The organism is Aquimarina sediminis (assembly GCF_002895435.1).
In the GTDB taxonomy this organism is placed as follows: Bacteria; Bacteroidota; Bacteroidia; order Flavobacteriales; family Flavobacteriaceae; genus Aquimarina; species Aquimarina sediminis.
Window position 1 is genome coordinate 115,344 of sequence record NZ_POYJ01000013.1, and the last position, 57,671, is coordinate 173,014.

The 57,671-nt window shown below is 33.7% G+C and carries 31 protein-coding genes (2 of these 31 cut by a window edge); 29 read left to right on the forward strand and 2 right to left on the reverse strand.

Going from position 1 to position 57,671, the window contains the following annotated elements; genetic code table 11:
• From C1X07_RS21465 to C1X07_RS21555, 19 genes are all read left to right on the forward strand, one after another.
• On the forward strand, positions 1-285 hold the final stretch of the coding sequence (locus C1X07_RS21465; protein ID WP_103072096.1) for a phosphopentomutase. 885 nt of this gene lie to the left of the window's left edge; only the last 285 of its 1,170 coding nucleotides appear in the window; its start codon lies off the left edge, out of view; the stop codon is at positions 283-285.
• Between the two features lie 78 nt (positions 286-363).
• On the forward strand, positions 364-1,956 hold the full coding sequence (locus C1X07_RS21470) for an NADP-dependent glyceraldehyde-3-phosphate dehydrogenase (protein ID WP_103072097.1): 1,593 nt from the start codon (positions 364-366) through the stop codon (positions 1,954-1,956).
• A 278-nt stretch (positions 1,957-2,234) separates the two neighbouring features.
• Complete coding sequence (locus C1X07_RS21475) at positions 2,235-5,438, forward strand: TonB-dependent receptor (protein ID WP_103072098.1); 3,204 nt, start codon at positions 2,235-2,237, stop codon at positions 5,436-5,438.
• A gap of 99 nt (positions 5,439-5,537) precedes the next feature.
• Complete coding sequence (locus C1X07_RS21480) at positions 5,538-6,413, forward strand: nucleoside phosphorylase (RefSeq protein ID WP_103072099.1); 876 nt, start codon at positions 5,538-5,540, stop codon at positions 6,411-6,413.
• Entirely contained in the window at positions 6,406-7,272 is an 867-nt protein-coding gene (locus C1X07_RS21485; RefSeq protein WP_103072100.1) for a glycerophosphodiester phosphodiesterase family protein, read from the forward strand. Before C1X07_RS21480 ends, C1X07_RS21485 begins: the two co-directional genes overlap by 8 nt.
• Before the next feature lie 6 nt (positions 7,273-7,278).
• Complete coding sequence (locus C1X07_RS21490; RefSeq protein ID WP_206604264.1) at positions 7,279-8,214, forward strand: glycerophosphodiester phosphodiesterase family protein; 936 nt, start codon at positions 7,279-7,281, stop codon at positions 8,212-8,214.
• A gap of 76 nt (positions 8,215-8,290) precedes the next feature.
• A complete protein-coding gene (locus C1X07_RS21495; protein WP_103072101.1) occupies positions 8,291-9,595 on the forward strand; it encodes an MFS transporter in 1,305 nt (434 codons plus the stop codon).
• Positions 9,596-9,698: 103 nt separating this feature from the next.
• Positions 9,699-10,727: a UDP-glucose--hexose-1-phosphate uridylyltransferase gene (locus C1X07_RS21500; RefSeq protein ID WP_206604265.1), complete on the forward strand. Its 1,029-nt coding sequence runs from the start codon at positions 9,699-9,701 to the stop codon at positions 10,725-10,727.
• 339 nt (positions 10,728-11,066) lie between these two features.
• Entirely contained in the window at positions 11,067-13,406 is a 2,340-nt protein-coding gene (locus C1X07_RS21505) for a TonB-dependent receptor (RefSeq protein WP_103072103.1), read from the forward strand.
• Positions 13,407-13,756: 350 nt separating this feature from the next.
• Positions 13,757-14,860: a hypothetical protein gene (locus C1X07_RS21510; RefSeq protein ID WP_103072104.1), complete on the forward strand. Its 1,104-nt coding sequence runs from the start codon at positions 13,757-13,759 to the stop codon at positions 14,858-14,860.
• Between the two features lie 564 nt (positions 14,861-15,424).
• On the forward strand, positions 15,425-18,157 hold the full coding sequence (locus tag C1X07_RS21515; RefSeq protein WP_164914222.1) for a hybrid sensor histidine kinase/response regulator transcription factor: 2,733 nt from the start codon (positions 15,425-15,427) through the stop codon (positions 18,155-18,157).
• Between the two features lie 189 nt (positions 18,158-18,346).
• On the forward strand, positions 18,347-19,858 hold the full coding sequence (locus C1X07_RS21520) for a hypothetical protein (protein ID WP_103072106.1): 1,512 nt from the start codon (positions 18,347-18,349) through the stop codon (positions 19,856-19,858).
• Positions 19,859-20,008: 150 nt separating this feature from the next.
• Complete coding sequence (locus C1X07_RS21525; RefSeq protein WP_103072107.1) at positions 20,009-23,509, forward strand: T9SS type A sorting domain-containing protein; 3,501 nt, start codon at positions 20,009-20,011, stop codon at positions 23,507-23,509.
• A 337-nt stretch (positions 23,510-23,846) separates the two neighbouring features.
• On the forward strand, positions 23,847-24,935 hold the full coding sequence (locus C1X07_RS21530) for a helix-turn-helix transcriptional regulator (RefSeq protein ID WP_103072108.1): 1,089 nt from the start codon (positions 23,847-23,849) through the stop codon (positions 24,933-24,935).
• A gap of 165 nt (positions 24,936-25,100) precedes the next feature.
• Positions 25,101-26,492 carry a serine aminopeptidase domain-containing protein gene (locus C1X07_RS21535; protein WP_103072109.1) on the forward strand — a complete coding sequence of 464 codons (1,392 nt, stop codon included), beginning with the start codon at positions 25,101-25,103 and terminating at the stop codon, positions 26,490-26,492.
• 79 nt (positions 26,493-26,571) lie between these two features.
• On the forward strand, positions 26,572-27,270 hold the full coding sequence (locus C1X07_RS21540; protein WP_164914223.1) for a trypsin-like peptidase domain-containing protein: 699 nt from the start codon (positions 26,572-26,574) through the stop codon (positions 27,268-27,270).
• A 15-nt stretch (positions 27,271-27,285) separates the two neighbouring features.
• Positions 27,286-28,416: a hypothetical protein gene (locus tag C1X07_RS21545; RefSeq protein WP_103072111.1), complete on the forward strand. Its 1,131-nt coding sequence runs from the start codon at positions 27,286-27,288 to the stop codon at positions 28,414-28,416.
• A 102-nt stretch (positions 28,417-28,518) separates the two neighbouring features.
• A complete protein-coding gene (locus tag C1X07_RS21550; protein ID WP_103072112.1) occupies positions 28,519-29,811 on the forward strand; it encodes a DUF885 domain-containing protein in 1,293 nt (430 codons plus the stop codon).
• Between the two features lie 202 nt (positions 29,812-30,013).
• Positions 30,014-30,439 carry a TerB family tellurite resistance protein gene (locus tag C1X07_RS21555; RefSeq protein ID WP_103072138.1) on the forward strand — a complete coding sequence of 142 codons (426 nt, stop codon included), beginning with the start codon at positions 30,014-30,016 and terminating at the stop codon, positions 30,437-30,439.
• A 347-nt stretch (positions 30,440-30,786) separates the two neighbouring features.
• Here C1X07_RS21555 and C1X07_RS21560 read toward each other — a convergent pair whose 3' ends face one another.
• Both C1X07_RS21560 and C1X07_RS21565 read right to left on the reverse strand, forming a co-directional pair.
• Positions 30,787-32,565, reverse strand: coding sequence for a ribonucleoside-diphosphate reductase subunit alpha (locus C1X07_RS21560; protein WP_103072113.1), 1,779 nt, complete (start codon positions 32,563-32,565; stop codon positions 30,787-30,789).
• 3 nt (positions 32,566-32,568) lie between these two features.
• Positions 32,569-33,843 (reverse strand): ribonucleotide-diphosphate reductase subunit beta, encoded by a 1,275-nt coding sequence (locus C1X07_RS21565; RefSeq protein WP_103072114.1) that lies wholly within the window; start codon positions 33,841-33,843, stop codon positions 32,569-32,571.
• A 990-nt stretch (positions 33,844-34,833) separates the two neighbouring features.
• Between C1X07_RS21565 and C1X07_RS21570 the strand changes: the two genes are divergently transcribed.
• The 10 genes from C1X07_RS21570 to C1X07_RS21615 all read left to right on the forward strand — a co-directional run.
• The gene (locus tag C1X07_RS21570) at positions 34,834-35,073 is read left to right on the forward strand and encodes a hypothetical protein (protein ID WP_103072115.1); all 240 of its coding nucleotides are present in this window, start codon (positions 34,834-34,836) and stop codon (positions 35,071-35,073) included.
• A 319-nt stretch (positions 35,074-35,392) separates the two neighbouring features.
• Positions 35,393-35,806, forward strand: a complete 414-nt coding sequence (locus C1X07_RS21575) for a hypothetical protein (RefSeq protein WP_103072116.1) — start codon at positions 35,393-35,395, stop codon at positions 35,804-35,806.
• A gap of 32 nt (positions 35,807-35,838) precedes the next feature.
• Entirely contained in the window at positions 35,839-37,815 is a 1,977-nt protein-coding gene (locus C1X07_RS21580) for a tetratricopeptide repeat-containing sensor histidine kinase (RefSeq protein WP_103072117.1), read from the forward strand.
• 12 nt (positions 37,816-37,827) lie between these two features.
• Entirely contained in the window at positions 37,828-38,496 is a 669-nt protein-coding gene (locus C1X07_RS21585) for a response regulator transcription factor (RefSeq protein ID WP_103072118.1), read from the forward strand.
• A gap of 698 nt (positions 38,497-39,194) precedes the next feature.
• On the forward strand, positions 39,195-39,764 hold the full coding sequence (locus C1X07_RS21590) for an RNA polymerase sigma factor (RefSeq protein ID WP_103072119.1): 570 nt from the start codon (positions 39,195-39,197) through the stop codon (positions 39,762-39,764).
• 451 nt (positions 39,765-40,215) lie between these two features.
• Positions 40,216-43,749, forward strand: a complete 3,534-nt coding sequence (locus tag C1X07_RS21595; RefSeq protein WP_103072120.1) for a sensor histidine kinase — start codon at positions 40,216-40,218, stop codon at positions 43,747-43,749.
• Positions 43,750-43,758: 9 nt separating this feature from the next.
• The gene (locus C1X07_RS21600; RefSeq protein WP_164914224.1) at positions 43,759-44,910 is read left to right on the forward strand and encodes a hybrid sensor histidine kinase/response regulator; all 1,152 of its coding nucleotides are present in this window, start codon (positions 43,759-43,761) and stop codon (positions 44,908-44,910) included.
• Between the two features lie 366 nt (positions 44,911-45,276).
• Complete coding sequence (locus tag C1X07_RS21605) at positions 45,277-54,036, forward strand: PKD-like domain-containing protein (RefSeq protein ID WP_103072122.1); 8,760 nt, start codon at positions 45,277-45,279, stop codon at positions 54,034-54,036.
• A 70-nt stretch (positions 54,037-54,106) separates the two neighbouring features.
• Complete coding sequence (locus tag C1X07_RS21610) at positions 54,107-55,063, forward strand: PorP/SprF family type IX secretion system membrane protein (protein WP_103072123.1); 957 nt, start codon at positions 54,107-54,109, stop codon at positions 55,061-55,063.
• 606 nt (positions 55,064-55,669) lie between these two features.
• Positions 55,670-57,671, forward strand: partial view of a hybrid sensor histidine kinase/response regulator transcription factor gene (locus C1X07_RS21615; RefSeq protein WP_128755352.1) — the 5' portion only. The gene runs 2,069 nt beyond the window's last position; 2,002 of the gene's 4,071 nt are visible here — the first part of the coding sequence; its start codon is at positions 55,670-55,672; its stop codon lies off the right edge, out of view.

The window sequence follows — 57,671 nt, forward strand, 5'->3', positions numbered from 1 at the left end:
TGTTTGATGGAGTTTGATCGTCAGTTACCCATGTTAATGAAGGAATTAAAAAGTGAAGATGTCTTAATAATTACAGCAGATCACGGTAATGACCCTACCGCTTCAGGAACAGATCATACCAGAGAGCATATTCCTATTTTGGTATATGGGAAATCTATTAAAAAGGGTGTAAATATTGGTACTAGAGCTTCTTTTGCAGATATAGGAGCGACCATAACAGATATGCTCGACATATCACGCCCAATTCATGGTACCAGTTTTTGGAGAACTATACAAAAAGAATAATATCAAGTACTATAACCAAGCGTGAAAGGCATGAAGAGAACTTGAAAGAAAAACAAAACACAAATAATATTAAAAATCATGAAAACACCATATTTAGAAATTCCTTCAGCTTATAGAATCACAAGTTTATTTAAACAAACTACTTATCTAGTAGGAGGAGAATTAAAGCCCTGGTCGGGGGATACTTTAGATGTATTTTCTTCGATTTCTACAACAGAAACATATCAGCCTACAAAGTTGGGAGTTATTCCACTATTAGGAAAAAAGGAAGCCTTAGAAGCAGTAACTGCTGCTGATGAAGCTTATAATAATGGAAGAGGAACTTGGCCAACCATGAAGGTGTATGATCGCGTAGCGTGTATGGAAAAGTTTGTAGATCAGATGAAAACCAAGAGAAACGAGATTGTAAAATTGTTGATGTGGGAGATAGGAAAAAATTTACCCGACTCAGAAAAGGAATTTGACAGAACAGTAGAATATATCTATGCAACTATTGAGGCATTTAAAGAAATAGATAGGGCTTCTGCAAAGCTGGAAAAACATGCAGGAGTATATGCACATATTAGAAGAGGACCTCTGGGAGTAGTACTATGCTTGGGACCATACAACTACCCCCTGAATGAGACGTTTTCTTTGTTAATTCCTGCATTGATGATGGGGAATACTGTGATTTTTAAGCCAGCAAAATATGGAGTTTTGCTAATTACCCCTCTATTAGAAGCGTTTAGAGATAGTTTTCCTGCAGGAGTGGTTAATATTCTTTTTGGAAGAGGGCGTGTGGTAGCAACTCCAATTATGGAAACAGGAAAAGTGACAGTTCTGGGACTGATAGGTAATAGTACATCTGCTAATGCATTGCAGGATAAGCATCCAAAACAGAATCGTCTCAGGTTGGTATTGGGACTGGAAGCTAAAAATCCTGCTATCATATTGCCTGATGCAGATTTAGATTTGGCAATTGAAGAATGCCTAATAGGAACCTTGTCGTTTAATGGGCAACGTTGTACTGCTTTAAAAATACTGTATGTACATACAGATATTGTAGAAGAGTTTAATAGACGGTTTGTCAGAAGAGTTGATGAATTACGTTTTGGAAACCCATGGGAAGATGGCGTAACACTTACTCCGTTGCCAGAACCCGGAAAACCAGATTATATTCAAGAACTGATTGATGATGCAAAGAAAAAGGGAGCAAGTATTATAAATGCAAGAGGAGGAGAACGCCTGGATAATTTTATTTTTCCAGCGGTCTTATACCCTGTAAATACTCAAATGAGGGTTTTAAAAGAAGAACAATTTGGTCCTGTAATTCCTGTTGTTCCTTTTTCAGATATAGAAACACCTCTACAGCAGATGGCAGCCTCTAATTATGGACAGCAAGTAAGTGTATTTAGTAAGGGTGCAGAGCGTATCGCTCCATTGATAGATGTATTAGTAAATCTGGTTTGTAGAGTTAACCTCAATAGCTCCTGCCAGCGTGGTCCTGATGTATATCCCTTTACAGGAAGAAAGGATTCTGCCTTCAGCACTTTGAGTGTACATGATGCATTACGATCATTCTCAATAAGAACCTTTGTAGCATCAAAAGATAGTGAAGAGAATAAAATTATCTTAAAAAAATTACTAGCTTCAGAAGCATCTAATTTTATGAATACAAATTATGTTTTATAGATAGAAAAAATATTTTAAAACCTTCCTATATTAATTGTATTAAGGTTTTCTTCCTTACCAAAAAAAACGTAAATTACTTGTATGCCGAATGCAAATTGCAAATAGTATAGTAATAAGTTATGTGTATTTTGTTTGTAATAAAATGATATGTAAAAACATGATAGTTTTTATTATAAATGTTAAATTAATGAAGGTTTAGTAAAAAAAATGTCAGAAAAGTGAGTAGTTCTAAATTGGTTAGTCAATTGTATAGTATATAATAACTAAATAATTTAAACATGGTTAGAAAGAATTACCTCTTATTTTTGTTATTTCTCTTTACTTCAGTAGCATTCTATGCACAAGGTGTTACTAGTGGTTCTATTTCGGGAGTTGTATCAGATATTAATGTACAACCTATTGGTGGTGCCAATGTAATAGCAGAACATGTTCCATCAGGGACAAGATATGGAACGATAACGAATTTTGATGGAGAGTTTAGATTTCCTAGTGTTCGTATCGGTGGTCCCTATAAGGTTTCTATAACTTATTTGGGGTTTAAGGATAGTTTTTCAGAGAATATTACAATCTCGCTAGGAGAAACATACTCTTTAAATGTAACATTATATGATGATACTACCCAACTAGAAGATGTTATTGTTACAGCAAATTCTAATTCTATTATAAGTAGTAGTGCAACAGGAGCAACCTCCAAATTTAATTCGGTAATAATAAATCACTTACCTAATTTGGATAGGTCTACAGAGGGTTTTTTAAGACTCACTCCTCAGGCAGGAAGTAATGGGTTTTTAGGACAGTCGAATAAACAGAACTTTGTAACAGTTGATGGAGCATCTTTTAACAATGCTTTTGGTCTGGGAGGAGCAAATCTACTGCCAGGAGGGAACACCAATGCACAACCTATTAGTATCGAAGCCATACAGCAAGTTCAGGTAAGTTTATCTCCTTTTGATGTGAGACAAGCAGGGTTTACCGGTACAGGAATAAATACAGTTACAAAAAGTGGAGAGAATGAGTTTCATGGTTCTGTATATTCTTTTTATAGAAATGAGGGATTGATGGGATATAAGGTAGAAGATGAAGAGATTAATAAAACTAAGGTTTTAAATATTGTGAGTGGAGTAACCATAGGAGGACCAATTATTAAAGACAAGTTGTTCTTTTTTGCGAATTATGAGACTGCCAGAAATACAGCACCTGCCGTTACTACCATTGCCGGAAGAAATGGATTAAGTGGTGATAATGTATCCTCAATTCAGGCGAGTACTCTTGATGCGATTAGTGGACATTTGGTAAATCAATATGGATATAATCCTGGCAGATATGAAGGGTATGATAGAGAAACTGATTCAGACAAATTTTTGATAAAGTTAGATTGGAATATAAATGACCATCATAAAGCATCTATACGATATTCTCAATTACAATCCTCATTGTCTCATGTAGATGTTGGTTTTGGAAATACATCTGTAAATTTTGAAAATTTTGGATGGACTAGAAACCTGGATACATATTCTATTGTAGGAGAATTAAACAGTACACTTAGTGGTAATGTAACCAATAGGTTTTTTATCTCGTACAACGATTTACCAGAATATAGAGAACCACAAGGTGGGCAGGTAGCACCATTTACTATTATAAATGATAATGGGTTGCGCTATACACTTGGAACGCACCCCGCAGCATTAGGAAATCGAGTAAATCAACGCTTTTTGCAAATTCAAAATGACGTATCATGGTTTTTAAATAAAAATAAGATAACAGCTGGGGTTAGTTATGAGCAGATGAATTTTAAGAATGAATTCACTTTGTTTAACAACGGGTTTTATATTTTTAATTCCTTAGATTCTTTTTATAATAATGCTGTAGCTGGAACAGCGATACCTACGGGGACAAGTACTGGAACAGGGCAGCCGGCATTATTTCAATATCGTTACCCATTAGATGAAAGTAAAATTGCAACAGCGACAGAACCTAAATTTTCTCAATTAGGATTTTATGTACAGGATGAGATAGATGTTAATGAAAATTTTAGAGTTACTGCTGGTGTACGTTTAGATGTAACTTCCTTTTTGAATGATCCTGGAGATAATACTACTGTTTCTAGCTTGAGTTTTCAAGACCCGGATGGTAATATAGAACAATATAGTACATCCAAATTGCCTGATTCTAAACTACTGGTATCACCCAGACTTGGTTTTAATTGGAAATTATTAAGTAATAGATTACAAATTAGAGGAGGTACAGGAATATTTACCGGGAGAGTTCCTTTTGTATTTATAGAAAAACAGTTTTCGCAAAATGGTCTGGTAGAAGGAGAACTTATAGAATTAAATTTTGATGGAGCCAATACAAATATTCAAAATTTCCCCTATACCGCAGATGTATCTCAATACAGACCTAGTAGTTCTGCTCCTATTCCTAATTTTACATTAGCGTTGGTAGATCCTGATTTTAAAATGCCTCAAGTTTGGCGTTCTGATGTAGGACTAGACTATAGACTTCCTGGAAACGTAATAGCTTCGGCTGATTTTATTTATAGTAAAGATATTAATGCACCGTATTATAGAAATGTAAATCTGGATCACACAAATCCCGGGGCAGATGCAAATGGGCGATATGTGTTTTCTGATAATAGGATAAATGATAACATAACGGGTGCATATGTATTGGATAATACAAACAAAGGATATGCGTATTCAATTACGGGTAAATTAGAAAAGCAGTTTTCAAATAACTGGTCTGCTTCATTGGCATATAGTTATAATGAAGCAAAAAATGTAAATGATCTTAACAGTTCATTACCAGATAGAGCATATGACCGTAATCCAGTGGTAGGAAATGGAGATCTTGAGGTACTCAGTAATAGCTTATATGGACCTAGACATAACATAATTGGATCTGCATCTTACATAGCAGATTGGGCAGATTGGACTTCAACCACATTTTCACTGTTTTTTAAAGGAACTCAGGATACCCGCTTCTCATACACGTATTCTGGAAGTGATGTAAATGGAGATGGAAGTAATAGAAATGATTTGATTTTTGTACCAGAAAATGCAAACGATATTAATCTGGTTCAGAATGGAGATTTTACACCACAAGAACAATGGCAGGCTTTGGATAGATTTATTGAAAACTCTGATTACTTAAGTTCTGTTAGAGGTCAATTTGCCGAGCGTAATGGTTTAGAATTGCCTACTTATTTTCAAATGGATTTTAAATTATTGCAGGATTTTAATTTAATGATACAGGATAAAGAACATAAACTACAGCTAAGTTGGGATGTTTTTAACCTTACAAATCTATTAAATAACGATTGGGGAATTATTAAAACTCCAAGAACAACAACACCAATTAATGCAGTGTCTGCTACAGAATTTACGGTAAACCCTACCTTACTAAGTGAATCAGAATTTATAAATAATACGTCAGAGCTATCCAGATGGAGAATGCAATTGGGTCTAAAATATAGCTTTTAACAGCATCCTTTATACTGTTTTGTTTATTTGTTTTAACCAAAGAAAAGAGGTGGTTTCCACCTCTTTCAACTACCTTAAATTTTTATAATACTATACGTAATGATATTAGAATCTGAATTAATATTAAATCCAGATGGAAGTATTTTTCATTTACATCTTAAGCCAGAACATGTGGCGGATATTGTCATTCTGGTAGGAGACCCTAGTAGAGTAGATGTTATAGCATCTTTTTTTAGTGAAATAGAATTTAAAATTGCCAATAGAGAATATGTAACGATAACAGGAATCTATAATAAGACGAGGATTACTATAGTCTCTACAGGAGTGGGGATTGGTAATATTGATATTGTAATGAACGAACTTGATGCTTTGGTGAATATTGATTTTGATACCCGAGAGGTGAAAAAAAAGCATAGAAGATTGCAATTCATTCGCATAGGTACTTCAGGAAGTCTTCAGAAAGAAATTCCGGTTAATGCCTTTGTACTTTCAAAAAAATCTATAGGGTTTGATAATTTATTATACTTCTACGCAGACGATGAAAGCGTTATGAATAAAGAGTTTTCGGTAGCTTTTAAATCTCATTTGGGAAAAGATTCATTGTTCTTTTCGCCTTATGTAGTAGATGCTTCAGAAAATCTAATTCAGGTTTTGGAAAGCGATGAGGTACATTCAGGAATAACAATTACCTCACCGGGATTTTACGTACCACAAGGAAGAGAACTACGACTTGATGCAAAACTCAGAAGTATGAACGATAAGCTTTCAAGTTTTCGACATAAGGGATATACGATCAATAATTATGAAATGGAAAGCTCTGCCATTTATGGTTTGTCGAAGATGCTGGGACATGATGCTGTAGCGATTTGTTTAATTATTGCAAACAGATTAAATAAAACAGCAAACAAAAACTATAGAGATAAAGTTAAAGATCTTATCCAGTATGTGTTGCTTAAAATAACAAACGATGCATAGGATATTTTTTTCCCTGTTGTTGATGTTATGTTTTTTAGCAGCTTCTTGTTCAAAAGATAAAAAACAATTACCCAATAAGTTTACTTCTATAATGAAAACCCGAGATGTGTTAAAACCATTACTTATGGTACATAGAGGGCGATTAGGAGATTCTATGCCAGAAAATGCAATTTCATCTTTTGACAAAGTATATGAGTTATCTGATGCGTTACTGATAGAATTTGATGTTCGTATGACCAAAGATAGTGTGCATGTATTGCTGCATGACTCTACATTGGATAGAACAACAACTGGAGAAGGAGTGCTGTCTGAAAAAAAGTATGAAAGCATAAAAGAGCTAAATTTAATTACCAATATAGGGGATACTACAACTAGCCATATTCCTAAATACTCTGAAGCAATACGTTGGTCAAAGAACAAAAATTTTGTATGTATTGATGCAAAACCAGGTTGTGATCTAAAAGAGATCGTTGCACAAATAACAGAATCAGGAATATTGGATAGTAGTATGGTTATTTGTTATAGCATTGCAGATGCTATGAGATATTATGATTTGAGTCCAGATATTATATTGGCAATTGGTTTTAATAGTTGGGATGATTTAAATAAAATTAAAAAGTCAAAGATTCCTTTTCAAAATCTGGTGGCCTTAACTCCTCATTCTTTACAAGACGAAAGGTTTTATAAAGAAATCAGAAAACTCCAAATTCCAATGATATATGGAACTTTTGGCACTTTGGATCTTAAAGAGTTAGATCTAGTAAAAGATATTTATAGACAACATGCTCTACGGTTTAATGTTTTGACTACTGATCGTGCAGGAGAGGTTTTCACTCTTTTATCAAAAAAACAAAATTAGAAGCATATGAAAAGTATAGTGTATTTATTGCTCTCACTATTTCTTATCGGTTCTTGTAAGAAAGAAGCTAAAAAAGATGTTCAACCTCTTAAAGAAAGATTAAAAAATATTGAAGATTTAATTATAGAACTAGATGATTCGAGATCAGATAAAATAATGGTAATAGCGCATCGAGGAGATTGGCGTAATGCACCAGAAAATTCTTTACGAGCTATTAAAAACTGCATAGATATGGGTGTAGATATGGTAGAGTTGGATGTTAGAAAAACTCAAGATAATCAATTGATAGTAATGCATGATGCTACATTGGATAGAACGACAACCGGACACGGAAAAATTTCAGAAACCACTTTGGATTCTATTAAAAAGCTAGTCCTCAAAAATGGATTAGGATCGCCTACCTCTCATAAAGTGCCTACGTTAAAAGAAGCACTAAATCTTGCAAAAGGAAAGATATTAATCAATTTGGATAAATGCTATGATTATTTTGAAGATGTATATCAGGTTTTAAAAGAAACCAATACAGAGAACCAGGTTATATTAAAAGGATTTAATAAAACGGTTAATGAGGTACAGAATGACTTAGGAAGCAAGCTAGATACTATCATTTTTATGCCAGTAATCAATTTGGATAAAGAAACAAATGCCACACAAGTAATAGAAGAGTATCAAGATCAAATAAATCCAGTGGCAGTCGAACTGGTATTTTCAAAAGAAAATTCTAAGGTGTTATATGATTTTGATAAAATTAAACAAAAAGGAGCTCGTATTTGGGTAAATTCTCTTTGGGGATCACTTAATGCGGGTTATGAGGATGATAAAGCAACAAACGATATAGAAGGGATTTATGGATGGTATGTAAAAAAAGGAGTGAATATGATCCAGACAGATCGCCCTGAGTTGTTACTAAAGTATTTAAGAAGCAAAAAACTTCATAATTAGTAAGCTTTATATAGTTATTTGAATTAGCTAGAAAGACGCAGTTATATTACTGCGTTTTTCTTTAAACGAAATAAAAATGTTAGATTCTTTTAAAAAATTACCAGCCAGAGAAGTAATTGCAACGCCAGAAAACCAAAAAAGTATTTATAAAATATTAAAGTGGCAGGTATTTATGTCGGCTACAATAGGGTATGGATTGTATTATGTATGCAGATTAAGTTTAAATGTAGTTAAAAAACCTATCGTTGATAGTGGTTTTTTGACCGAATCTCAATTAGGACTTATCGGATCTGCTTTATTTTTTTCTTACGCTCTGGGAAAGTTTGTCAACGGTTTCTTGGCAGACTATAGTAATATAAAGCGATTTATGTCTACCGGCTTATTGATTTCCTCATTAATAAACTTAATGTTAGGTTTTGTAGATGGGTTTTTATTTTTTGCTATTTGTTGGGGAATTAATGGTTGGGTTCAATCTATGGGAGCTCCTTCTAGTGTAGTATCTCTATCTCGATGGTTTAAAGATAAAGAACGAGGAAGTTTTTATGGATTTTGGAGTACCAGTCATAATATTGGAGAAGCTTTAACTTATATCTTAACAGCTGTTGTAGCTTCCTATTTTGGGTGGCAGTGGGGTTTTAAGATAGCTGGGATTATAGGGATTGTTGGCGCTATTATTATTGCCGTTTTTTTTCATGACTCTCCAGAAAGTAAAGGATTACCTACTGTTAGTAAAGAAGAGAGTATGTTAAAATTAGCTACCCGAGATCAACAATTAGCGGTTTTAAAGAACCCATATATATGGATCTTAGCATTATCAAGTGCTTTTATGTACATTTCGAGATATGCAGTAAATAGTTGGGGACCATATTATTTTGAAACAGCCAAAGGGTATAGTTTAACACAAGCAAATACCCTAATTTCTATTAGTGCTATTTGTGGGATATTAGGGACAGCGTTTTCTGGATTTATTTCGGATCGATTTTTTCATGGAAAGCGAAATATCCCTGTAGCCTGCTTTGGTCTTATGAACATTACATCCCTATCTCTTTTTTTATTAGGACCAAAAGATATGTGGCTATTAGATGCAATTAGCATGGTTCTTTTTGGATTAGCAATAGGAGCCTTGATATGCTACCTAGGAGGCTTAATGGCAGTGGATTTAGCGTCAAAAGAAGCCTCTGGAGCAGCGTTGGGTATTGTAGGGATTATGAGTTATGCAGCAGCAGGAATACAGGATATCACCAGTGGTATTTTGATAGAAAATAATAAAACAGTGATTGCCGGAGAAATTATTTATGATTTTAGTTCTATAACTATATTTTGGATCGCATCTGCGGTGATTTCTATGTTGTTGGCATTATTAGTCTGGAAAAAAGTATAGATATAGTCTATATACTGCTAAATAGAAATAAGAATTAGAGGTCATTTTAGCAAATTTCTTTAAAAAACTAAGCGTAAACTATAATTGATTTTCTCGCATGATTATGAAAGATATAATAAGACATACTCACATTAGAAAAAACATACTTACCGGCGCTCAGGTACTGGTGTCCCCTCATCGTACAAAACGCCCTTGGCAAGGAAAGACAGAAACGATAACAAAAGAAGAAAAGGTAGGCTATGATAAAAAATGTTATTTGTGTCCAGGGAATAGTAGAATCAATAAAGATAAAAATCCTTTGTACACAGACACTTTTGTGTTTACTAATGATTTCGGAGCATTAACACCAGATTCGTCTTCAAAAAAGTATAAAAAAGGACTATTTGAAGCCAATCAAGAGAGAGGGATTTGCAAAGTAATTTGTTTCTCTCCCAATCACTCTCTGACACTATCGCAATTGCCAGTTGAAGCTATAGAAAAGGTCATTACTACCTGGCAATCAGAATATGAAAACTTATCAGAGATTTCTTATATAAATTCGATCCAGATATTCGAAAACAAGGGTGAGATTATGGGGTGTAGTAACCCTCATCCTCATGGACAGATATGGGCTCAGGAATCGATACCTAATGAGATCTTAAAAAAAACAGCCAATTTTTCACAACATTTTAGAAAGCACAAAAATACTTTGCTAGAGGCATATTTAACTCAAGAACAACAAGAGCAAGAACGGATAGTATATGAGAATGATCATTTTATTGTAGTAGTTCCTTTTTGGGCTGTTTGGCCTTTCGAGACTATGATTATTCCAAAAAGAGGAAAAGAGAATATAATGTTAATGAGTAAAGGTGAAATCTCCTCTTTTGCTAAAGCTATTCAAACGATTACTTCTGTTTATGATCAATTGTTTGGAGTCCAGTTCCCGTATTCTTCTGGGATTCATCAGGCACCTGTAACTGGGAAATCATTTATGGGATGGCATTGGCACATGATTTTTTATCCTCCACTTTTGCGATCGGCTTCCGTTAAAAAATTTATGGTTGGTTATGAGATGTTTGCAATGGCTCAGCGGGATTTTACAGCCGAAACAGCTGCAATACAATTACGCGAATTAGTGAATAAACAGAAATAGAAAATTAATTGGTTACATATCATGCTTAATGTATAGAGTTAAAATACTATACAAGTGAATTAGAAGTAAGTGCTTTTATATTATAAATGACCTGAAGGTTTTAAAACTATATTCAAAGAAAAATGATGTTGTTTTAATGAGTTATTGACCGTTAAAAATGAAAAAATGAAATGGTTTTAAAGTAATTGATAAACAAAACAGATTGAGAATCTAAACTTTAGCTTAAAATAGAAAAGCAGCCCTCATTTTTCTTAATTAGACATGTGAATTATTTGAGAGAATTAGTTTACTTTCGCACGATTATTTTTATTTAATCTAAATTAATTCAGCATAGTCGGCATGAAAAAACTAATTACGATAATGACACTTTTATTTGCGTCTTTAGCAATGAATGGTCAGAAAAGCAGCATAAAAGGTAAAGTTGTTTCACAACAAAATGAGCCTATTCCTAATGTAAATGTGATGATTGAGCATACAAACATTGGAGTAATATCAAATTCTAAAGGAGAGTTTACAATTAGAACAGTTAAAAAAGGAGAACAAACCCTTAAAATATCTTCAATTGGTTATATCTCTGAAAATATTACTGTTACGATCAGAGAGAACCAGGCTATAGATCTTTCCGTAATTGTACTACAAGAAAATAATGAAGTTCTTGATAAAATTGTTTTGGAAGGGCATAAAAACAAATACGTAGTTAGAGAACCATCCAGGTCATTACGTTTAAATACTGAAATTGAGAAGTTACCTCAGAATATTCAGGTGATTAGCAATGAATTATTGGTAGATCAGCAGATTACCAGTATTATGGATGGAGTGACAAGAAATGTAAGTGGTGTATCCATGATAGAACACTGGGGGCATTTTGCGCGTATTAATATGAGGGGATTCAGATTACCTGCCTTCAGAAATGGAATTAATATTTCTGACTCATGGGGTCCATTATCAGAAGATATGAGTATGGTAGAACGGATAGAATTCGTAAAAGGACCTTCTGGTTTTATGATGGCTGCAGGAGAACCTGGAGGGTTTTATAACGTAGTTACCAAAAAACCAACAGCTACTTCAATTAAAGAAGTATCATTTATGATTGGTAGTTTTGATACCTATAGAGCAACCCTGGATTTGGGCGGAAAACTAACAAAGGATGGTAAACTCCTGTTTAGGCTAAATGGTTTGTATCAAACCTCAGATACTCACAGAGGAAATGAAGATGCAGAGCGCTATGGTTTTTCTCCTTCTCTTACTTATAATTTTTCAGAAAAAACTTCTATTACTACCGAGCTTAATTTTCAAAAAGCAGAGTCTTACATTGGTACTGCCTACGTTTTTGCACCAGTAAAAGATGGATTTGCGAGCTTGGACAGAGATTTTAAATTTACAGACACTAATTATCCTGCCTCAGATATAAGTGAAGTTACCTTTTTTACAAATTTTAAGCATCAATTGTCTGATAATTGGACTTTTGAAACACAGTTTGGGCTATTACGATACGGGCAAGAAGGAAACTCTACATGGCTAGCCAGTCCTCCTACAGATCAGGGAGATGCAGTACGATATGTTAGTATATGGGATGCATTATCCATTGGGAAGTATTTTCAATCATATCTTTATGGAAAATTCAATACAGGAGGTATTAGCCATAATGTTTTGGGAGGATTTGATTTTACAGACAAAAAATATTGGGCGGATTTTTACGACTCAGGTGTTATAGATGTGGATCAACCATTTAATATTTATAACCCAGTTTATGGTAATACAGAACTACCAGAATTTGATCGTTCCTCTAATGTAAGAAACAGAAGAGCAGGAGAACCTTATAATGCATCAATAATCAGAGCTTTGTATGTACAGGATGAGATAGGGTTTTTAGAAGACAAGATAAGGCTTACCCTTGCAGGAAGATATACAAATCTATCATCACAAGGAAAAAGTGAAAATGATACTAAGTTTACGCCTAGATTAGGCTTAAGTGTAGATGTTTTACCTTCATTAACGGCATATGCATTGTACGATCAATCCTTTTTAGCAAATTTTGGTGTTAGTGCTACAGGAGAAAGTTTTGATCCAGAAGAGGCAAATGATATAGAAGGGGGTATAAAGAAATCATTCTTTAATAACAAGTTAAAAGCATCATTAGGAGCTTTTATCATAACCAAAGAAAATGTATTAGTATCTGATCCAGACAATCCAGATTTTTCTATTCAATTAGGAGAAATACAATCAAAAGGTATTGAATTTGATTTGCAAGGTAAAATTACACCCGAGTTAAACGTTACTTTGAATTATGCCAATACCAATGTAGAAATAACTGAGGATTCTAACCCAGAGAATATTGGAATAAAAGTGGCAGGTCACGCGAAGCATATGACCAATGGATGGGTTAATTATAACTTTGCAAATACTTCTGTTTTAAAAGGATTTGGAGCATCGTTAGGGTATCAGTATCAAGTAGAGCGATCATCTTGGGCGTGGGATGCTGATAACCAATCAGATTTACCAGACTATTTCAGATTAGATGGAGCACTTTCATGGAGAAATAAAAAGATGTCAGTGCAGCTTAATGTAAATAATATTTTGGATGAGTATCTATATTCTGGGGCGAATTATGGTTCTTATATATATTGGCAATCAGAACCAGGTATAAACGGACGAGTTACCGTTGTTTATAGGTTTTAGAAAATATTCTTTTTAAAAAGATACGAGTCTCCAGGGTAAGAATCCTGGAGACTTTTTTATTTATAACAGATGCCGTTTTTTTGGCAAGAGGGGCTAGTCACGCCCTATAACACTATAATTCCTTCTTTTTTTGAGATATAAGAACTAAATGAAATATAAGTGTACTATAAAATAATAAAGCTGGTAGGGTAACAAAGTACGTTTTTATGACTCGTAGTTATGAATCGATTCATAAAAGCGAAAACCGAAAAGCTATAATAGAGTAGGTTGATTAGATTTAATTTAATTGCATCCTATTATTAAATAAACCGATGCAATAATTCATTTACACTTTTAAAACTAACATTATTATGAAAAAATTAATTGTATTAATAGTACTTCTTGGCACTTTGGTTGGCTGCCAGCACGAACAGGGAATATCAAACATGGATTTGGAGCAAAATGAAAACTCTCAAAAAGATCTAGGTTCAATTTTATTAGAAGACCAAGTATTTTATTCAGCTTATAGTGAGTCTTTGGAAAAACTAAATACTAAAAAGGAACAATTTGTACAGCAAATTGACTTAAAAAACTTAAAATATAAAGATGGATTAGTGGTAATCAAAAACGCTGAAGAATTTCGACCTATTTATGAGCAAACTGCTAAAGTAGATAGCTTATGGCAAAAAACTTATGTAGATGAGGTCTATGTTTTAGTCGAAATTGCTTCTAATATTACAGAACTGGTAGAACAAGTAAAAGATGAAGATGAAATCTCTTTTTATATACAAGACCTATTGGAAAGAGATAAAGTTGGGTTTTATGATTTGCAAAAAAACGTTGCACAGAGAATGCCTATAAAAACCTTATGGGCTAAAGTAAGAAATGAAAGTAATGAATGGCTAGCAAGCCTTGGTGAAAAACCAAATTGGGAAGAGAATCCTGATGACCGCTATCCTGCAGATATCTATGCCAGGCTTTTTCTAAATGAAGAGAATAAGATTAATATTATGGGTGAAGTGAGAACTTTTGATACTCAAAAGGCAATATCAGAAGTATCTGAAAAAACACAAGGTGCTGGATGTAGAACTTTTTGGATGACTACAGAATATACAGATAATACAGGAGAGCCTACCTGTTTAAGAATGAGATGTTATGTAAATAATTTCTGGATTTGGAAAAGTTACGGGGTAAACGCAAAAGGTTGGATCTGGTCAGGTGGTCGCTGGAGAGAATGGGGTTTTAATAAATTTTTGACGCAAGGAGGAAACATTGTTACACATAGACTAAATCTTACAGATCAGTGTGATCCAAGGTTTTCAAGAAACGTCAATTGGTCTAGAAGAAGTACAGCCGTAGAATTTAGTATTTCTAATACTTTATGGGGACCTAGTGTGTATTTGGGGGCTTGTAGAGGTAGTTTTAGCGGAGTTGTTTCTGGACGTGGTAGAGCACAAGCAGCAATAATGAATTAATTTTATTGCTATAAATTTAAAGTGCAATAAAGTAGCATTGAAACTTTTGTCAAGTGATTTGTGATAAACTCAATCTAATTTTAGGATAATGTTTCAATGCTATTTTATTGTGTTTTTGTCTGTAACCTAATAAATAAAAGCTAAGGTTCATCTCCTTACTACTACATTATATCTTTGCTCTGAAGAGGCGCAAAAATTTTGCTACTATTTTCTTGTTTTAATATTGAGAAAGAAAGAGGCATTTCGTTACACTTTTATTCTTTATGTAACATTCTTGAAACATTCTTTTAAAATTTGTTGTTTTAACGTTGAAATATTCTGTTAATACACTAGATAATTCTTTGATTATATAATTAAGGAAATTGAAAATTTGGATAACTTTAATGGTATAAAAATGAAGAGCATATAGAGGAGTTTTTTGAATGTAGGTATAAATATTCATTGTTTCTTAGCTATGTGATTTATTGTTATGTTTAATTTTTTATATTCTTAATTAGTTTTGCTTTTTTTAGAATGAGATTATTTCATTTCTGTCTATTCATATCCTTTTCTTGTACAATCAACATGAATAGTCAGAATGTTGTAAACGGCAGTATTGAGTATAATGGAGAGAACTCAATCAAATTGGAAGGTTACTGGAAGTTTTATTGGAAAAAAATGTACAGTGATGACAAAAAAATAATATCCAGTACTTTAGATACTTTAGTTTTTTGCCCAGATATCTGGAATAATTTCAAAATTAAAACTGCAAAACTACCTTCGTATGGATATGCTACATTCTCGATTCAAATCTTAAGTAATAAAAATTATAGGAGTGTTGCTCTTGAAGTTCCAGAATTTTATAATGCATATAATCTATATTTAGAAGAAGAACTAATTGCCAAAAATGGTAAGGTAGGCAAGTCTAAACAAAGCTCAGAATTGCAATGGAAACCACTTACGGCTATTATCAATTTAAAAAAAGGAGCAAACCTATTAGTTATAGAAGTATCAAATTTTAGTCATGTAAAAGGAGGTTTTCATTCTGATGTTATTTTGGGGACTCAAAAGTATTTAATGAAAAAACGAGAATCTGAAGTGATGCAAACGATGTTTTTAGTAGGAAGTCTTTTTATCATCGGAATATTCTCTTTAGGCATGTATCTTTTCTGGAAACAAGATGTAGTAATACTGTATTACTCTCTGTTTGCTATAAGTTTTTCTCTTAGGCTATCAAATACAGGACTTTATTTGTTTAATGATTTTTTTGGTTTTTTATCTGGTTTAGCGATTGCCAAGATTGAATATCTATCATTTTACTTCACATGCTTGTTTCTTACTTTGTATTTTGGAAAAATGGTAAAAGGTAAATATTTCCAAAAACCTCAAAAAGTCATAGTTCTAATAACATTACTAGTCATAGTCATTACATTAGTATGCCCTCTGATTATCTATTCTAGACTAATAACTCCTTATGTTTATTTTACATTTATACCTATGGGGTATGGATTAATTATAGTTTTTAAAACATTCGTCAGAAAACCTAAAGATTCTATAATTATCAGTTTTGCATTTCTATTAATAATCTTAGGAATGATATGGGCAGCACTAATGTTTTTGGAAAGGGTACCAAAAATTAATTTTGTGGATAACACTTTGTTTTTTGCAGCATTTGTAATGATGTCATTTGTTCTGGCGCAACACTTTGGTAGAGCATATAGTACTATAGCGAAGTTGCAGAATGAGACTGAAAAACAAAAAAAGGCAATTGAAGAGCTAAATGCTACTCAGTCTAGATGGTTTATTAATATGGCACATGAATTACGTACACCTTTGACTTTAATTTTAGGTCCTATTGATCAATTTTTAACAAAGAACAAAAACCAATCAATATCTGTTAATAATATCACGCTGGCACAAAAATATAGTAATCACCTCCTTCACTTGGTAAATGAGATCTTAGATATTTCAAAAATGGAAACAAATACTTTTCATATACAAAAAACAAATGTGGTACTTGTTTCTTTGATTAAAGAGACGATAATACAATTCGAAACTTCCAGCATTCAAAAAAAAATAGTATTAGATGTAAAAATTAGTGAAAAAACCATCTTTAATATTGATAAGAGAGGTATTCGTAAAATTATTATCAATCTAATTTCTAATGCATTGAAATTCACAAATTCTGAAGATAAGATTACGGTTCTTGTAGAAACAGCAATAAAAAAAGGGGTAAATATATCAGTTATAGATACAGGTTTGGGGATAAAACCCGAAGATTTACCTTATGTTTTTGATAGATATTACCAAGGAAATCATCAGAAAACGGTACAACATGGTGGTATGGGTATTGGATTATCTCTGTCAATGGAACTAGCGAAACTTCATGGAGGGAATCTCTTTGCAAAAAGTCAGTTAGGAGAAGGCTCTATTTTTACATTATGGCTTCCCGAAAGCTTAATTGTCCATGGTGTTCCCTCCGACAGTTTTTCTCTTTGCAATTCAGTACGCCCTATTTCCTTACCTGAGAATTTGAATGTTGACAGCTCAGAAACTAAAATAATTGATAAAAACATTCCTACAATTTTAGTTGTTGAAGATAACGTTGACCTTAGGACGTACATAGGTAGTATTGTTTTAGAGAGTTATAATATTGTAGAAGCAACCGATGGTGTAGAAGCTCTTGAATACTTGAATGATCACTCTCTTCCAAGCCTAATTATTTCTGATATTATGATGCCAAGAATGGATGGGCTTCAACTTCTCGAACAAATAAAATCTCAACCCAAAACAGAATATATTCCTATTGTTATGCTTACCGCGATTGTAACTTATGAAGACAAGCTTAAAGCGTTGACGATTGGGGTAGATGATTATTTGACCAAACCTTTTGAAACACAAGAACTATTGGCTCGTATAAGGTATATTCTTAAAAACCAAAAAGAGCGTAAGAAATGGACACCTCAACTTCTGGAAAATGAAAAAGAGATCATATCTGCAGATAAAAGGTTTTTAGGTCTCGCAGAAGAAATAGTAGTTAAGGCAATTTCTAACCATCAATATAGCGTACAAGATATGGCTATAGAACTCAATATAAGCCAACGACAACTGTATAGAAAAATAAAGGCTACCTCTGGATTATCTCCTTTACAATTCATACGAGAAATCAGATTGCAAAGAGCTCGTGTTTTATTTGAAAATAATGCGATGGAAACAATAGCAGAGGTAATGTATTCTGTAGGTTTTCAACAAAGCAATTATTTTGCCAGAGTGTATAAAAAACGTTTTGGGAAACTACCATCAGAGTATTTAATCTAAAGTCGTTTTTTCATATAAAAAATTTAATAAATCTTACTAAAGGTAATCCTGTATAGGTGTAACATTTTGTTTTGTAGTCGATTATTGTTTTTGATTGTCTATAATGGACTCTATTTTGGCAGGATTCTTTCCTTGGTATGAATGTACCTTTAACTATTGAAAAACACAAAAAACTTAAAACCTATTATTATGAAAACTAATGATTTTACGCTTTTAAAAGCATTGACTAATAGTACGAGAAAACAAGAAGGGGATTGTATTTCGAAAAGGGACAACGGTACGGCTTTTTTATTAAATTCTAATCTTTCATTGAAAAAGAAAGGAATTATATGTTTGATACTCGTTATAGGAGTCTTTTTACAATCTACTTTTGGGCAGAGCCCTCTTATTAAAAAGGAAAAATATACTAATATTTCGAATCCTTTTATTACTGACTATTCAACAAGAGATTATGAGGCAGCTATAATTGGATTTAGAGCTCTTAATGGTGATATTCAAGAAAAAGGTACAGGTAATATAATACAGGTGTACATGTTCAAAATTGTGGATAAATGGGCAATTAAAGCTGATTTTAGATCACATGGAGATCATGAGATCTGGGAGGTTGATGTAATGTTTGTATCCAAAGGACTATTTGATGAAACTGGAAATGTAGGGATAGGAACCACAACCCCATCTGAAAAACTAGAGATTAAAGGAACTAATGCAGTAGTAAAAATAGACGGACGTGGCGATGCAATAAATTCTAGGGAAGGAAAATTAAAGATATCAGGAGCCAGAGATGCCGATGGTAATAGCTTTGGTGCGATTCAGTTTTATAATTATGATAACAGAGGAAGTAAAACGGACTTCAATGCTGGAGGAATGAGGGCAATCAAAGATACACCTAATGGCTCTAGATTAGCTTTTCTTACAGCTTTTGATGGCATCGCTACCGAACATATGACTATAAATACTTCTGGTAGCATTGGGATAGGAACTTCATCTCCTGGAGCCAAGCTTGATGTAGTAGGAATTGGGCATTTTAGTGAATCTATAGGTATCGGAACAAAAACTCCAACCGAAAGAATGGAGATTAAAGGAACCAATGCAGCACTAAAAATTGATGGTCGAAATGATACAAATGTAGATGGGATAGGAACTTTAAAGATAGCGGGAGCCAGAAATATTGATGGAAATAGTTTTGGAGAGATTCAGTTTTATAATTTTGAAAATCAGGGAAGTGCAACAGAGTTTTATGCAGGAGGGATCCAAGCTATTAAAAATACAGATAGCGGATCCAGGTTGTCCTTTGTAACAGCCAAAACGGGTATAGCAACCGAGCGTATGACCATTGATGCAATGGGTAATGTAGGTGTAGGAACAGCTAGGCCGAGTGAAAAACTACAGGTGGAAGGAACCGTAAAAGCAACTTCATTTATAAGTTCGGCTGCTAGTTTTCCAGATTATGTATTCAAAAAAGGCTATACTATTATGTCACTATCAGAACTTTCTGAATATATCTCTAAAAATCATCACTTGCCCAATATGCCAACCGAAAAAGAAGTGGTGAAAAATGGACTTGAAATCCCTAATGTGGTGATAAAATCGGTAGAGAACATCGAAATAATCTATTTACATCTAATTCAACTTAAAAAAGAATTGCAAGAACTGAAAAAAGAAAATTCTGAATTACAACAGCGGTTAAAGGTGAAAAAATAAAAGTTAAAAGGAGATTAACCCTCTCTTATGCTATGTTTTAGTGTAAACTTCGATTACAGAATAAAGGATAGCTTAAAGTGTAACAGGGCTATGAGAGATTTGTACAATGAAAATATCCATAAGCTCATTTTTTAACAAAACTAAAAGATCATGAATATAAATCATACAATAAGGTGGTTATTTACCATCTGCTGGTTAGGACTTCCTTTACTCATCACAGGACAAACTATTACAGATTTAAAACCTTCTAGTCTTCCTTATGGCTCTTATATCAAGGGGTTATACACTATTGAAATTGATGTGGCTACAGGAGAGTATTTAAAAGAATTACCATCAGGGGTATTTACCACAAGCCCTCTTGATACAGAAAATGAAGATTTTTATTTTTGGATAGTAGAGAATGATTTGACAAAAACATTTCAAATTTATAGTGGATCCCAAAGGAATAAACTTATATCTATTACCCAAAGTGGAGAATTAGTATCTATCAGTAATAATCAAGCAAATACAACAAAACTGTTATTTCGGTTATACCCAGAAGGACCAAAACGAACGGATAAGGAAAAGGATAGTGGGGTTGTTGCAATGGGGTACATTACTACGGTAGCACTATCCTCGGGTTATGGAAATATTGATTGTAAGTGTAACATTGCAACAGTTAATACTGACATCCGTTTTAAGGTGCATAACCTTGGGATTAGGGCAACAGATTATAGTCCTATTGTATTTCAAAAGACCGACAATAATAATACATCTGGAACCGTGGTAATAGATAATAATACCAATGTAACCAGAATCCACCAACCTGATACAAATCTCTTACAGAACTATGTGTCATCTAACTTCTTTGTCAAAGGTTTTGGGGCAGATGATTTTAAGGTAACTATTGCACCAGGTACAGAGGGAACTATTGGTTTTGTGAATTATACACGTCATCATTTCACAAGAAATGTGTATGCCAAAGCAAAACCAGAAATAGGAATCAAAATAAAAAATAATCAAATCATATTGTTTTATTTGTCTGGTAAACAGGATCTTCCTTTAAGTCAAACACCATTGGGTAGAGAGACCAGTACCAATTTTGTAGTAGGAGTGCCTATCGTTTTTGGATTTGATGGTCAAGATAAGTTTACAGCTACTCAAAATGGAAAAACATTTGTGTTAAAAGATGCTACTTTGACAGAATTATTCTTTAATCAATCAATTACTCAGAGTGCAAAGATGTTAGTACAACTTAAAAAAGGTTTTATAGAGTTAGGATACACGTCAAAAAATTATCTGATTAATTCAGAAGATAATTTTGGATCAGATAGTGGAGACGAATTAGCATCGACGTTTTCGTTTTTTCCCTACAATAAAGGAAACTCTCTGATTAATACTTTCGACTGGCAACAAACTAAATGGGCGGTAAGGTATCATGGAAATAATAGATCAGTTGAGACGAGCGTTTTTAGTCCTTTTTACAAAAATCATAGAGCATTTTCGGGTATCAGTGCACAGTTTGATGCTACAGGAATTTATCAGGGAGGCGAAGATTTTGTTTCTTCTGAAGGATGGGAATTGATAAAAGCTAACCTTGGATATAATGCAGATGGGAGCATACGTAATCAAGCTCCGCCCCATCCTTATCTTATTTTTTATGATCGAGTGGCTAGCAGATTAAGAGTGTTTGTATATACTAATAATCAGGGAGAAGCCAATCAGTTAACGATGAGCCTGGAAGCTAGAGGAGGAACACCAAACACACCTCAGCAATATATACCTAGACTTTGGGGCAGTTTACAGCAATTCTCATCTTTGGATAAAGTACAACCATCTAGATATAGTAAGGCTAACCCATTTATGAGTGCAGCAGGGCGTGAGTGGTATTTTTCTGATTTTGTTATGGAATATGACCCTTGTATTAATTTTTTTGAATCCTACATCGAATTAAAAGTTCATAAAACGACGCAAGGAAACCTTACGATGGTAGGACGCCTTGAAGGTGGGAGTATACCCGCAGGTACACCAGAATATGGAAACTGGCAAAATCAAGGAGATAATTTCCTTATGGGAGTTATGGATAATAGCTTTGGGAGTCTTCAGAATACATTAGGGGATGTAACGTTTAATCAACAAGAGCAATTTGATTTGATTAATTTTGGAAACGAAATATCTGGTGTCCTCGAGGGAGCTGCAATCCCTGATTGGGAAAAAGAAGCGGCAAGATTACAATGGGAAGGAAATGATCTTATCGGAAATGGACTTATTAGTGCAGGTGCTATTAAGATGGTTGAAGGAACTGCAAAGTTTTTTGATTTTGGAGTACCAGGACTGGACTGGTTTAGTAATGCTGCTCAGGGAGCAGCTAATATAGCAGAAGGAGCCTCTGTAATTGTACAAGGTGATGGATATAAAAAAGTAGGGTCGGCTTATAAATTAGAATATAACTATCTGAATGACAGGGTAAAGCATGATGATCAAAACATTAATCTCACTATGCCTCCTCCACGACCACAGGTAGTTTTTGGAGAACTAGCGTTAAAAGGAACATTGTCCATAGAAACTGATCTGATAAATAACGAAGAATTCATCGCTACACCTGGTGGGTTGAACTCAGAAAATGCTCCAGAATGGTACAGTAATGGCTCCCGTGCATCAGCTCCTTTGTATAATCAACCTATGGGAAAATTTGCCGTACTTCATCAACCAGAATTTGGTATAGGTATCGTAAAAGGTCAAAATGCGACTTTTGGTGCCTACCTTAAGATCAACGAAAAACCTTATATCGCTCGTAATAATATGGTGTTAGGAAAAATTGAAGATGTATTGAGTATAAGTATACAATGCCAAACTTTAAATACATCTGGTCAGGTAGTAAGTAATAGTACTAGTGAAGCTTATTCTATATTGTTTGGGATTGAAGATAGTAACTCTTTGCCAGGAGAAATGGATATTACTAATTTAATTGACTGGGGTCAAATCTATTCGAATATAGAAGGGTTAAACAATCAGAATGAAAATATAGTGAGAGACAATTTGGCAAATTGGATAAAAATTTCATATCAAGTCTGGTCCTTATCACTTACCAATCTAAAGTCTCGAGATCTTAATCGTGTGTTTGCAAATGCAAATCAATATTATAACGGAAATAGTATGTTTGCCTATACCAATAAGGATAATTTGAACATTTATCAACTTAAGGATGAGGCACAGGTACTAACCGAAAATGAATTTTCTTCTTACATTTTTTCGGATGATTCACTTTTTGGAAAAGAATATCACCTATATCATTCTGATTATAATGATATAGGTGACAAGTTTTTTGACGTAATGAATACTTACTGTAATACTCAAACCGGCAGTCAAAGTATTAGAATAAAAATAGAAGAAGAAATTATACCTGAAGTATCAAAAGCTGGATTAACTGTATTTCCAAATCCCACACATGATTATCTTAGTTATAGTCTGTTATCTAAAAAATCAGGAAGAATTAAGTTGATCCTGTCTGATCTAAATGGAAGAGTGTTACTCTCTATTACAGATTCATTAGATAAATCAAGGACGTCTAACGGTAGAATCAATATACAATCACTAAGGACAGGTCTATATATCTTAAAAGTAGAACTTCCTGATGGTGAGGTTGTAACTAAGAAGATAGTGAAGAAGTAGCCTAAGAGATCTTAAATTATAAATTATAAATCATAGTCATTAGATACTAGGTTTTTTAATTGTTAAATAGATCCGTTTAGTAAGAATTTTGGATGCATAGAATCATACTCTTTTTTAGAGTATGATTCTATGTTTATGCAGTAGTGTAATATAATTTGCATATTTAAAAATTTAGAGATCATATTTTTTAAAAAAAGAGAATAATGATATTAATTAGCATTATTTTATTTAAAAGATAGAGTAGCATAATCAAAAAAACATTAGCATAAATTTTACAACCAATTCTATATGTGAATATTAAATTATTGCGATATTGTGCTCTTATCATAGACAAGAAATGTTGGAGATTTTAAAACTTATCGCTGTTTTTAATTTTTTGCTTACTACAGGATTTATCTGGTACAATAGAAAAAAATTGGATACAACCATTTATTTATTCTCATTCTTTTTGTTTGGAAAAGGCATGACCTTACTCAGTAATAATTTGATTGTAGGGGATACTTTTGCTGATTACCCTAATGTTTTTGAGTTAGGAGTGATTCTCAATTCATTTTTGTTTTTTTATGCACCCTTTTTATATCTTTTTGCTTTAAGTATTATTAAAGGACGCCTTTCTTTAAAAGACTATAAAATACATCTTGTTCCATTTTTTATATTCGTTGTATTGAATATACTTACGGTTTTCTTTTTACAATATAGAGAAGAGAATGATATATTTCAAAAAGTTGTACAGGTAAGAAATATATTCGAGAGTTTATATTTTGTACAAATAATAGGATATACAATAGCTTCGCTTTGGGTTTTAAACAGAAGTAAATTATCCTCAAAAAAGTTCACCAAGATATCAAAATGGTCTAAGGTAATAGTAACTACGTTTTTACTTATTTGGCTGGTTTTTTTAAGTAGTTCATTAACCAGTCAGTACCCAGATATATCTCACTTTTTTTTACTTATAGGAGTTTTATTACTGATCTTATTGTCCAACATTACTTTGTTTATGTTGTTTAGTAATCCAGAATATTTTTACAATTCTGTAGTACCTAAGCTTGCCAAATCTGTTGTAAATTGTGTAATTACAAAAACGAATTATGATAAACTTTGTGATCTTGTCTATGAAAAGAAACTTTTTAAAAATGCCGATCTCAAGATTGTAGACCTTTCTAATACTTTAGAGATATCTGCACGAAACACATCAACTTTGATACATACGTTTTATGGAGGCAATTTCTATGATTACATTAACTCGTACCGTATAGAAGAAGCCAAAAAATTGTTAGAAAACACTGATCAGGATGTTACTATATTATCAATATTGTATGAAGCAGGATTTAATAGTAAATCCGTCTTTAATACCGTCTTTAAAAATATGGTAGGAGAGACACCTTCATCCTACAGAAAAACACATATTACCTCCAAATACGGATAAATAATTAAATCTTCTTTTTTGTTTTTTAGATATTTATTTTCCCTCTAAACCTTGTTAAATAACGTTAAAAACAAGTTCTGATTTCTGTTATTACAGGTATTCGGACGACAGGAACCTGCTATAAAGCTAGGTTTGCTTCATATTTATTAATTGATTTTTTTTAGTATGATTAGAAGATGTTTATCAGCAATACAATTATTTCTGTTTATAGTTTTAGTTACGTTTTCAAGTAATCTAAATGGGCAAGAGTTAAAGAGAAAATCATCATTAGGAATAATGATGCAACCTTTAAATGATAGTTTAATAACAACACTCAAGTTGAAGAGTAATACAGGATTATATATAAGTGATGTCCTAGCTGGGAGTACTGTAGAAAATTTAGGAATGAAAAGAGGAGCAGTATTAAAAAAGCTAAACGGAGTGCAAATAAAGACCATTCCGGATGTATTTAATGCACTTGAGGATTTTAGAGCCGATGATTCTATAACAATTGAATATGTTTTTAATGGAAAAACTATTATTAGAACAGGCAAAGGCATTGCCAGACCAAAAGAAAAATATGAAAAAGCAAATATTACATACGGGCAGGTAAAGTATAGGGATAATATTCTTCGCTCTATTTTATATACACCAAAAGGTAAGAAGAATACACCAGTGGTTTTTTATCTGCAAGGGTATACTTGTGGTTCCTTCGAGTTTCCATTTTCTTCGCAACATGCATCCTTAAAACTAATTCGTGATTGGGTTGATGCTGGTTTTTCGGTATATCGAATAGAAAAACCAGGCGTTGGTGATAGTCAGAGTAAAATTAATTGTAATGATGGAAATTTTACACAAGAAGTCATTGCTTTTAAAGAAGGATATAAAGCACTGTTAAATTCGCAAGCAGTGGATACAGATAATATATTTTTATTTGGTCATTCTATGGGTGGAATCATAGCTCCATTACTCAATGAAGTCAAGAGTCCTAAAGGAATTATAACCTACGGTACGATTTCAAAACCGTGGTATGATTATATGAAAGACCTATACACCCTTCAACCAAAAATATTTAACACCCCTCAGTCTCAAATAAGTGAAAATAATAAAATAGGACTGCCATTTTTAGAAGATATGATTGTCAATAAAATGCCTGCAAAGGATTTAGCCGCTAATAACGATTATAAAAACTACTTGGGATCTCAATTTGCCGAATTAGAAAGAGGAAGTTATATCGGTAGAAGTATTGCATATTGGCAGACTTTATGTGAGGTAGATATACCAGAAGCATGGCGAAATATAAACACTAACGTATTAGCAATGCATGGCGAGTTTGATATTCAGGCAATAGATGATACCGGAGCAAAGGGTATTGTAGCACTTGTAAAAGATAAAACTAAGGCGACCTATAAGCTTGTCAACAAAACCGAACATGGTTTTGTAAGGTTTAATTCGATGCAAGAAAATGTAAATGCTCTACAAAATGGAACCTACAGACAGCATGCTGCAAAGAATTATAACCAGGAAGTAGCTCAGATTACTATCGATTGGATAAAAGCTAAGGCAAAAGCAGAGTAAACTAAGCTAAACGTATTATACACTAATGAATTTGCGATATGAAAATTTACCACTTATGATATTCACATACCTTTTAAAAATGACAAAACACAGTTTACAACTATTATCATTGATCTCATTTTTTACATTTTCTATGACCTTTGCCCAAATTGATTCGGTACTGGTCAGCAATGTTAAATTCAAGAATTCAAAATTTGATAATGCGCATGCAGGAAGCGGGTTTTTATTGAGATATGATAACAAAGTGTACGCTTGCACGGCTAAGCATGTTCTGTTTTTTGCTAAAACAGATAGTATGAAAACGATAAGTTTTGGAAATGATTTGAAATCATGGTCATTTACTTCTAAAAAGAATAAAGCAAATAGTATATCTACAGGTACATTAATTAATGAAAATCCAAAAGAGTTATTAGCAATGCCGCCAAAAGGAGATTGGTTGATTTTTGAAGTGGTTGGTGCAATCCCCAAAGGCATTGCTATATATAATCTAAGAAAAAAAGCTCTAAAAATAGGAGAAAAAGTTTCCTTTTTTGGGTATCCGTACAAAAGTGAAGTTCCAGTCAGAATAGAAGGCAAATTTATAGGTCTAACTAAAGATAAAAACCTCAGGCTAGATGTCCCAAAAGGAACGTATAATGGATGTAGTGGAGGTCCGGTAACAGACAATCAAGGAAATCTGGTTGGCTTGGTGTCTATGGGATACTTTAACAAAAAGGAAAATAAAATGATTTTTGAGCCAGCCTCTCTTGATTATTTTAAAGCAGTGATGAATCAATAAAAACAAAGTTGAATTATGAAAGCTAAAACACATAAAAACAATGTAAGATATACAGTACTTTTTTTATGTGCAATAACAAGTTTACTTGCGCAAAAAAAAGAATATTATCGTCATCTGGTATTTAGAGAAACTCCATATTCTGATGTTAGAGGGATACACCCAATAGATAAAGCCACATCAGATAAAGAAACACATTATAGGTTTGTTTATGATGATAAAGATAGATTGGTAGAAGTATCTCACCGTCTCGGGGATTATATCATAAATCAAAATGATAACTGGGATAGTTTTATTTGGTTCTCATCAAAAATGACCATTGAGTATACCAAAAATCAAGAAATAAGATACTATTACAATCGCTTAGATGAGAGAACAGAAGTTCATGGAAAAATGTATAAAGCAGTTTTTGATTTAGATACAAAAGGTAACCGCATTTCTGTCAAATTTTATGATAAGAATAATAAACCTTCTGAAAATGCCTGGAATATCCATAGCTATCAGTGGACAGATATGGGAGAAGGCAATGTTATTGAAAAACGTTTTAATCTAAAAAATGAACCTCAACCCATTCGCCCTAATTTTACTTTCTACAAAGTAAGATTGGAGTATGGAAATGATGATTTATTAGATTTTGTTCACCATCTGGATGAGAATGGAAATAGGATAAACAATTCTATGAAAGCAGGTATGGATCGTATTGTATATGATCAAGAAGGGAATTTTTCGCGCTGGATGGTATTCGACAAAGATTTAAAGCCCGTAGAAGGTAACGCACCCGAGTTTGCTATAGGAGAACACTTATATGATACACGCGGAAACAAAGTAGAATTAAGAGGGTTTGGTGTTGCAGGAAGGAGCAAAGCAATGCCAACAGGAGTGGCGAGAGTTTTAAACACCTATGATCAATATGGAAACCAGATAGAAGTTAAAATTCTTGATATTGAAGGAAAAACAATACAGCATGTTAAACGAGAGTATAGCAAAGATGGAAGACGAATTGAGAGTATGCAATTTTTAGATTCAGAAGGAAATCTGGTATTACACCCTAGAGCAAAATTTGCAGTTATGAAGTTTCTGTATGATATTGAAGGAAAAATGGTCGAAAGAAAAAAGTTTGATGATAATTTGCAAGAAATTAAGGGATAATAAATTGAACAGAGTATAACCGTAAAAGCAGAAAAGTTAACTTGTTTTGAAAACAAACTAGTATCAAATAAAACCAAAACTCAGCTCAAAAGAATCAACATTATGACAAACTTAAAGCTTATTACTTTACTAATTGGATGTATGGTTCATACGAGTTGTCTGTCGCAAAATCATAATTTTAGTAAAATAGAAAAAGAGTTTTTAAAACATTACCCAACTCTAAATATACCTGGTTTACAGATAAGTTATGTGTCGACACTAAATAGAATTGGAGACAAAGAAAACATCAAAAAGCAAGAGCGTTTTTTCGAAAACTTAAAAGAAAACCTAAGCAAAATTGATACTTCATCATTGATTGGTAGTCAAAAAATTAATTTTCAAATACTTGACTATGAAACGATGTTACATTTAGAACGAATAGCATTAGAAAAAAAATGGACTCCTGTAGCATTAGATGATTCAAAAAGTATCATCGCTCTTCCAGATGGTAAGCTTTGGTATGTGTATTTATTAAAAAGATGGGTAGACAAAGATGTATCACCTGATGATATGTTTCAATTTGGTTTAAAGGAAATTGAAAAAGTTAAATCTAATATGAAACGGCTTCAAAAAAAATCTGGGCTATCCGAAATGGTTTTTGAGGATCATTTAAATAAAGATCAATTCTTTTTGGATGTTCCAGAGGACGTACAAAGAGAATTTGAGAAAATTAAAAAGATAGTAAGAATAAAAGCTGCAAGTATTTTTCCTTACATAGATAAAATACCAGAGATAAAAATTGGTAGAGGAACAAATGCATCTCTTTCTCAAGTCCCTGCATACTATAGTAATGGTACGTTTTATTACAATTTTTTTGATAAACCTTTTAATAAGAGACAGCTAGGGTGGTTTTATGCTCATGAGGCTATACCAGGACATCACTACCAGTTTATGGTGAATAATAGTATCAATAGGACCGAAATACAAAATTTATTTTGGTACCCTGGTTTTGCAGAGGGTTGGGGAGCTTATGTAGAGTATTTGGGTGATGTTTTAGGAGTATATGAGACTATATATGATGAGTATGGAAAGTGGGAATGGGATTTAATTCGGTCTGTAAGAGTATCTCTGGACGTTGCTATCAATTATTATGGGTGGTCTGATAAAAAAGCTTTGGATTTTTGGAAGAAATATATAAAAAACCAAGATGATATTGGAGTTCGTGAAATTGCCAGAATGAAACGCTGGCCAGCCCAGGTTATTTCTTATAAATATGGAGCCAAAATGTTTTTGAAGTTGCTAAATAAAGCTAAGAAGAATCCAGATTTTGAATATAAGCGATTTCATAAAAAAATACTTGAACATGGAGATGTACCACTAACGTTGATTGAATCTCACTATACTAAATTAAAGTAGATACTGATATTTTATTCTTTCAATAAATTAAAATAACTTGCTACTATACTACTTTGTTTTTGAAAGAATAACTGTTGAGTTTTTGATGGTAAATAGTGCTAAAAAGTATGGCATTGAAAATAATTTACATAAAATTTTAAAAAAGAAGTGACCCTTTTTGAAATAGTGTGTCATAATGATAAACCCTCTAAAACATTCACACATGTCTATTTCAGAATTTTACCAGTCAGGAGTACAAAAAAACAACATAGCGCAATTTGCAGCTATTGCCAATATTGCTTGTACTGGTGGTCAATCTAATGAAGAAGAAAAAAGACTTCTTAATAAATTTGCGTATAAGCTTAATATTAGCGAAAAACATTTTACAGAGGTACTGCGCAATCCTTCAAATTATCCTATAAATCCACCAAGTTCTAAAGAAGGAAGACTACAGTATTTATATGATCTTTTTAGAATGATCTTTGCCGATAATGTTATTGACGAAAAAGAAATGAAATTGATTCATAAATATGCAATAGGTCTAGGATGTTCATCAGAAAAAGCAAAAAAGGTGATCACTAAATCAATTAAGATTTTTGGAGGTAAAATTGCTTTTGAAGATTATCAGTATTTAATAAATAAAGAATAGTATTAATGTTGATAGCTCACTAGTTTAATACTGTTCGTTCTCCCCTGAATTTATTAGAATATAACCCTTTGTTCTTTCTGTTTTTTAAAATGAATAAACCATATCTATGGCTATGGTTTATTTTTTACAATAGGATTAAAACGACCTAGCCTTTTACAATAAAGGTGGGATGATTAAAAGAGTTTATTTTTTGTTTTTTTGACAAATAGTCCCCCTGCAATCGAGAAAAAAGTAAGTAAGTGTTGCATCAAAATTGGGGAAATGATTGCTAGGATAGAGGTGCCTCATGGGGCACCTCTATATTTTTTATCAATATATAGTACACCTAAGCTACTGTAGCAGGGTTGCTATCCTTCACAGCTTGCACAATCTTTCTTTTGCTTGAATTTTTGAGCAGCATTCATACTATGTTGATAGTACAGAGATTTTAACCCAAGTTTCCATGCGGTAATATGAATTTTATTAATATCCTTAGTTGGCATATCCGGGTGTACAATTATATTTACCGATTGACCTTGATCTATATGATTTTGCCTATTGGCAGCTTGATAGATAATATCCAGTTGGTCAATTTCTGAATAGGTTTTAAATACTTCTTTTTCTTCTTCTGTCAGAAAATCAAGATGTTGTACTGAACCATCTCTATTACGTATATCCAGCCAAACTTCAGAGGTATCCATTCCTTTTTGTTGTAATAGTTTTACCAAGAAGGGGTTTTTTATAGTGGTTTTGATTTTGGCAATATCTTTTACATAGATATTGGACCATATAGGTTCAATACCTTGCGATACTTGCCCCAAAATAAAAGCTGATGAGGTTGTTGGTGCAATTGCATTTAATGTGGTGTTTCGTCTGCCATACCCTTTGAGAATTTCTGGTTCTCCAAAACGTTTGGCTAGTTGTTCTGAAGCCGCATAAGAGCGTTCTTGTATAACTTTAAAAATCTCACTGTTTAAATTATAAGCTTCCTGGCTGTCAAAAGCTAACATTTTTGATTGCAATAACGAATGCCACCCCAAGACCCCTAGACCCAGGGCTCTATTTTCTTTGGCAAAATTATAAGCACGCTCCATAAATAGAAAAGTTTGTCTATCCTCTCTATTTGCAGAATCTCGGTATATTTCTAATTTTTCAATAAATTCTGTGATAACAGCATCCAGAAAATACACCATAGTTTCTACAGCGTCGGTATCTTTCCATTGATCATAATGAAGAAGGTTTAAGCTTGATAATACGCATACAAACGACCAGTTATCATTAGAAGGCAACATAATTTCGGTACATAAATTACTGGCGTAAATAGGATGATTTTTATCCTGATATACGTCTGCTGCACCATTATTAGCGTTATCCGTAAAGAAGATATATGGATATCCCATTTCTCCTCTTCGCTGTAATACACGTGCCCATATCGTTCTTTTATCTACATCACCATCTATCATTTCTTGCATCCATGTATTGGTAACAGTAACACCATGAGTTAATTCCTGAATAGTATTTCCTTCTGTACCAATCTCTAAGAATTCCATAATATCTGGATGCTCAATAGGTAGGTAAGGAGAAAAACGCCCACGACGTACCGACCCCTGACTTACTACATCTACCATAGATTCGAAAAGCCTCATGATATGTACCGCACCCGAAGCCTCGCCATTATTCTTTATAGGTGCTCCGCGATGCCTTATCTTTCCAAAATATCCAGAAGTACCACCGCCTAATTTAGACATCATTCCCACTTCAGATTGGGTATAAAGGATATTTCCAATATCATCATCAACATGTGATCCAAAACAACTAATCGGTAATCCGCACTCTTTTCCAAAGTTGGACCATACGGGAGAGGCTAACGAAAAATAACCTAACGACATATAGTGATTAAACTTGGCTGCATATCCAGGTATTTGTAGAATGTCCTCTGCTCGATTGGCGATTTCTTGGATACGCTCTTCAGGAGAAATCCCCTTAGCTAAGTAGCCAGTTTCCAGAAACTTTCTACTGTTTTCATTTAACCATTCAAAAGCATTCTGACCAGAGGGGTTTACGTTTGATAGCGTCTCTTTTCGTATATCTACTAAATCTTGTGAAGGATTCGTTTTTTTTGGGGTAATTATAGTTTCTTTTTGCATAATTTAGAAGAGGTCGTCGCTTGTTATACTTTGTGTTCTTTTGCTGTAGTTAATAGATCGTTTCACGAAAAAATCTCCATGTTTTGTGCCTATAATTTCATCATCAAACCATTCGGTTTGAGTAACTAGCTTTTTGTCAATGTCAAATATTTTGCCAATACCGATACTTTCTAATGAGTTATTAAATCTGTTTTTTATAAACTCATTGATAACTACTTTTGGCAAAAATTCTAGTTCTCCGTTTTCAAAAATCCAATCTACAAGTGTACATTCTGCTTCATAGGCTTGCTCGCATAATTCCTGAATCGTTTGATGATATTCTGGTGTAAACCACTCTGGGTGTTCTTTTTGTAAAATCTTAATGAGATCGATCCCAAAATCGCCATGAATTTGTTCTTCTTTAGAAGTTGCTTCTACTACATTAGAGATGCCTTTAAGCATATTTTTATGCTTATTAAAAGCCATTATGATCAAGAATTGAGAAAACAGAGATACATGTTCTATAAAGAGCGAAAAAAGCAATACAGACTCTGCGTACTCCTTATCATCGCTACTTTTAGCATTGCGAAGCGCAGTTTCGAGATACTGAACGCGCTTCATAATAGTAGGCTTCTTCTTAAGTTCTTTAAATTCTTCGTTAAGTCCCAATATCTCAAGGAGATGTGAGTATGCATCTGCATGTCGTACTTCACTCTCTGCAAAGGTGGATCCTACAGCTCCTATTTCGGGTTTTGGCATTCTATGATACAAATCTCCCCAAAATGATTTTACGGCTACTTCGATCTGAGAAATTGCCAGCATCGTATTTTTTATAGCACTTTGCTCTGTCAAAGACAAACGTGATTTAAAATCCTGAATATCACTGGTAAAATTAAATTCGGTATGAATCCAGTACGAATGTCTTATCGCGGGTACATATTCATACAGCTGGGGATACTCATATGGTTTTAGATTAATACGTTTTTCAAAAATATCAGTCTTTCTGTGCTGCGCTCTTTTATTACGATATAAGATATATGCTTTGGCAACTTCAGAAAATTTGCTTTCCATTAATTGGGTTTCAACAATATCTTGTACTTCTTCTACAGTAGGGATATACTGCTTATCTATACTTTTACGCTCAAGCAATATATTAGATACCGCTACGGCAATTCTTTGTGCATCGGCAAATGTACCCTTGTTTACAGCGTTCATTGCTTTCATTACGGCATCCGTAATTTTGTCTAAATAAAATGATTTGATGCTAAAATCTCTCTTAATAATTTGTGTTATTTCCATACTTCCCTTAATTAGAATTGTTCTAAATAAAAGCAAAGATCTTATAATTTTGAAGAGGTTTTTTGGTCTTTAACATAAGGTTCTCAACACGGTTATCAACAAAAGAAAACGAAGTCGACCAGTACTAAGGTATAATGTTGATTTTTAGTAAAATATACCTTTTTTGACATCTGATTTTGTGTTTTGATAAATTCAAATGGTTATGAGTATAAGTTACTTCAAGAGGCTAAGGTACGCCAATAAGAATTTGGAAAACATGACAAAAATCATTATATTAAAAGAACGATATAAAACGAGTCATACACAAGATTTTTTATGAATAAAAGAATGATTGTTTGATGAGTTCTATATGACATCTAAAACAATAGTGTAAATATATGAAACAAAATAGAGCACATATCGTATCAAATTCTAGGTTTAATCAGTCTAATACTAGATGGATTATAGAAAAACCTATGACAAGGACGGTATATTACTATTTTAATCATTTTTTGGAATGATATAAATTATAAAAGCGAATATAAAATAGTAAGCGTCCAAGAAATTGGACGCTTTTTTTATTGAATCATTTTGAGAAATAGTAAACCAAAAAACATTAGTCTGGTTAGAAAGACTCACATCAAAGAATATAGAAACATGAAATGGTAATTAAATTTTTTTTAACTAATGATTAATACTAATTAACATATAAGGAATAGTATTTGAGGAGTAATTGTCAGAGAAATAGGCGATTACCAAATGATACAAAATCTGTTGCAAAACGGGCAGAGATTCTTGTGTTTAAAAAAATATGTAACTATTTGATAATCAATAAAATAAATTCAAGAATTATTGCAAATTCAAAAGAAAATTTTGATATTTGTGTATCAACCAAAACAAAATATAAGTCATTTGTACAATGGTCTGGTAAAAAATAAATTCTACTACGTAAAAACATTGCGTACCACTACCAGATATTTGCAGGACAATTAACAACAAAAAGATAAAACAATGAAGTATAATCAATTTTATAACAAGGAGCGCAAGGTAAAAAATGACCTGGTAGCTAATGCTTTCGGAAGCATCCTTGAGATGGGATTATACACTTGGGTTGTTAATCCTCTTCAAGAAATGATAACTGATATCATAGGCTACAAAAGACTGGAAACCATGTTTCGCTTTATATACAAAAAGCCGAATGAGAATGTGATTACATTCAGTTATACTTCTCATAAAGCTTGTATCTCATAAGCTTTAGAAAAGGGTTGTAAGTGATATAATTTGACCTTTTGGTCAAACATTGAAAATAGTAAGAAAATATAGATTTTAGTTAAAACAGTGCTTCACCTGGATTAGCAAATGCTAATAAGGATAAGTAATCAAAGAACAATCATCGATTATCTACTATGTATCAATCTATTATAGCCTGATTGCATAACTGAACAAGTAAGGTTACCAGCCAACCAATATTATTTCTATACGATTTGCATGCTGTAGATCGCTACAAAGGTTCTGAGAAAATTACTCATTGTGCCATGTAGTGTTATACATCAATAGTCTAACTGTATTCATGCCAACAAATGATTTGGTTTGGACTACAAATCTTGTAGAAAATAGTAAAACTGACCCATCAATACATCCTAATACAGCTCGCTGCTACCCAAAAGGGGAAAGTAGGGTATCGCGACTGTATAAGATGACACTTTCCCGAACCAATCGACGAGTTCCCATAGGTAACGGGTATGTAACAACATACCGATCTGGGGTTGACACCTATGGGCGTACCCTAAACTTTGGAAAACAAAAAAACTTAACAACAATGAAAAACTTAAAATTTATATTCGTATTGGCTTTACTCCTATGTGCTAATCTTATCTCTTGTACACCAGATGATAGCGTCGCTGAAAACGAAACTCTACATACTGAAGTGTTATGTACGAATGGGAATAATGGAGAAATAGATGAAGGAGGCGAATTAAATTAAACGCAAATAATTTAATTTAGTATTTTTGAGGGATGAAACAATATACGTTTACGTCCCTCTTTTTTTTTAGTATTTTGTTCTTAACACTAAGCTATTCCTGCCAAAGAGATATAAAGTCAAATACTCTTTCAATAGAATTAGAGAAAAAGATTGATTCTTTAAATAGATATCTAAATGTAGCTTCTCAACAAGATTATTCAGAAGCTGACAAAATAGAAGCAATTGATAATTTTATAAAGGGAGCAAATAGTTTAGATTTAGATTCATTAGTCTTTAATGGACTTAAGAAAAAATCAAATATTTTATTTAAATACGGTCATCATAAAAAGGCAATCGAACAAGTTCACTTGATGGTCAAACTATCCAAAGAAAATTCAGATAGTATTAATTTAGGAAAAGCTTACTATAAAATTGGTTATTTCTATAAAAAAAATGACAATTATTTAGAAGCTTTTAAATTCTATAATCAATCATTTAAGGTACTAAGAAATCTAAATGATAGTATCAATGCGGGGAGATGTCTTATGGCAATGTCAAGTGTTCAAAGGACATTAGGAGATCATAATGCTAGTAAAACTACAGCTACAGATGGACTAAAGTATTTAGAAAATTCCACTGAGTATAGGACTGTGTCTGGTTTATATCATGGTATATCTATCTCTTTTCTTGAATTGGGTAATTATACAAAAGCTATGGTTTGGAACAATAAAGTGTTTGATTTAACTAAAGATTCAATAACTCTAAAACAGATTGGGATTAAGAATTTACCTCTTTTTAAAAATACGAGAGCAATTATTTTAGCAGAACAAAAAAAATTCATTGAAAGTATTAAGATTCTTGATTCTCTAACCAAAGACAAATATGTTCTAAAAAACATGATCGAGTATTCTAGAATTCTTAATAATCTGGGGTATATAAAGTTTAAAGAAAATCCAAATAACAAAGAAAGTGAGACTTTATTAATGGATGCTTTTCGAATAAGAAAACAAGAAAAAGATGTTTTAGGTATATTTAATAGTAACATACATCTATCCAAATATTATAAAAATAAAGACATTAACAAAGCAAAACGTTATGCATATGAAGCTTACAACAGTATAAAAGATTTTAAAGACTACGAAGCATTACTAGAAGTATTAACCCTGATCACCGAGTTAAATCCAGATTCATTAGAAGATCATCAGCGGTTTAAGGATGCTAGTCTTAAATTGATGCAGCTACGTAAAAAAACACGAGAGATCTACGCACCTACCCGGTTCGAAAATGAAAGTCTGCTAAAAGAAAACGAAAAGAAAAACAGGAAAATATCAGAAGTGCGTAATCAGAATGTAATATACCTGCTTGGGATATTACTATTGCTTACTGGTATTGGGTTTATAGTTTACTTTTTTAGACAACAGATGCGTTATCTCAACCATCAAAATAAAATAGGGCAGTTTCAAGCCAGTTATGAAACAGAAACCCGTATTGCCAAGAGGCTACACGATGAGCTGGGTAATGATATTTTTCATGCTATGATGCAATATCAAAATGATCCTCATGATCCTCAGATTAAGGAAAAATTGAATAAAGCCTATGTCAAAGCACGTGATATATCTCGTGAAAACAATGAATTCGAAATCGGAGATACTTATCCCGAAGAATTAAGCAATATGCTGCAAAACTATACCCAAAATGAAATACAGTTAATTGCCATAGGTTTTGATAAAATTAATTGGGGACAGATGGATAAAACGGTAAAAATAACCGTATACCGAGTACTGCAAGAATTAATGACCAATATGCAAAAACACAGCAAAGCCAGTCTGGTAAAGTTAGTGTTTTCTAACCCCAAAGATACCCTGACTATCAAATACTCTGATAATGGAGTCGGAGTAACAGAAGAACATCTAAAATCCAAAAATGGACTGCGCAATACAGAAAAGCGTATTCATGCTATACGAGGAACCCTTATCTTTGACTCCGATAAAGACAAAGGCTTCAAAGCCGAAATACAAATTCCTAATTAAAAAGTCAGCCAGATGTTTACTAAAGTATTGGTAGCAGAAGATTACGAGATTGCCAATCAAGGCATTATAAAAATATTGAATGAAAGGATCGGAATTCACAATGTTGAAGAAGCAAAATATTGTGATGATGCCTATTTAAAATTCCGAAAGGCACATAATGATCAGGAAATGTTCGAATTATTAATTACCGACCTTTCTTTTAGAGAAGATCATAAAATACAAACCCGAACCTCTGGTATAGAACTGATAAAAGATATCAGGAGCATTCAGCCCGATATTAAAGTCATTGTATATTCTCAAGAAAACAGACAGGATAAAATCAAGATGCTATTCGACAATCTTAAAATCAACGGTTATGTTTGCAAAGGGCAACATGCAGTAAAAGAATTAATAGCCTGTGTAGATGGTGTATATCAAGGAAATATCGTACAACCACCAGAATTAACTAATAATTTGGCTACAAATACGATGATTCACCTGGATGATTTGGATATCATATTATTAGAAGAATTATCACAGGGGTTTACTAAAAAAGAAATTCGGATTAAGCTAAAAAAACGAAAAATATCTCCAAACAGTGAAAGCGCTATTGATAAAAGGGTAAGTAAGCTTTTTGATGACTTCAAAGCAAAAAACACAACCCATTTGGTAGCCATCGTAAAAGATCTGGGACTGGTATAATTGTCAGTCCGATCCTGTCGAAGTTCAATTAAAAAATGAAAGGTTAAACTCCCTTCGACAAGCTCAGGATGACATCAAAAAAATAAATAAAAAACACGTTGTCACACAGAGCCTGTCCTTTCAAATTCATGTTTTCTAATGTCTTCAAAATCTAAGTGTGACAGTTCAATACATACTTGTTCGTATGCTTTTAAAATTACAGTTTAGCAAAGTAATTTAGGGTATAAAACCATTTTATTTAGAATGATTATTGCCAACTGAATTTTGTGCTGGATTTTCCGAGACGTTTTCCAGAACTCTGGATGTTGTACTGGGTTTTTCGGGACGATTTATAAGATGCTGAATAGTATATCGGGGAGATAAAGCACTTCATATTGCCCAATTTTGAATAATAGCATCCATTTAACTTTTACAGTAATTCCAAAGTATAACAGGTATAAATGGATAATTATGACTTTTTGTTTTCGGGTGTTTCATAGAGTCAAGAGATTTTTTAAAAAAATTACACTTTTATTTAACCTCGCTAAACCCCACTAAAAACAACACAATTCACTTTTTTTTTGAAAAAAAAAGACACCACATTACAGATATCTGTAATGACATCTGCCGCAGGCGATTTATGTTTGTACCGTAAAAGCATGTAAGGGATATATGACAAGGAGCTTACTCTAAACCTGAAAAGATACAAACTAACTATAATGATACATAAAGATAGAGTAATCATAACAGGAATCATTGATGGGGATGAGCAGATACTAAATTGTTTTTACAAAGAAAATATACGATATATTCAGGGATATATACTTCACAATTGTGGAAACCCTGAAGATGTTGAGGATGTCTTTCAGGATGCTTTAATGCTATTATATCAAAAGCTGGGGTCAGGTCTTTTAGAATTAAAGGTACCTGTAAAGACATACTTTTTTGGGATTTGTAAAAACCTATGGAGAAATCGATTAAGGAGAAAACAAAAAATGATGATTGATGAGAAGCAAGATTGTTTTGACCAAGGAACTAATGATCCCGTAATAGCAAATATCGAAAATCAAGAGCGAGAACACCTCTATAAAAAACACTTTCAGAGACTGAGTCCAGATAATAAGAAAGTATTGTATCTTTTCTTAGAAGGGAGGTCAATGAAAGAGATTTCAAAAATCACTGGATATTCAGAAGGATATACTAGAAAAAAGAAATTTGAAGCCAAAAATCAATTACTACGAATGATTGAGCAAGACCCAATGTACGAAGAATTAAGAGCGATGTGCTAATGGTGATACAATTTTTCTTCGTATCAGGATTAAAAATCATTATTGTTAACAGCCTTCAACCAATGTTAAAGTTGCATCGTACACAGATGAAAATCAAAAACAATCTCCACTAGTTTTGATTAAATTAATAATGCCATTTACACTTTGAATTTACCATAAAAGAGAGTTTTATTGCGGTAAATTCAAAGTGTAAATGGTATAAGAACAATTCTACATAGAATTTGATTAATATTTAGAAGCCTTATAGGTTTTCAGAACTTATAAGTTCTTCAAAGACTTATTAACCTACATTGTTTATCGAAAGTATTATTTTCTCCTTATTATTTATCACAATGGAGTTATTATCGTCATTTTTTTTAGTTTAACGATACATAGCTGTTTTTTTGACCCTCTTTTTTTGTAGAATTAAAAATTATTGTGTTGATTGTAAAGCTTTTATTAGAGGGAGATAATGCAAGAAAAAAGATATTTATACGACTTTACATTTAACAGAAAACTATTTTTTATAGTTGTTGTTTTACTATTTCATTTTTTCGTTTCTGCTCAAAAACGCTCTAGAAAATTTACACATTATGGAAAACAAGACGGTCTCAATCAAAGTAGTGTAAATTTTATATTTCAAGATTCTCATGATTATGTATGGATAGCAAATTTTGGAGGAATTAATAAATTTGATGGATATCAATTTACTTCATATATAAATGAATTTGGTGAAGATACATCAATTGCAGATAATTCAGTTTGGACAATTATAGAAAATAGGGATAAGACACTGTGGTTTGGTACAAAAAAGGGACTAAGTAAGTATAATATTGCAGAAGATAATTTTACGAATTACTTTATAAGAGAAAATAATAAATCCATAGGAACCCTAGCCGTAAAAGCGCTGTTTGAAGATGAAAAAGGACGATTTTATATAGGATCTGAAGGAGAAGGGTTATATATATTCTCCAAAGATAAAGAGGTGTTTTATAAAGTGAAAGAAATTCCTGAAACAGCCAAGATAAGTGCTGTTACCGAAGATTTAAAAGGCAATCTATGGGTAGCAACCGAAAACTTAGGGCTTTTTAAAATAACTCCCGACAGAACAACAAGTGTTAGTTTTCTGACTTCAAAAAAACTAAACAGTAGGACGATTTGGTGTTTAAATTCTGATCAGCAAGGAAATGTTTGGATAGGAACTGATATACAAGGGTTGGTAAAGTACAATATCAATACCGATTCGCTTACGTATTATAAAAAAGAGGCAGAAAAGTATAATTATAAGGCAGATGATAAGATAAAAACGATTGTTAGTGATGGTAAAGGGATCTTATGGATTGGGAGTGCTACCAAAGGACTTTCTTATTACTCATATACTGAAGATAGGTTTTATAATTATACTAATGATCCTTATGATACAAATTCATTATATGATAATGATGTTAGCAGCATTTATTGTGGTGCTAATGGGGTATTATATGTAGGTTTTTATACAAAAGGATTTGACAAAGTGATACAGAGTCCTTTTCAGGTGTTAAAAAACAATCCTAAAATAGAGAATACACTAAGCAACAATAACGTCTACAGTATGTATTTGGATCAAGATGATATTCTTTGGTTTGGTACTTACGGCGGTGGGTTAAATAGATACAATCCCAAAACAAATAAGTATAAACATTACAAGCACGATAAAAATGATATTACAACTATAAGCCATAATTGGGTTAGGGCAATTTATGAAGATAGAAGCAATACAATGTGGATAGGTACATGGGGTGGGGGTCTAAATAAATTCAATAAAGACACTGGAGTTTTTAAAAGATATATACCTTCAACTACAAATAAAAATAGTCTAAACCATAACATCATAACCGCTATTTTTGAAGATGTTGATGGAGAATTATGGATAGGAACATATGGTGGAGGAATTAATATTTACCAACAAGAAACAGATGATTTTCGATCAATCATTCATGATCGAAAAAATAAATATTCCATTAGTGATGACCATATAACCTCTTTTTATCAGGATAAAAAAGGAATAATATGGATCTGTACTTATGGAGGAGGTCTAAATGCATATAACAAAGAAACTAAGCAATTCGAAAGATTTTTGCCTAATGTAGATGTAGAATACAGTCTTAATAATCATAAAACATTACATATTTATGACGAACCAGAAAGTGATTTTTTCTGGATAACGACATTAGGAGGAGGGATCAATAAGTTTTATTATACCGAAAAAAAGTTTGTAAACTATACCGAAAAAGACGGATTATCCAACAATTCAACAATGGGGATGTTACAGGATAAAAAAGGAGGATATTGGATTAGTTCTAATACTGGGCTTTCGTACTTTACCCCTAATAAAGAGACCTTTGTTAATTATACCATGATCGATGGATTAGGAAGTGATGATTATAACCTCGAAGCCTATGCCAAAAGAAAAAACGGAATGCTGTATTTTGGAGGTAAAAATGGAGTTACCTATTTTAATCCAGAAGAAATGCCCTCGGTAACAACCTTTCCTAAGGTAATGTTTACTCATATTAAAATAGAAGATAGTATCTATAACATAATCCCCGACAGGTTAGAAGTCCCGTATGAAAGCCGAGCTATTTTTGAATATGCCGCTGTAAATCCTGATAAAACCAATAAAATTAGATATTCATACCAATTAATAGGAAGAGATAAAGATTGGCGATTTATGGATAAAAATCGATACTTAGAATTTGAAAACCTAAACCCAGGAAAATATGAACTAAGAGTCAAATCTACCAATAGTAGTGAAGTTTGGAATAAAAAATATGTAAATATCTCTTTATACGTTCCTACACCCTGGTATATGGCATGGTATTTTAGAACTTTTATAATTCTGACATCTCTATTAATTGGTTATTCTTACTATCGTTTTAAAATAAATAGAATAGAAGAACGAAATAAATTACTTGAAAAAATAGTAGATAAGAGGACAAAAACAATACAGGAAAAAAATAAAGCTTTAGGCATAGAAAAGGATCGAACAGAAAAGGCATATCAGGAATTAAAGAAATTGGAGAATTTCAAGGATGAGTTTACGGGTATGTTAGCTCATGATCTTAAAAATCCTTTAGTTACAATTCTTGGGTACTCTACTGAAACTTCTACTAATTCTAATTTAAAAAGCATAAATAAATCAGGTAAAATGATGCTTAACTTGATAGAGAACATGCTAGAAGTGCAAAAGTTTGAGAGCACTGATCTACAACTTAATATTGGTAATTATAATCTTAAAAACATAGCCTTAGAGGGAATGAATCAAATAGATTTATTAGCAATCGATAAACGAATACAAGTAGACAATACTATTAACCCAGGGTATAATGTAAATGTTGATAGAAATATAATAGAACGGGTTTTTGTAAATCTATTAACCAATGCTATTAAATTTTCTAAGCCCGATACTAAAATAGAAATCTTAGCTAAGGTAGAAAGTAAACATGCCGATAAAATCACTGTTTGTATAAAAGATAATGGGGTAGGCATGCCAGAACATTTATTAACTACCATATTTAATAAATTCTCGCAAATAGAGGTAAGAGATTCTGGAGTAGCGCGATCTACTGGGCTAGGCCTTTCATTTTGTAAAATGGCGATAGAAGCACATGAATGTGAAATAAGCGTAAGGTCAGAAATCAATAAAGGGAGCTCATTTTTTTTCACCCTTCCAAGATTAAAAGATAGTATCGTTGCCCATATTCCATATAAAAAAATGGGCTATAAGAACCCTCTTTACGATTTAAGATTGGATGAGAATGATTTTAATTTGTTGAATTCGGTTACCGAAAAAATTAATATATTGACAATATACGAAATGGGTGGGTGGTTAGATGTTTTTGATGATTTAACTCCACGAGAAACCAATAATATCAAAAAATGGAAAGATATGATGATGGAGGCACTCACCAATTTTGATAAAAACGCTTTTTTATATCTAAAAGAAATTGCGATTAACCCCAAATAAAATATGCCTATGGAATACTCGATATTAGTCGTTGATGATCAACCAGAAAATATAAGGTTTGTGAGTTTATTACTAAAAGAAATGGGATTAGGAAGTAAAATATACTCAGCCCCTAATGGAAAGATAGCCCTGGATTTGGTAGAAAAGGTTTCCCCGGATTTAATTTTATCTGATTGGGGAATGCCAGAAATGGATGGGCTAGAATTTTTGAAAGCTTTAAAAAGTTCTAATGCTACAAAAGATATCCCCTTTATCATGATCTCTGCCATAAAGGTAGATGCAGATTCCATGAAAGAAAGCTTTGATGCAGGGGTACATGATTATTTAAAAAAACCTTTTGATAAGTTAGAATTTATGGCAAGAGTTAGTGCAACTCTAAAACTCCAAAATGCTTACCTAAAAATTAAAAAGAATGGAGAAGAAATAGCAAATCAAGCACTGCTGATTTCTAAGCAACACGAAGAATTACTAAAACTGAACAAGCTTAAAGATAAAATCTTCTCTATTATTTCTCATGATGTACGAGCCCCTTTGGCAACTTTGGATGGATTGTTAGAAATATTTAGTGATGAAGAAATAGAGTTGGATGAAAATGAACTAAAAAGCTATGTTACTACTGTAAAAACAGAAGTTAATGGTGTGCAATCTCTAATGGATAATCTTTTGCAGTGGGCAAAATCTCAATTGGTAAATGAAAAAACAAATACAACCGACGTAAATATTCATGATGTGGTACAAGAAGTGTTTAGCTTATTTCATGAAAGAACGACGACAAAATCTTTAGATGTTTATAATACAATTGAGGATCATATGATTGCGCAAACTGACCAAAATATGATCTCATTTGTAATTCGAAATTTGCTTGCCAACGCAATTAAATTTACTCCGCAAGGAGGCAAAATTACCGTAAGTAGCGAGAGAACAATAAATTCTATCGTAGTTTCCATTACGGATACAGGAGTTGGTATGGATGAAGAATCCTTAAATTCTCTTTTTGACGATAGTAATATTTCTACAAAAAAAGGAACATCAGGAGAAGTAGGTACTGGTATCGGGCTAATATTATGTAAAGAACTTGTAGAACAAAATCAAGGAGAATTATCCGCAAAAAGTGAATTAGGAGTCGGAAGTACATTTAGTTGTATGTTGCCAATAAATTAAAAAACTTAGATTAGAATTTATTAAACAACCGGCATACAAAATTTTGATGATTAATATATTTTTGGTTAATACTTCCCCAACCACTTCATCAATGAATCTGCTATTGTTTTTATTTTAGAAAAGGGTAAAGTATGATTTAATTTTTCCTAATCCAATGTTGGTGTAATAATGTTTTTGTGAATACATAACGTAAGTGTTGATATAGCTATTGAACTGTTTTTGAGAAATGTGTATTAATGTTAAAGCCTTGCTTTTTAGGGTGTTTAAGACTTCTTTTTTTGCGTTTTTACCGTAACATTTTTTAACATTTTCTTAGTAATTTGCATGGATTAACCCAAGATTTATTCACAAATATATAAGGAGAGTATGGAGAAAAAGTATGTTTTTTTAGTCTTATTACTACATCTTTCTTTTGTTTCGGTAGCTCAATTAAGTGATTTACACTATCTCCCGCCATTAAAACAGTACACCAATAATAATGCTATAGTTCAACAATCTATTTATTTATCTACACCCGAAACAACAGCCTTTGATGTGAGGGTGTATAGAGGTAATAGTGGTACCGTTTTAACCACTTTGACAGGGTTGTCAAACACAAATTCAATAAAGTATGACTTAGCAAGTGGAGATAATAATATAACTTTAGTTACCAACGCTAACACAGGAGTTGTTTTAAGTAATGGTGGTCTTCGATTTGAATCTTCGGGAGGGAAAAAGTTTTATGTAAACTATAGAGGAAGACATAGTGCTCAGGCGGCTTCACTGACCTCCAAAGGGAAAAGTGCCATGGGTACAAAGTTTAAATGGGGAGGGATACCCTTGCGATCAACAACTACTGGTGCAATGTCTGCCACTTTAGGAATCATGGCTACTGTAGATAATACTACTATAGATATTTATGGATATGACCCTGATTGTGTTTTTAGACAAGGAACTAATGCTGCTGGAATAACAAGTGATTCTGTACAAATTACTCTGAATGCTGGGCAATCCTATGTGTTAGAGGCAATATTATCCCAGGCAGCGGCAAATCTAGATGGATGGTTAGGAGCCACAATAGAATCTGACAAAGATATCGTAATCAGTAATGGAGGCTTGCTTAATATGGTATTAGCAGGGTCAGCGTCAAGAGATGCAGGGATCGATCAACCAGTGCCTGAAGATATCATTGGAAAGGATTATGTTTTTGTTAGAGGTAATGGGGTAAATGGTATGGAAATACCTATTATTATTGCTACCCAAGATAACACAGAAATTTTTGTTAACGGATCAGCAACGCCTATAGCTACTATAAATAATGGAGATTATTTTGATATACCATCATCTAACTATTCCGGAACATCGGCAGGAGCCAATATGCTGGTAACTACATCCGAAAGAGCCTATGCATACCAAGCCTTGGCTGGTTCATCATCTCAGGCTACGGGCGGGCTTAATTTTATTGCTCCGGTAAATTGTTTAATGCCTAAAGAATTAGATAATATCCCGGATATAAGAAATGTAGCTGGCAAAAATTTTACTGGAGGAGTTACAATTATAGCATCCACAACTACACTAGACGCCAATATTGTTGTTACCGATGGTACAGGTACCGTAACCCTACCTGCATCAACCCCCGTTGCCGGAAGTACAGACTGGAAAACATTCTTTGTTTCGGGATTGACAGGAGATGTATCAGTACAGTCTACAGGTCCTATATCAGTAGGATTTTTAGGAGCTAATTCGAGTGCTGGTATAGCAGGATATTTCTCTGGATTTGATACGGCTCCAGTGGTTAATTTACAGATTACAGGAGGAGGGTGCTTACCAGGAGGTACTGTAGAAGAAATTACAGGTAGCTTTGATGCGTATCAGTGGTTTATGGACGGTGTACTTGTATCGGGTGCCACCTCTTCTTCGTATACTCCTCCACCTACAGTAACCTTTGCCGAATTATTTGTAAGGGTTACACAAGGAAGTTGCACCTTTGATTCTGATCCATTAGCAGTATATGATTGTAGCCCAGATATTGTATTAAGCAAGACTGCAGATGCTGCATCCTATGAGATAGGAGATACCGTTACTTATACAATAACAGTAGAAAGTAAAGGAGTAAATCCTGTGACAAATCTTGTTGTTACGGATAATATTCCGTCTGGATTAACACTAGTGAGCGCTACTCCAGATTTTGGAAGTTGGTCAGCACCTAATTGGACAGTCGGAACTATAAATTCTGGAGAGAAATATACACTTACAATTCAAGCAACCGTAGATAGCCCAGCGGCGTTTAGTACTATTACAAATACTATTACAAATACCCAAGATCAAACAGATTCTAACAATACAGCCGATGACCCTTCTGAAACCATTACCATAGTCGCGGATAATGATGGAGACGGAATTTATGATAGTGTGGACCTGGATGATGATAATGATGGGATATTGGATACCGATGAAGGAGCATGCTCTACTCGTGAATTATGGGATTCTACTCTTGGAACAGGAAGCATAACTATTGGAGGAAAAACGGTTAACTACACAACTTCTTTAACAGGTCCAGGGTCGATTACAGGATCAAATAATACTTCCGGGCATATCACATTTAATAATGGGGGATCCGCAGCTCCTACCGTATGGACAATAACTTTTGATGAATGGGTAACTTTTGAAGCCTTTTCTAAGACTACAGGAGCATGGTTTGACAATGGCGAAACATGGATTATGAGTGCGCCGGGAGCTACGTTTACGGTTGATAATCCAGATAATTCGCTAAACTTGGCAACTGGCGTATATACGAATGAAATAACTTTTGCATCCCCTGTCCCTGGTACCAACAATAATAAATTATGGACGATAAATACAAACTATATTAAAGAACTGACAATCAGTTATCAACAACCAGCTAGCAATTCGGGAGCTATTCAGATAGCATTAAACTGTATAGATCCCGATTCTGATAATGATGGTATACAGGATAGATTAGATGTAGATTCTGACAATGATGGATGTAATGATGCTTTAGAAGCAGATGAAAATGTAGTGGCAGGCCAACTAGATGCAAACGGAAGAATTAATATTACTACGCAAGGAGGTATAGATGGTAGTGGAGTGCCTAATTTGGTCAATACAGGAGGAACAGCGGATATTGGAGGGGACCAAGGGCAAGGAGTAACTGGAAACGAAACAATAGCCACCACTATTCAGATAGATACTCAACCAACCAATTCAACTATTTGTCTAGGATTAAATACTACTTTTTCGGTAGTAGCCTCCTCTTTAAGTACGACAACATATACAGGAACACCACCAGCTACTATACCTGATTATAGTGGAAGCTTGGCAACAACAGCGGGTTTGGTGTATCAATGGCAGGAACAGGTAGCAGGAGCAGGTGCTTGGAGTGACCTAAGTAATGGAGGAGTATATAGCAATACCACAACAGCTACCTTAACACTAACTAATCCACCTGAAAGTGCATCGACAAACAAATACAGGTTAATAATAACGAGCACAAACAATGTGTGTAGTAATGTTACAAGTTCAGAAGTGGCATTAGTAATTAATCCAGTTCCTACAGTAGCTACACCACCTACGGAGACTATATGCAGTGATGTTGCTTTAAACCATGACCTAACCGCGGATGTAAGTTCAGCGGGTACTACATTTAGTTGGCTAGCGGCAGATAATAGCAATGTTACTGGTGAGACGACTAGTGCATCAACGGCTAGCTCTATTACCGATACGCTTATTAATACAAGTGGCTCGGTACAAACGGTGATTTATACGATTACCCCAACAGGATCTAATGGCTGTGTTGGTGATGCATATACCTATACAGTGACAGTGAATCCGCAACCACTTATTACTTCAGTAACAACAAATACAGATATTTGTGAGGGAGAAGATGCTATTTTTACTATTGCTGGCTCTCCTTCTGCGGTATTAACTTATAATTTGGATGGAAATCCAAATCAAACAATAACACTGGATGCATTAGGAGATGCTGTAGTAACAAAATCGTCAACGACAATTAATTCTACTATAAATCTAGTGTCGATAGAGTATAGTGCTACGAGTTGCTCTACCTCCTTGTCAAATTCTGAAACGGTTATAGTAAATAGTTACCCTACATTAACAACAGCAACAGATATAATGGAATGCGCTTCAATGCCTCTACAAACTCTAGATGCAAACAATGGGATTACCTACGGGGCTAATATTTCTATTCAATGGTTTGATGCTTTAAGTGGGGGTAATGTCGTTGCCAACCCAACTCATAATGTAATTGGGTCAATATCTTATTATGCAGAAATTACGAATACAACCACATCTTGTGTAAACCCTACAAGACAAGAAATAGAATTAACATTAGTAGAACCTCCGTTTCCTGATTTTACAGAAACAGTTTGTTCTGATGAGGCATTGAATGTTAGTATGTCTACATTCTCATCTTCGTATACTGTATCTTCTTCTGATCCAACAAATGTACCTCCTGGACCTGATAGAGTAACTCCAATATCAGCAAATATTACGGATACATATACAAATACTACTGGGGTTCCTGTAACGATAACGTATACAGTTACAATTGACTCTCCAGTCGCTTGTCAAGGAGAAGTTTTTGAAGTTATTGTAACGGTTAATCCAGAGCCTTCTGTTGCTACTGCACCTACTGATACGGTGTGTAGTGATGTTGCTTTAAACCATGATTTGACTTCTGATGTTGATTTAGCAGGAAGTAGCTTTAGCTGGCAAGCCGCAGATAATGTAAATGTTACAGGAGAGACGATAACCGCATCTGCCACTACTTCTATTACAGACGTACTGACTAATACCAGTGGTTCGGTACAAACGGTGATTTATACAATTACTCCAACAGGATCTAATGGATGTGTTGGAGATGTATATACCTATACCGTAACAGTTAATCCAGAACCTTCTGTTGCTACTGCACCTACCGATACAGTGTGTAGTGATGTTGCATTAAACCATGATTTGACCTCTGATGTTGATTTAGCAGGAAGCACCTTTAGCTGGCAAGCCGCAGATAATGTAAATGTTACAGGAGAGACGATAACCGCATCTGCCACTACTTCTATTACAGACGTACTGACTAATACCAGTGGTTCGGTACAAACGGTGATTTATACAATTACACCAACAGGTTCTAATGGATGTGTTGGAGATGCATATACCTATACAGTGACGGTTAATCCCGAGCCTTCTGTTGCTACTGCGCCCACTGATACAGTGTGTAGTGATGTTGCATTAAACCACGATTTGACTTCTGATGTTGATTTGACAGGTAGTACCTTTAGTTGGCAAGCCGCAGATAATGTAAATGTTACAGGAGAGACGACTAGTGCTGCTACTGCTACCTCTATTACAGATGTCCTTACTAATACCAGTGGTTCAGTACAAACAGTAATTTATACGATTACGCCAACAGGTTCTAATGGATGTGTTGGAGATGCCTATACCTATACAGTGACAGTTAATCCAGAGCCTTCAGTAGCTACTGCACCTACTGATACAGTGTGTAGTGATGTTGCATTAAACCACGATTTGACTTCTGATGTTGATTTAGCAGGAAGCACCTTTAGCTGGCAAGCCGCAGATAATGTAAATGTTACAGGAGAGACGACCAGTGCAGCTACGACTACTTCGATTACCGATGTACTGACTAATACCAGTGGTTCGGTACAAACGGTGATTTATACGATTACACCAACAGGTTCTAATGGATGTGTTGGAGATGCATATACCTATACAGTGACGGTTAATCCCGAGCCTTCTGTTGCTACTGCGCCCACTGATACAGTATGTAGTGATGTTGCATTAAACCACGATTTGACCTCTGATGTTGATTTAGCAGGGAGTACCTTTAGCTGGCAAGCCGCAGATAATGCAAATGTTACAGGCGAGACCACTAGTGCTACTACGACGACTTCTATTACCGATGTACTGACTAATACCAGTGGTTCGGTACAAACGGTAATTTATACGATTACTCCAACAGGATCTAATGGATGTGTTGGCGATGCGTATACCTATACAGTGACAGTTAATCCAGAACCTTCAGTAGCTACTGCACCTACCGATACGGTGTGTAGTGATGTTGCATTAAACCACGATTTGACTTCTGATGTTGATTTAGCAGGGAGTACTTTTAGCTGGCAAGCCGCAGACAATGTAAATATTACAGGCGAGACGACCAGTGCTACTACAACTACTTCGATTACAGATGTACTGACTAACACCAGTGGTTCAGTACAAACGGTGATTTATACAATTACACCAACAGGATCTAATGGATGTGTTGGCGATGCGTATACCTATACCGTGACAGTTAATCCAGAACCTTCAGTAGCTACTGCACCTACCGATACGGTGTGTAGTGATGTTGCATTAAACCACGATTTGACTTCTGATGTTGATTTAGCAGGGAGTACTTTTAGCTGGCAAGCCGCAGACAATGTAAATATTACAGGCGAGACGACCAGTGCAGCTACGACTACTTCGATTACCGATGTACTGACTAATACCAGTGGTTCGGTACAAACGGTGATTTATACGATTACGCCAACAGGATCTAATGGATGTGTTGGAGATGCATATACCTATACCGTAACAGTTAATCCAGAACCTTCAGTAGCTACTGCACCTACCGATACAGTGTGTAGTGATGTTGCATTAAACCATGATTTGACTTCTGATGTTGATTTAGCAGGGAGTAGCTTTAGCTGGCAAGCCGCAGATAATGTAAATGTTACAGGAGAGACGACTAGTGCTGCTACTGCTACTTCTATTACGGATGTACTGACTAATACCAGTGGTTCAGTACAAACAGTAATTTATACGATTACGCCAACAGGTTCCAATGGATGTGTTGGAGATGCATATACCTATACCGTAACAGTTAATCCAGAACCTTCAGTAGCTACTGCACCTACCGATACAGTGTGTAGTGATGTTGCATTAAACCATGATTTGACCTCTGATGTTGATTTAGGTGGTACTACCTTTACCTGGCAAGCCACAGATAATGCAAATGTTACAGGGGAGACAATCAGTGCTACTACGACTACTTCGATTACCGATGTACTGACTAATACCAGTGGTTCAGTACAAACGGTGATTTATACGATTACGCCAACAGGATCCAATGGATGTGTTGGAGATGCATATACCTATACTGTGGTAGTACTTCCTTCTCCTGAATTAATCATTACTAAAGAATCATTAGTTCCCTCAGATGGGGCGTATGATACGGTAGGAGAAGAGATTATGTATGAAATTATTGTTAGCAACCCAAGAGAGGTAGATCTTAATTCTATAGTAGTTACAGATGCTAATGCAGAATTTATTAGCTCTCCGAATATTCCAGTTTTGACAGCATATAGCTCGATTACGTTAATGGCGAGGCATACTATTACTCAATCTGATTTGGATAACGGTACTGTGACTAATACGGCAACTGTTGAAGGTCAAGATCCTTGTGGAATAATTGCAACAGATACGTCTGATGACCCTAATACAACCGCACCCAATGACCCAACGGTTACACAATTAAGTCAAAAACCATCATTAAGTCTTTTAAAGTCTTCTGATGTTGCTCCAGATGGATTATGGGACGAATTGGGAGAAATCATTACGTATTCTTTAGAGTTGACAAATACAGGAAATGTTACCCTCACCAATGTAGTGATTACTGATTCAAATGCTGATGCAGGAAGTATTTCACCTTCAAATATTGTGAGCATAGCTCCTGATGAAACTATATCTATAGTAGCAGCACATACTATTACTCAATCTGATTTGGATAATGGAAGTGTTAGTAATACTGCTAGTGTACAGGCACAAGATCCTAATGGAGGTTCAGTGACAGATATTTCTGATGACCCTAATAACTCTGAAGATAATGATGCAGATGGTGATGGTGATCCAGATGATATAACAATTACACATACTCCTCAGCAAGGCTCATTAGATATAACGAAAGAAGTTAATGAAACTACCTATATGAACATAGGAGATGTAATTAGTTATACAATTGAAGTTACCAATACGGGAAATGTTACATTGTTTGACGTTACGGTTATAGACCCAATAGTCAATTTTACTAGTTCTAATATGATATCTGCCTTAGCACCAAATGAATCAGTCATTATAGGAGCTGAGCATATTGTTGATCAGCAAGATATAATAAATGAAATGGTAGTTAATACGGCCGTTGTAAATGCTCTTCTTCCTGATTTGACCTCTTCTATTTCTGAAGATTCTGATGATCCAAATGATTTTTCTAATGTAGATACCGATGGAGATGGTGATTTTGATGACCCAACCGTTGTTTATTTGGATATAGATGGAGATGGAATAATAAACCTTGATGATCTAGATGATGATAATGATGGCATTACTGATATTGAAGAGCAAAATGAAGACCCAAATTTGGATACTGATGATGATGGAATTATAGATCGTTTAGATTTGGATGCAGATGGAGATGGCGTTCTAGATGTGTATGAGTCTGGTGCAAACCTTGAAGGATTAACTGTTTCTAATGAAGGAAGAATAGAAGGTAATGTAGGAACTGATGGAATCCCTGATGGGGTGCAAAATACAGGAGAAATTAATGACGGAACGGTTAATTATTCAATACAAGACACTGATGGTGATGGTATAGATGATTTTCAGGATATAGATGATGATAACGATGGTATTTTAACTGCTGATGAAAATCCAGATCCAAATGATGATGGAAATCCAGATGATGCTTTTGATACCGACGGGAATGGTATCCCAGATTATTTAGAACCAAATGTTCCTACCGACGGAGGAGAAGATGGTATTACAATCTTTACAGGAATGTCTCCTAATGGGGATGGTGTAAATGATGTACTTGTAATTAGTGGAATAGAAGGGCTGGAGAATACTTTAGAGATCTATAACCGATGGGGGGTTAAGGTGTTTGGAGCCAAAAATTATGGAAGAAATAATAATTTCTTTAGCGGGATTTCAGTAGGTAGAAGTACTGTAGAGGATACTGATCAATTACCCGTTGGAACCTATTATTATGTACTTGAATATGTTCTAGAATCAGGAGAACAAAAAAGTAGAGTAGGTTATATCTATATCAATAGATAATCAAACCCACTATAAACCTAATATGTAAATATAGGTCTGTGGGGCTAACTAAAATATTAAAATAGAGTGTATGAAAAACATATATCCGCGAATTGTGATTATATTATTGAGTTTTACATTTAATCCTAGTTATGGTCAACAAGATGCTCAATACACTCAGTATATGTATAATACCGTTAGTGTTAACCCTGCCTATGCAGGCAGTAGAGGTGTTCTAAGCATTATGGGGCTTCACCGCAGCCAATGGGTTGGTTTGGATGGTGCTCCTCGTACTCAAACCTTAACGCTCAATACTCCTCTTGGAGGAAGTGAACGTTTAGGTCTAGGAGTATCTATCGTTAATGATGAGATAGGTCCAACCGATGAGACCTATTTTGATATTGATTTTTCATACACCATTCCTACCTCAGAGCAAGGTAAATTAAGTTTGGGGATCAAGGCAGGAGGACATCTATTGAATGTTGATTTTCAGAAGTTATCGCAATTTAATGGTAATGATGCTTTATTCGAGAATAATATTGATAATAAGTTTAGTCCTAATGTTGGAGTAGGAGTGTATTATCATACCCATAAATTTTACTTTGGTTTGAGTGCTCCAAATCTTTTGGAGACTGATCATTTTGATGAGAGTACGACCAATAGTAGTAGTGAGGCTGTCAGCTTTCTGGCAGAAGAGCGTATTAATTATTACCTAATTTCGGGATATGTTTTTGATTTGAGTGATGATATTAAGTTTAAGCCAGCTGTTTTGAGCAAGTTGGTTTTTGGAGCACCCTTACAGGTAGATTTATCGGCTAATTTTTTGTTATATGATCGATTGACCTTAGGTGTGGCTTATCGTTGGAGTGCAGCTGCCAGTGCTATGGTTGGTTTTCAGATCTCAGATTCTTTGATGATTGGACTTGCTTATGATAGAGAAGTAACCCAGTTGGGACAAACTCAGTTTAATGATGGTAGTTATGAAGTGATGTTACGTTTTGAGCTCTTTAAAAAATACAATAGAATGTTAACTCCGCGTTTCTTTTAACGAGGTGTTCGTTAAAACTAAATATGGTGTTTTTCTAGATAGTTTTATTGTATTACAATGAATTCACTTCTTCTGTTGTGTTGATGTTGTTGATCACTACAAGGGGTATTATTATCACAATCATTTATCAGTTCAGTTTCTCATATCCTCTACCGGTAACTCTGGATTTTTCAATTTCGCCTTTTTGAATAATATCTTGTATAGCCCTTTTAGTTTTTCTCTGGCCATGAATACATATTATAGTCTTCACCTGATTTGATATGGGTATGTGATGGCACATCAATTTTTAGATTAGGATATTGCTTTTAGTGCTGCAATAATTTTTTGTAATTCTACTTTTATCCGTAATCTTGTATTTAGAAGTCTGTCTTTCTAAGATTATATTGATCATATAAACATGAAATTAATGTATCTGTTTTAAAGAAAAGTAGTTTGCCAAAGAGCTAAAAATATTTGGTTAACTTTAATCCGAATGTATTAACATATAATTTCTCCCAAGAATTAAAAGTAAACACTCCAAAATATCTCTTATGTATTAAAGGAAGTTGAAATTATAAATACGTCGTTTTCATACTAATTAATAATCAATAAATTCTTAGATACATTTTGAGAAAGACTGGATACAAAAAGAATATTATTAAGAAAACACCTATCTACACTGTTTTATTATTGTTGTTTTTAAATCTAAGCTTTTATGTCGCTAGCTCTCAAGAAAAAAGCGAGTATATAGATAGTACTCCTCAAGAAATATGGAATTCTGGGCTTCCTTATATCGAAAATTACACTTCTGGAGATTATAAAAGTAGCCCTCAAAATTGGGCATTTACAGAAAGAAACGATGGATTCTTGTATATAGGTAATACCAAAGGAATTATTCAATATGATGGGAATTCGTGGAATACAATAGAACTTAAGAACAAAAGCATAGTTAGATCTCTTGCTGCAACAGATAAAGGAGAAATCTTTGTAGGGGGAGTAGGTGAATTAGGTTATCTCGCACCAGATAAAGTGGGTCAAATGAATTTTTATTCATTAAAATCTTTTTTGAATATTGGCAATCAGGATTTTGGTGATATATGGGCGACGGTTACCTTAGGGGAACTTGCTTTTTTTTCCTGCAGTAAATATCTTTTTAGGTGGAATGGAAAAAAGTTTGATGTTTGGAAGCCAAAAGAAAACTTTGGAAATATTTTTGAAGTTAATTCTACATTGTATATCGAAAGTAAGGGAGTAGGGTTACATAAAATAGAAAAAGATTCTATACGCTTGGTGCCTGGAGGAGAATTTCTAAAGGGTGCAAAAGGTAAAATTGATGTGATGCTTCCTTACCAAAATGATAAAATTTTAATTGCTCATTCCTATTTGGGGCTTCTACTATATGATGGTGAACATATAACTTCAATTAGCCATAGAAACAACAATTTGTTTCAGAAAAATCGAATTTATAAAGGAGTAATTTTATCCAATGGGGATTATGCAATGGCAACATTAACCTCGGGGGTATATGTTATTGATGGTAAAACGGGAAAAGTAAAAAAGAGATTTGGAAAAAAACATGGATTAATTAGTGATGTATTATATAGCGTCTATGAAGATCATAGTGGGAATATATGGGTGGGTAGTGATAATGGGATATCTATGATAGATTGGACATCTCCTTTTAGAATATTTAATGAATTAGGAGGATTAAAAGAGAGAATACGGTCGCTAAAATATCATAATAACAGATTTTTGGTGGGCAGTAAAGGAATGTATCAATTGGTAAAGAGTGATTCATATATCGAAAGTAATGAGCTTACTTTTAGAAAAATAGAAGGGATCGAAACTAATATTAGATATATCGTTCCTGTGAACAATGATATACTTGCTTTAGATTCTGAGTATATATATAAAATTGATGGTTCGGGCAAGGCACAACTTATTAAAAAACAAGACTGGACTTTAACTTCGGTTGTAAAATCTACTGTCGACAGTACCAAAATTTATGTAGGTACAATAGATGGTAAACTATTAGAGTGTAGATTATCAGAAAATCAATGGCATGTAAATCCTCTTCTGCAAATAGATGCTGGAATACATGGTATTGTTGAAGAACCAAAAGGGAACCTTTGGCTTGAAACTTATTATAAAGGCTTGTATTATGCCCAAAAACAATCTGGGAAACAAGATAAGCATATTAAGTTCGAGCTTAAAAAATATGATACCTTATTAGGGCTTCCTTCAATGACCTATAATTTCCCTTATCAATTTGAAGATAAAGTATATGTTACAACTCAGGATGGTATGTATTGTTTTAATCAGGCAGACCAAAACTTTGTAAAAGATACAGTATTGATGAAACAATATGATAAGACTGTAGATGCATTTGGTTTTATGGGACTTGATAAGGATGGGAATATATGGCAAACCGTTAAATCCGGTTTCGAAAACAAAATCTATAAACTTTCTGAAAATAAATTATCTGAACTACAAGAATATAATGTCTTCAATGATTTTGAAACATATAGTATAGAATTTATGGATGATATTATTCTCTTTATAGGACCTAAGGGGATTTTGGGATATAATAAAAATAGTAAAAGGATCCCTAATAAGAATCTTACGACCA

Excerpts from the sequence above, each read along its gene's own strand:
- C1X07_RS21575 (WP_103072116.1), top strand. The coding sequence starts at position 35,393 with ATGCCAACAAATGATTTGGTTTGGACTACAAATCTTGTAGAAAATAGT.
- C1X07_RS21510 (WP_103072104.1), top strand. The coding sequence starts at position 13,757 with ATGAAAAAATTAATTGTATTAATAGTACTTCTTGGCACTTTGGTTGGC.
- C1X07_RS21520 (WP_103072106.1), top strand. The coding sequence starts at position 18,347 with ATGAAAACTAATGATTTTACGCTTTTAAAAGCATTGACTAATAGTACG.
- C1X07_RS21550 (WP_103072112.1), top strand. The coding sequence starts at position 28,519 with ATGACAAACTTAAAGCTTATTACTTTACTAATTGGATGTATGGTTCAT.
- C1X07_RS21545 (WP_103072111.1), top strand. The coding sequence starts at position 27,286 with ATGAAAGCTAAAACACATAAAAACAATGTAAGATATACAGTACTTTTT.
- C1X07_RS21580 (WP_103072117.1), top strand. The coding sequence starts at position 35,839 with ATGAAACAATATACGTTTACGTCCCTCTTTTTTTTTAGTATTTTGTTC.
- C1X07_RS21480 (WP_103072099.1), top strand. The coding sequence starts at position 5,538 with ATGATATTAGAATCTGAATTAATATTAAATCCAGATGGAAGTATTTTT.
- C1X07_RS21610 (WP_103072123.1), top strand. The coding sequence starts at position 54,107 with ATGAAAAACATATATCCGCGAATTGTGATTATATTATTGAGTTTTACA.
- C1X07_RS21475 (WP_103072098.1), top strand. The coding sequence starts at position 2,235 with ATGGTTAGAAAGAATTACCTCTTATTTTTGTTATTTCTCTTTACTTCA.
- C1X07_RS21595 (WP_103072120.1), top strand. The coding sequence starts at position 40,216 with ATGCAAGAAAAAAGATATTTATACGACTTTACATTTAACAGAAAACTA.
- C1X07_RS21560 (WP_103072113.1), bottom strand. The coding sequence starts at position 32,565 with ATGCAAAAAGAAACTATAATTACCCCAAAAAAAACGAATCCTTCACAA.
- C1X07_RS21565 (WP_103072114.1), bottom strand. The coding sequence starts at position 33,843 with ATGGAAATAACACAAATTATTAAGAGAGATTTTAGCATCAAATCATTT.
- C1X07_RS21605 (WP_103072122.1), top strand. The coding sequence starts at position 45,277 with ATGGAGAAAAAGTATGTTTTTTTAGTCTTATTACTACATCTTTCTTTT.
- C1X07_RS21535 (WP_103072109.1), top strand. The coding sequence starts at position 25,101 with ATGATTAGAAGATGTTTATCAGCAATACAATTATTTCTGTTTATAGTT.
- C1X07_RS21570 (WP_103072115.1), top strand. The coding sequence starts at position 34,834 with ATGAAGTATAATCAATTTTATAACAAGGAGCGCAAGGTAAAAAATGAC.
- C1X07_RS21485 (WP_103072100.1), top strand. The coding sequence starts at position 6,406 with ATGCATAGGATATTTTTTTCCCTGTTGTTGATGTTATGTTTTTTAGCA.
- C1X07_RS21490 (WP_206604264.1), top strand. The coding sequence starts at position 7,279 with ATGAAAAGTATAGTGTATTTATTGCTCTCACTATTTCTTATCGGTTCT.
- C1X07_RS21555 (WP_103072138.1), top strand. The coding sequence starts at position 30,014 with ATGTCTATTTCAGAATTTTACCAGTCAGGAGTACAAAAAAACAACATA.
- C1X07_RS21470 (WP_103072097.1), top strand. The coding sequence starts at position 364 with ATGAAAACACCATATTTAGAAATTCCTTCAGCTTATAGAATCACAAGT.
- C1X07_RS21500 (WP_206604265.1), top strand. The coding sequence starts at position 9,699 with ATGAAAGATATAATAAGACATACTCACATTAGAAAAAACATACTTACC.
- C1X07_RS21515 (WP_164914222.1), top strand. The coding sequence starts at position 15,425 with ATGAATAGTCAGAATGTTGTAAACGGCAGTATTGAGTATAATGGAGAG.
- C1X07_RS21505 (WP_103072103.1), top strand. The coding sequence starts at position 11,067 with ATGAAAAAACTAATTACGATAATGACACTTTTATTTGCGTCTTTAGCA.
- C1X07_RS21540 (WP_164914223.1), top strand. The coding sequence starts at position 26,572 with ATGACAAAACACAGTTTACAACTATTATCATTGATCTCATTTTTTACA.
- C1X07_RS21495 (WP_103072101.1), top strand. The coding sequence starts at position 8,291 with ATGTTAGATTCTTTTAAAAAATTACCAGCCAGAGAAGTAATTGCAACG.
- C1X07_RS21585 (WP_103072118.1), top strand. The coding sequence starts at position 37,828 with ATGTTTACTAAAGTATTGGTAGCAGAAGATTACGAGATTGCCAATCAA.
- C1X07_RS21530 (WP_103072108.1), top strand. The coding sequence starts at position 23,847 with ATGTTGGAGATTTTAAAACTTATCGCTGTTTTTAATTTTTTGCTTACT.
- C1X07_RS21525 (WP_103072107.1), top strand. The coding sequence starts at position 20,009 with ATGAATATAAATCATACAATAAGGTGGTTATTTACCATCTGCTGGTTA.
- C1X07_RS21600 (WP_164914224.1), top strand. The coding sequence starts at position 43,759 with ATGGAATACTCGATATTAGTCGTTGATGATCAACCAGAAAATATAAGG.
- C1X07_RS21590 (WP_103072119.1), top strand. The coding sequence starts at position 39,195 with ATGATACATAAAGATAGAGTAATCATAACAGGAATCATTGATGGGGAT.